Here is a 56,441-nt window from a genome sequence, read left to right on the forward strand (position 1 = left end):
GGTGCCGAGGGAGTTCGACAGCACCAGCACCGGCTTGCCTTCGGCGCCTTCGAGTAGGTAATTCAATTCGCCATCGGCGAGTGCGACACGGGCCACGGCAGTCTCCTGGTTAGGCAATGAAACGGTTATGTTCGGCGACCGCGCGGGCGACCCAAGCTTGGGCCTGGCCCAGGTAATGGGCCGGGTCGAGCAGGCGGTCGAGTTCGGCGGGGGAAAGTTCGGCGGCCACCTGGGGCTCATCGCCCAGCACTTGGCGCAGGTGGCGCTGTTCGGCCACCGCGCGCTTGCAGCATTGCTCCACCAGGTGGTGCGCGGTGTCGCGGCCCAGGCGCTGGGCGAGCACGATGCTCACCGCTTCGGCCAGCACCAGGCCTTGGGTCAGTTGCAGGTTGCGGCCCATGCGCGCGGCGTCTACCTCAAGCCCGGCGGCGATGGTACGCGCCTGTTGCAGGGCGCCGGCCACCAGGCAGGCGATCTCTGGCAGTGTGTCCCACTCGGCATGCCACAGCCCCAGGCTGCGCTCGTGCTCCTGGGGCATGGCGCTGAACATCGTCGCCACCAACCCGGGCACCCGGGTGGCGGCGCCGATCAGCACCGCCGCGCCCACCGGGTTGCGCTTGTGCGGCATGGTCGAGGAGCCGCCCTTGCCCGGCGCCGAGGGCTCGAACACCTCACCGGCTTCGGTTTGCATCAACAGGCTGACGTCGCGGCCCAGCTTGCCCAGGGTGCCGGCCACCAGGCCGAGCCAGGCGGCGAACTCCACCAGGCGGTCACGCTGGGTGTGCCAGGGCTGCTCGGGCAGGTTGAGGTTTAGCGCCTCGGCCAACGCCTCGGCGATCGGCAGGGCTTTGTCGCCCAGCGCCGCCAGGCTGCCGGAAGCCCCGCCGAACTGCAGCACCAGCAGGCGCGGGGTGAGTTCGGCGAGGCGCTGGCGATGGCGGGTGAGCGCGCCGAGGGTGCTGGCGAGCTTCATGCCGAGGGTCACCGGGGTGGCATGCTGCAGCCAGGTGCGCCCCGGCATCGGCGTGGCGGCGTAGCGCTCGGCTTGCTGCGCCAGGGCGCCGGCCAGTTGCGCCAGCTCGGCGTCGAGCAGCGCGGCGGCGCGGCGCAGTTGCAGCACCAGGCCGGTGTCCATCACGTCCTGGCTGGTGGCGCCGAGGTGCACGTAGCGCTCGGCCTCGGGGTGATGCTCGGCGATGCGCTTGCCGAGCATTTTCACCAACGGGATCGCCGAGTTACCGGCGCTGCCGATGGCCACCGCCAGTGCATCGAAATCGTAGAGGCTGGCCTGGCAGGCCGCCTCGATCGCCGCCACCGCACTGGCCGGCACCAACCCTACCCGCGCCTCGGCCCGCGCCAGCGCGGCCTCGAAGTCGAGCATGCCTTGCACGCGCCCGGCATCGGAGAACACTTCGCGCAGCGCGGTGGAGGTGAAGTAAGCGTCGAACAGGCCGTTGTGGGGGCGGTCACTCATGGCAATACCTTGGCAGGCACGCCCAGGGGGCGTGCGGAGGGGTCAATGGTCTTCGTGAAGGTAACTGGGTTTTTTCGGCAGCCGCAGGCTGAACAGGAAGGCGATCACCATCATCACCGTCACGTACCAGTAAAAGGCGTTTTCGCTGCCGGCCGACTTCAGGCTCAGCGCGACGAACTCCGCCGAACCGCCGAAAATGGCGTTGGCCACCGCGTAGGCCAGGCCCACGCCCAGGGCACGCACTTCCGGCGGGAACATCTCGGCTTTCACCAGGCCGCTGATCGAGGTGTAGAAACTGACGATGGCCAGGGCCAGGGTGATCAGCACAAAGGCCACGAACGGGCTGGTGACGGTTTTCAGGGTGAGCAGGATCGGCATCGTGAACAGCGCGCCGAGGCCAGCGAACAGCAGCATGTTGGCGCGCCGGCCGATACGGTCGGCGAGCATGCCGAACAGCGGCTGCATGCACATATAAAGGAACAGGGCGCCGGTCATGATGAAGCTGGCGGTTTCGGCGCTCATTTTTGCCGTGTTCACCAAGTACTTCTGCATGTAGGTGGTGAAGGTGTAGAAAATCAGCGAACCGCCGGCGGTGTAGCCCAACACGGTGATGAACGCCGCGGTGTGGTGCTTGAACAACCCGGCCAGGCTACCGGCGTTCTTGTCGGCGCGGGTTTCAGCGGTGCTGGTTTCTTCCAGCGAACGACGCAGCAGCAGCGAGATCACCGCGGCCAGCGCGCCAATCACGAACGGAATCCGCCAGCCCCACTCGGTGAGCGCGGCCTTGTCGAGAAACGCCTGGAGGATCACCACCACCAGCACGGCCAGCAGTTGGCCGCCGATCAGGGTGACGTACTGGAACGACGCAAGAAAGCCGCGCTGGCCGCGCAGCGCGACCTCGCTCATGTAGGTCGCGGTGGTGCCGTATTCGCCACCCACCGACAACCCCTGCACCAGCCGCGCCAGCAGCAACAGCACCGGCGCAGCGGCGCCGATGGTGGCATAGGTGGGCAGGAAGGCGATCACCAGCGAACCCGCGCACATCATCAGCACGGAAATCATCATCGAAGTGCGCCGGCCAAGGCGGTCGGCGATACGGCCAAACAGCCAGCCGCCGATCGGGCGCATCAGAAAGCCCGCGGCGAACACCCCGGCGGTGTTCACCAATTGAACGGTGGGGTCATCCTTGGGAAAGAAGCTCGGTGCGAAGTACAGGGCGAAAAAGGCGTAGACGTAGAAGTCGAACCATTCCACCAAATTACCCGAGGAGGCACCCACGATGGCGAAGATCCGTTTGCGCCGCTCTTCACTCGTGTAATGAGTCGTTGTCATGTTGTTTCTCATTAGGTTGTGACATTGGGAAACATACCGTAACACTCTCCCAAGGCCACGGGCACCACTGAGCAGTGCCTCAGGCAGGTTGGCCGTTCGCCCGGCACAGCCGGGCGAACGGCGCCAAACCCTACTTAGCCCACGCGCTCAACGGCCAAGGCCAAGCCCTGCCCCACGCCCACGCACATGGTCGCCAAGCCCAGGCGGCCACCGGTTTTCTCCAACTGGTGCACCGCGGTCAGCACCAGCCGCGCGCCGCTCATGCCCAGCGGGTGGCCCAGGGCGATGGCGCCGCCGTTGGGGTTCACCTGCGCGGCGTCGTCGGCCACGCCCAGGTCACGCAGCACGGCCAGGCCTTGGGCGGCGAAGGCTTCGTTGAGCTCGATCACGTCGAAATCCGCCACCGCCAGGCCAAGGCGTTCGGTGAGCTTGCGCACCGCCGGCGTTGGGCCGATGCCCATCACCCGTGGCGCGACGCCGGCGCTGGCCATGCCGAGCACCTTGGCGCGCGGGGTCAGGCCGTGTTTTTTCACCGCTTCGGCGCTGGCCAGGATCAGCGCCGCGGCGCCGTCGTTCACACCCGAGGCGTTGCCGGCAGTCACGGTTTTATCCGCGCCGTTGACCGGCTTGAGCTTGGTCAGGGCTTCGAGGGTGGTTTCGGCGCGCGGGTGCTCGTCGTGCTCAACCACGGTTTCGCCTTTTTTATGGGCGATGCGCACCGGCACGATTTCTTCGGCGAAGTAACCCGCTGCCTGGGCGGCCGCGGTGCGCTGCTGGCTGCGCAGGGCAAAGGCGTCCTGGTCGGCGCGGCTGACGTGGTAGTCGTCGGCCACGTTGTCGGCGGTTTGCGGCATGGCGTCGACGCCGTACTGGGCCTTCATCAGCGGGTTGACGAAACGCCAGCCGATGGTGGTGTCTTCGATTTTCATGTCACGGGAGAACGCCGCGCCGGCCTTGCCCATCACGAACGGGGCGCGCGACATCGACTCCACGCCACCCGCGATGGCCAGCTCCATTTCACCGCTGGCAATGGCGCGGAACGCCGTGCCGACGGCGTCCATGCCGGAGGCACAGAGGCGGTTGAGGGTCACCCCGGGCACGCTTTCCGGCAAGCCCGCCAGCAGCAGCGCCATGCGCGCCACGTTGCGGTTGTCTTCACCGGCCTGGTTGGCGCAGCCGAGGAACACTTCGTCGATCTGGGCCCAGTCGACCTGCGGGTTACGCTCGATCAACGCCTTGATCGGCACCGCGGCCAGGTCGTCGGCCCGTACCGCCGCCAAGCCGCCGCCGAAACGGCCGATCGGCGTGCGAATGGCGTCGCAGATGAATACCTCGCGCATCAAATTTCTCCTGGTGCTTGGCCGTGGGCCTTGGCGGTACGTGCTGGAGGCCGCGCAGGGCGGCCAGTGCGTGTGCGCCGGGTGGAATTAAAAAAGGCGCTGAGGGACACGCCAGAAATCGCAATGGTCGAAGGTTAATCCGGGCAGCAGCGCCGAAACAATCCGATAATCGACTACGCGTGCGGTTATCGAACCCTTTCAGCGCCGCGCTTCAAGTGGCGTCGGCGTGGCTGACCCAGCCTTTGACCAACACCCCGGCGGTGGCCAGCACGGCCGGCACCAGCAGTGCGGTGAGCACCTGTTCGAAGCTCCACCCCAGCCCCAATAGCGTAGCCCCACTCCAGGCGCCGACGATGGCGCCGAAGCGGCCGATGCCGAGCATCCACGACACGCCAGTGGCGCGGCCCTGGGTGGGGTAATAGCGCGCGCCCAGCGACGGCATGGCCGATTGCGCGCCGTTCACGCACATGCCCGCCACCAGCACCAGGGTGGCCAGCAGGGTAATGTTGCCGAGGCTTTGGCCAACGCAATAGGCGAACACACCCGCCAGCAGGTAGAAGGTGGCGATCACCTTGTGCGGGTTGAAGCGGTCCATTGCCCAGCCCACCGCCACCGAGCTGAGCACCCCGCCAAACTGGAACAGCGCGCCGATGAACGCCGCTTGCTCCAGGCTCGCGCCGCTCTCGCGCATCAGCGTCGGCAGCCAACTGGTGAGCAGGTAGACGATCACCAGGCCCATGAAGTACGTGGTCCACAACAGCAAGGTGCCGGCGCCGTAGCCCGGGCTGAAGATCACCGCCAGCACGTTGCGCGCCTTCACCGACTTCTGCTCCGGCACGCTGAAGCTGCCGGCCTGGGCCACCAGCGCCGGCGCGATCGGCGCCAGCACCTTGCGCACCGGCTCTACCCCACGCCCGCGCACCACCAGGAACCGCGCCGACTCCGGCAGCCACACCAGCAGCACCAGCGCCAGCAGCAACGGCAGCACCCCGCCCAGCAGCAACAGGCTGTGCCAGCCAAAGGCCGGGATCAGCTTGGCGGAGATAAAACCGCCCCCCGCCATGCCCAGGTTGAAGCCGCAGAACATGCTGGTCACCAGCAGCGATTTCAGCCGCTCGGGGGTGTACTCAGACAGCAACGTGGTGGCGTTGGGCATGCCGGCACCGAGCCCCAGGCCCGTGAGGAAACGCAGCACCAGCAGTTGCTCAACGTTGTTGCTGAATGCCGAGGCCAGGCTGAACCCACCAAACAGCAACACCGCCAGCACCAGCACCAGCTTGCGCCCGAAGCGGTCGGCCAGCGGCCCGGACCCAAGGGCGCCGAACACCATGCCGATCAGCGCGGCGCTCATCACCGGGCCCAGGCTGGCGCGGTCGATGCCCCAATCCTGGGACAGCGCCGGGGCAATGAAGCCCATCGCGGCGGTGTCGAGGCCATCGAGGAAAACGATCAGAAAACAGAGGATCACCACCCGCCATTGGTAGCGGCTGAGCGGTTGGGTGTTGATGAAGGCCTGCACATCCAGGCACTGGCCCACTTCGGTTTGGGGTTGGTTCATTGTTGTTATTCCTTTAGGGCTGCGCGCGCGAACGGTGCCGCCATACCTGGGGCACTGCTGTAAGGGCTGGGGCAACGCTAGCGTGGCCCGGTACCGGGCGTGGCTCAGGTGGCGCGTAACAAGAGGGTAGTCAGGCGCATGCGGGCAGTCTCGCTATTATTATTCGGGCCGGCACGCTCGCCGGGCCCTGCTGCCGACATTAGGTTTCGCCCAAGGGGCCGTCAATCGGCCCGGGGCGGGATGCGTGCGGTTATCGCACAGCATCAAGTGAACAGTTGTGCGCTCAGGTCGCGGCTGGCGGCCAGCATGATCGGCAAAAAGCGCTGTTCCAGCTCGGCGCGGGTCACCCGGCCGGCATGGGTGCTCACGTTCAACGCCGCCAGCACCTGGCCGGAGGCGTCGTACACCGGCACGGCGATCGACCGCAGGCCTTGCTCCAGCTCTTGGTCAACGATGCACCAGCCCTGCTCGCGCACCAGTTGCAGGCATTCGAGCAACGCTTGGGTGGAGGTGATGGTGCGGCTGGTCTTGGGCTTGAGGTCGACGCTGTCGAGGTACTCGCGCAGGGAAGCGTCGTCCAGCGACGACAACAAAATCCGCCCCATCGAGGTGCAATAGGCCGGCAGCCGACCACCCACGTTGAGGTCGACCGAAATCAAGCGCTGGGTCACCGCCGAGCGGGCGATGTAGAGGATGTCTTCGCCCTCGAGGGTGGCCATGTTGCAGGCCTCGTGCAGTTGCTCGCTCATCTGGTCGAGGTACGGCTGCGCCGACACCGCCAGGGGCGTGGAAGACAAATACGCATGGCCGAGGGTGAGCACCTTGGGCAACAGCGAATAGGTGCGCCCATCGGTGGTGGCGTAGCCCAGTTTGATCAGCGTATGCAGGCAACGGCGCACCGCGGCGCGGGGGATTTCCGTGCGGTGGCTGATCTGCGCGATGGTCAGGTGGCGCTTGCGCTCCTGGAATGCCTGCACCACCGCCAGGCCGCGGGCGAGCGAGGTCATGAAGTCCGGGTCGCCGGCGAAAGCCTGGATCCGCTTGGCCGGCGAGGCCACGATGGGCGGTGCCAGGGAGGCAAAGGAATTGCGCAGTTGGTCGTTCATGGCTACTCCGGTTTCGATGCGCCCCGCTTGTGGGCCGCGGGGCTCTGCGGGCGATTATCGGACCAACGACCGATAATCGCAATTGACCCTCGTCGCCTGCCGCTATACCTTTGTGCCTTGCCGGGCCTGCGCGCAGGCCGCGGGATTTCCAGGGAAATACTGGTCAGGTACCCACCACGGAAGTTCCAGGCAAGGCCTTGCCCTTATGGCGAGGCCTTTTTGTTACTGCCCGTTATTTCCCCCTCCCCCGCACTGTGCGAACTTACTCGCTAAAGTTTTGCAACCTCTGTCTGAAACCCTCGCCCGCGTTGACGAGTCATAACGCCAGAGGCTAACGTTGCTCGCGCCCGCCCCTCAGGCCCGGCGGCAACGGGTTGCCCCATAACCCCCTGCTTCTTTCTCTTCAACTTTTCATTGAGATACATCGTGACCAAAGATGAACTGCGCGCGGAACTCGAGCGCCAGGAAAAACGTTTCAAGGATGTTTACGGTGGCGAAGTCACCACCTATGCCGCGCAGCCCGAACCCGAGCGCAAGCCGTGGCGTAAACGCGCCTCGGTGCAAGACAAAGCCTTCGCCCAGGAACTGCAAAAAATCGAAAAAGAGCTGCACACCGAAGACTGAGCCCCGCCCTCCCCGGCGCCGCCCGCTCGCTTCGTACCGGCCATGGAACCGGCCACTTCACGCCCGCACCGTACCTTTTGCCGGAAGGCGCTTCGACCCTGACACTTTTCTGTCATAATCGCGCCCCCCAAAGAACGGTCACGTAACCTTCATGATTGATCTATTCAGCGGATTGGACGCCTGGGTAATTGTCAGCCTGCTGCTGGCACTGGGCTTCGTCCTGGCCTTCGAGTTCATCAACGGCTTCCACGACACCGCCAACGCGGTGGCTACCGTCATTTATACCAAGGCCATGCCGCCGCACCTGGCGGTGGCGTCCTCGGGCCTGTTCAACTTCCTCGGGGTGCTGCTGGGCGGGGTGGGCGTGGCCTACGCCATCGTGCACTTGCTGCCGGTTGAGCTGTTGATCAACGTGAACACCGGCCATGGCCTGGCCATGGTGTTCTCGCTGCTGGCCGCGGCGATCGCCTGGAACCTCGGCACCTGGTATTTCGGTATCCCGGCGTCCAGCTCGCACACGCTGATCGGCTCGATCCTCGGCGTGGGCCTGGCCAACGCCTGGATCAACCACATCCCGCTGGCCGACGGCGTCAACTGGCAAAAGGCGATCGACATCGGCGCCTCGCTGGTGGTCTCGCCGATCGTGGGCTTCCTGCTGGCCGGCGCGCTGCTGATCGCCATGAAGAAGCTGCGGCCGAACTCGAAGATGCACAAAACCCCAGAGCAACGGCGCAAGCTCGACGATAAAAAGCACCCGCCGTTCTGGGGCCGCCTGGGCCTGGTGCTGTCGGCGATGGGCATGAGCTTCGTGCACGGCTCCAACGACGGGCAAAAAGGCATTGGCTTGATCATGCTGGTGCTGATCGGCATCGTGCCGGGGCAGTTCGTGCTCGACCTCTCGAGCACCACCTACCAGATCGAACGCACCCGCGACGCCACCCAGCACCTGAGCCAGTTCTACCAGCGCAACGCCGCCACCCTGGGCGACTACCTGGCGCTGGGCAAGGCGCAGCCGGGCGACCTGCCGGGGCAGTTCAAGTGCGACCCGGAGCAGACCGAGCCGACCATCGCCGCGCTGCTGGCGAACCTGAACAATGTCAGCGACTACCACAGCATGGCGCCGGAGCACCGCATCGAAACCCGCCGCTACCTGCTGTGCCTCGACGACACCGCGCGCAAGGTCGGCAAGCTGCCGGCACTCGACGGCCGGGAAAAAGCCGACCTCGACAAACTGCGCAAAGACCTCACCAGCACCACCGAGTACTCGCCGTTCTGGGTGATCCTCGCCGTGGCCCTGGCGCTGGGCATCGGCACCATGGTCGGCTGGCGCCGGGTGGTGAAAACCATCGGCGAGAAAATCGGCAAGCAAGGCATGACCTACTCCCAGGGCGTGGCCGCGCAGGTCACGGCGGTCTCGGCGATCGGCCTGGCCAACGTGTTCGCGTTGCCGGTGTCGACCACCCATGTGTTGTCGTCCGGGGTGGCGGGGACCATGGTCGCCAACCGCAGCGGCCTGCAGGGCAGCACGGTGAAGAACATCCTGCTGGCCTGGGTGCTCACCCTGCCGGTGGCCATGTTCCTCGCCGCGAGCCTGTTCTGGCTGGCGTCGCGGTTCGTTTCCTGACTATCATCGCCCGGTAAGCATCAGCGAGCCGGGCGCATGGCGCCCACGCATCGAACAACCCTCAGGCGCCGCGGTCCATTGTCGGGCCCGGTTTGCAAAGGCTGCCCGCACTGTGTATCGCGCTTTTTCCCGCCCTGAACGGCGCCCTACCGAGGCCCACGCTTGAACCGCCTGCTCTGGCTGGTACTGGCCATGGCCGCGGCGATCGCTATCCCGCTGGTACTCGGCGGCAACGAACTGTTCGCCCGTTTGCGCGGCTTCCCGCTGTCGTGGCTGCTGGGTATGTTCGGCATGATCATGCTGTGCTGGGTGATCAACTCCACTCGCACCCGCCTGCTGCTCGGCGACCAGGCCCATAAGGTGGGTGCGGTACGCTGCCTGGGGCTGGTGATGGCCACCGAGTTCGCCTATTGCGCCACCCCCGGCGGTAGCGGCGCGCCGCTGACCTTCATGGCCCTGCTGCGCCGCCACGGCGTGCACCCGGCGCGCAGCGGCGCGGTGTTCGCCATGGACCAGCTCAACGATCTGATGTTCTTCCTGTTCGCGCTGATGGGCGTGCTGGGCTATGCCCTGCTCCACCATTTGAACGAGCACATGCGCGGCCTGCTGGTCAGCAGCGCGGTGTTGATCGTAGCGGCGTTGGTGGGTTGCTACTGCCTGGCGCGCTACCACCGGCGCCTGCTCAGCCTGAGCGGCAGGTTGCTGGCACGCCTGCGGGTGCGCCACGCCACGCGCTGGCGCTGGGCGCGGCGCACGTTGCACTTCAGCGCGCAACTGGCCGAAACCCTGCGCCAGCCCAAGCAGCGGCTGCTGCTGGTGTTCGCCCTCACCTGTTTGCACTGGAGCCTGCGCTACACGGTGTTGTACATCACCCTGCTGGGCCTGGGCGTGGAGCTGGAATGGGCCTGGGCGTTCCTGGTGCAGATGCTCGCCCTGTGCGCCGGGCAGTTCAGCCTGCTACCGGGCGGCGCCGGCGCCACCGAACTCACCTCCGCCGCCCTGCTGGCACCGATGGTGGGCAGCGGCACTGCGGCGGCGGCGATCGTGATCTGGCGGATCGTCACCTTCTACTTCTACCTGGTCGCCGGCGGCCCGCTGTTCCTGATGCTGGTGGGCAAGCCGCTGCTGGCGAGGTTGCTCAGGCTGAAGAAGGGTTAGCCGAACACCACGGTCTTGTTGCCGTGCACCAGTACGCGGTCTTCGAGGTGGAAGCGCAGGCCACGGGCCAGGACCATTTTCTCGACGTCACGGCCGAGGCGGACCATGTCTTCGGTGGTGTGGCTGTGGCTCACGCGGACCACGTCCTGCTCGATGATCGGGCCTGCGTCGAGCTCTTCGGTCACGTAGTGGCAGGTGGCGCCGATCAGCTTCACACCGCGCAGCGCAGCCTGGTGGTAAGGCTTGGCGCCGACGAACGACGGCAGGAAGCTGTGGTGGATATTGATCACTTTTTGCGCATAGGCCTGGCACAGCTGCGGCGGCAGGATTTGCATGTAGCGCGCCAGCACGACTACGTCTGCTTCGTGTTGGTCGACCAGGCGCGACACTTCGGCGAAGGCCGGTTGTTTGTCTTTCGGGTCGACCGGCACGTGGTGGTACGGAATACCGTGCCACTCGACCATGCTGCGGAGGTCGTCGTGGTTGGAGATCACGCAGGCGATGTCGCAGTCCAGCTCATCGCTGTGCCAGCGGTGCAGCAGGTCGGCCAGGCAGTGGGATTCGCGGCTGGCCATCAGCACCACGCGTTTTTTCACCTGGCTGTCGGTGATGTGCCACTGCATCGAAAAGGCTTCGGCGATGGGCGCAAAAGCCTGGCGAAAACCTTCGAGGTCGAACGGCAGGCTGTCGGCACGGATTTCATGGCGCATGAAGAACCAACCGCTCTGGTCGTCGGAGTGGTGGCTTGCTTCGTGAATCCAGCCGTTGTGCGACGCCAGGAACTGGCTGACCTGGGCGACGATACCAACGCGATCGGGGCAGGCGATCACCAGCCGGAAAGTGCGCATGGGAAAACTCCGTTACTTCAAGAAAAGGGCGCCATTCTAGCGGCTGGCACGGCCGAAGTGCAGGGGCCGGCCGATGAAAAACACCGCGGGCGGCGATCATCGCCGTGGCCGGGTAATGAAGGGGCGCGGCGTACAGTTATGCAGCGTTTTGAAACATATATCCTGAGTTGCCGGTTATTTTCATCGGTTTTATTTAACGCTATTGTTTACTCATTGGCCGGGCATGCCTATTATTGCGGCACGCCCTCCCAAGCTCATTGAATAAAGGCCTATCATGTCGCTGATCAACGAATACCGCAGTACTGAAGAAACCATTCGCGAATTGCAAGCACGCCTGGAAGCACTCAAAGGCGACAAAAACCTGCAAACCGAGCTCGAGTTCGAACGCAAACTGCGCGAACTGATGGGTGAATATCAAAAATCCCTGCGTGACATCATTGCCCTGCTCGACCCAGAGTCGCGCGCCAGCAAAGTCACCCGCAGCGCCACCAAAGTCAGCACCCCGAAGCGCGCGCGCAAGGTCAAGCAATACAAAAACCCGCACAATGGCGAAGTGGTCGAAACCAAAGGTGGCAACCACAAAACCCTGAAAGAATGGAAAGCCAAGTGGGGCGCCAATGAAGTCGAAAGCTGGGCCACCCTGCTCGACTGATTTGTTTCACGCTTGAAATAAACGCCGGCGATTGCCGGCGTTTTTCATGGCCGCGATTAAACCGGCAAGTGCAGCCGGCTGGCCAGTTGCGCGGCGTACTGCCGCCACTGCTCCAACACCGCCTGGCCCTCGGGGCTGGCCTGCGCGCTGAACTCGCTCAACGCTTGATTGAAGCCCTGCAGGGTATTGGGCGCGCCGTATTCCGGGGCGGTCAGGCGGGCTTGGCAGAACGCCAGCCAACGTTGGGTTTCTTCGCCGCTCAGGCTGCCTGGGTAATTACGCGCGCGGTAGCGAAATAACAACTCGGGTAAACGCGCGTCATCGAATATCCAGTTGCCCTGGCGCAGGCCTTCAGCATCGGCGTTGCGAACCGCCTCGCAGAGTTTCCGGTCGCGGTCACCGATAAAACCGCCGTATAACTGTTGTTCAGGGTCTTCCTGCTCTGGGAAACCTTCACCACTGCTGTACACCTCCGGCAGCGCGGCCGCCCAAACGGCCTGTTGTGCGCGCAACTGTTCGGCGCGTTGCGTGAGCAGGTTGATGTCGAGGCCCCAACGTTGAATATCCGCCTCGCGCAATACCGCCAAGGGCGCCAGTACCGGGCAACGGTTGATTTGCACCAACTTTAACGGCACCGGTAATTCACCCTCGGCCAACGCGTCGCGGCGGGTATATAAACGCTGCGCCAATACCTCGGCCGGGGCGGTCCATAACACGCTCGGGTCCAGATGCAAGTCGCAGACGATCAAGGCATTGCGATTGCGCGGGTGCCAGGCCAGCGGTAAGACCACGCCTAAATAACCACGGTCGGCGCCAAAGCGGCCAGACACATGCACCAGCGGTTTTAACAACTGGATCTGGTCCATCACCTTGTGTTTGCTGCGCAACTGAAATAACCAGTCAAATAAACGTGGCTGGCGCTGCTTGATCAACCGGGCCAGGGCCAGGGTGGCGTACACATCGGATAGCGCATCGTGGGCCTGGCCGTGATCCAGGCCATTGGCGGCGGTCAGTGCTTCAAGCTTGAGGCTGACGCGGCCGTCGGCCTGCGGCCACTCGATGCCTTCGGGGCGCAGCGCATAGGCGGTGCGCACCACGTCGATCAGGTCCCAGCGGCTGTTGCCGCCCTGCCACTCGCGGGCGTAGGGGTCGTAAAAGTTGCGATACAGGCTGTAGCGGGTGACTTCGTCGTCGAAGCGCAGGGTGTTATAGCCCAGCCCGCAGGTGCCGGGGCGGGCCAGTTCGGTGTGCACGCGGGCCATGAACTCGGCCTCGCCCAGGCCCTGGGCCGCCAGTACCTGAGGGGTGATGCCGGTGATCAGGCAGGCCGCGGGGTGCGGCAGCACGTCATCGCTGAGCCGGCAATGCAGGTTGAGCGGCTCGCCGATGGGGTTGAAGTCGGTATCGGTGCGCAGGCCGGCGAACTGCAACGGGCGGTCGCAGCGCGGGTTGATGCCAGTGGTTTCGAAGTCGTACCAGAAGAGGCTGGTGCTCACAGGGGTAGCCTTTTGCGGGTGCATAAGCCTGCCATTGTGCCCGATTGCAACCGGGCAATGCCGATGGGTTGCCGGGAAGCGCGTCGCTGGATAGCATCGCAGGCTATCAAAAGGAACCTGCCATGCCCGCGACCGGATCGCACACGCCCCCCGTCGATACCCTGCTGCTGGTCGAAACCCCCGAGGGCATTGACCTGCCCTTGCGCCCCGCCGGCCTGGCACCGCGGGCCCTGGCGTTCTGCGTCGACCTCGCCCTGCGCGGCGCGCTGCTCGGTGGCGCGGCGTTGTTGCTGGCGCCCCAGGGCGAAGTGGGCATGGGCACCCTGATGCTGCTGGCGTTCCTCGCCAACTGGTGGTTCATGGTGCTGTTCGAGGTACTGCGCCAGGGCCGTACGCCCGGCAAGCAATGGCTGGGGCTGCGCGTGGTGCACGACGACGGCACCCCGGTGGGCTGGTCGGCCTCGTTGCTGCGCAACCTGTTGCGCAGCGTCGACATGCTGCCGCTGGGCTATGTGCTGGGCATCACCAGCAGCCTGCTGCACCCAGCCTTCAAGCGCCTCGGCGACCTCGCCGCCGGCACCTTGGTGATCTACCAGGACGCGCCACCGCCCGCCCCCAAATTACCCGAGGTACCGGCCCAGCCCGCGCCGTTCACCTTGCGCCCCGCCGAGCAACGCGCACTGCTGGCCCTGGCTGAACGCCAGGCCGAGCTGGCACCGGCGCGGGTCGAGGAACTCGCCGGCTTGCTGGCCGTGCCGCTGCAGGTCGAGCCGGCGCAGGCCATGGCGCGCATCAACGGCATTGCCCGCGCGCTGGTGGGCAGCCGGTGAAACAAAGCCAATTCGAAACCCGCCATCGCCCCAGCTGGGACGCCTTCGCCGCGCAACTGGCCGAGGCGCAACGGCGCCAGGGCCTCGGCGCTGGCAGCGAAAGCTTCGGCCCAGCCTACCGGCGGGTGTGCACCCACCTGGCCTTGGCGCGGGCGCGCAACTACTCCACGCCGCTGGTGGACCACCTGCAGCACCTGGCGCTGCGTGGCCACCAACAGTTGTACCGGCGCCAGCCGCGTGCCGCGGCGCGGGTGGCGCATTTTTTGTTGGCGGGCTTTCCGCGCCAGGTCCGCGCCAGCGGCCGCTTCGTGCTGCTGGCCGCCGCCGTGCTGTTCGGCACCCTCGCCTTGGTGGCCGGGCTGGTGTACCTCTACCCAGAGCTGGTCTACAACCTGCTGCCGGCGGCCAAGGTCAGCGCCGCCGAATACATGTACGACCCCAGCCAAAGCCACCTCGGCCGCGCCGCCAACCGCGAGGCCAGCACCGACTGGGCGATGTTCGGCTTCTACGTGATGAACAACATCGGTATCGCTTTCCAGACCTTCGCCAGCGGCCTGCTGCTGGGCTTGGGCAGCCTGTTCTACCTGTTCTACAACGGCCTGCAGATCGGCGCGGTGGCCGGGCACCTGTCGCAGAGCGCGGCCAGCGTGCCGTTCTGGTCGTTCGTGATCGGCCATGGCGCCTTCGAGCTCACCGCCATCGCCCTGGCCGGCGGCGCCGGGTTGCAACTGGGTTGGGCGCTGATCGCCCCCGGCCGCCTCAGCCGTGGCCAGGCGCTGCGCCAGGCCGCCCGGGCGGCGCTGAACCTGGTGTACGGGCTGGCGCTGTTTTTGTTGTTGGCGGCGTTTCTTGAAGCGTACTGGTCTTCGAAGGGCAGCATCACCCCGCTGGTGAAGTTCAGCGTCGGTGGGCTGCTGTGGGCCGGCGTGCTGGCCTACCTGCTGTTGGCCGGGAGGCGCGCCGGTGAAGCTTGACCAAGCCACGGTGGTGATCCGCCCACGCTCGCACTGGGAAGCCCTGGACCTCGGCGCGCTGTTGGCCGCGCGCCACCGGCGCTTGCTGGTGGCGGCCTGGCTGTGCGTCACGCTGCCGATCTTCACCGTGCTCAGCCTACTGTGCTGGCGCAGCCCTACCCTGGCCGCGCTGCTGTTCTGGTGGGGCAAGCCGCTGTACGAGCGGGTGCTGTTGTTCATTCTGGCGCAGGCGCTGTTCGCGGCACCGCCCAGCCTTGGCCAGGCCCTGCGCGCCTGGCCGGGGCTGCTGCGCCGGCAATGGCTGGCCAGCCTGACCTGGCGGCGCTTGAGCCCCAGCCGCAGCTTCGATTTGCCCATCCTGCAGCTTGAAGGCCTGAACGGCGCGGCGCGCCGCGCGCGGCTGGCGCTGCTACACCTGGACCACGGCCGCCCGGCCGCCTGGCTCACGCTGGTCGGCGCCCACGTTGAAACCTGCCTGCTGTTCGGCCTGATGGGGCTGGTGGTGGCGATGGCGCCAAACGTAGAGGACCAAGCCCTGCACTGGGCGCAGTGGCTGCTGGCCTCGCCCGACAGCGGCCTGCTCTGGCTCGGGCACCTGAGCAACGTGTTCTATGTGGCGGTACTGGCGTTCTGGGAGCCGATCTACGTGGCCTGTGGTTTCACCCTGTACCTGAACCGCCGTACCCACCTCGAAGCCTGGGACGTCGAGCTGATCCTGCGCGCGCTGCGCCAGCGCCTGGCGCCCGTGGCGGTGGTGGGCATGCTGCTGGCCTGCCTGCTGGTGCCCAGCCCGCCGGCCTATGCCGCCGAGGCACCTCGGCTGGCCCAGCAACGGCTGAACGCCGCCCAGGCCGAGCAGGCGATCGGCGAAATCGTCGGCCAGCCGCCGTTCAAGAACATCGAGCAGCGCAGCCATTGGCAGTGGCGCCAGGCTGATGCCCCCACCCCGGTGGCGCCGCCAACGTTTGGCCCGGCCTGGCAGGCGCTGGCCAAGCTGCTCGAGGTGCTCGGCTGGGTGATCCTCGCCGCGGCCATTGGCTGGCTGCTGTGGCACTACCGGCGCTCGCTGGCCAGGCTCCGGCCACATCTGCCCGGGCGCCCGCGCCGGGCCCAGGCCACGCCGCCGCAGCTGTTTGGCCTGGGCCTGGCCGCGCCGCTGCCCGCTGACATCGCCGCCGAAGCCCAGCGGCTCTGGGCCGATGACCCGCGCCAGGCGCTGAGCCTGCTGTACCGCGGGCTGCTCGGGCGCCTGCTGAGCGACTACAAGGTGCCGCTGCGCAGCGCCGACACCGAGGGCGAGGTACTGGCGCGGGTGCGGGCATTGCAGCTCAGCGGCCTGGAAGACTTCAGCCGCAAGCTCACCGGCCATTGGCAGGCCGCCGCCTATGGCCAGCGGCTGCCGTCGGCAAGTGCCGGTGAAGAGCTCTGCCAGGCCTGGCGGCGGTTGTTCCCGGCCGCAGGGGGGCAACCATGAAGGCGCGGCGGCTGGCCCTGGTGCTGCTGGCGTCGATCGCCCTGGCGGCGGCCGGGTATTACCTCTGGGCGCACCTGGAGCGGGTCGAAGAAACCGTCGACCACGGCCCTTCCGAGGCGGCGCGCAACAACCCCTACCTGGCCGCCGAACGCTTTTTACGCGGCCAGGGCCTGGCGGTCAGCCCTGCCGGCGGCGGCGACCCCTGGGCCGGCATGGCCCCGGCCTCCAGCAGCCTGGTGTTGCTGGCCGACCGCCGCGGCATGAGCGCGCCGCAGGTGCAGCGCCTGCTGCAATGGGTGCGCCGCGGCGGCCACCTGGTGGTGGTGGCCCAAGGCATCTATAACGCCCAACGCGGCCGCAGTGGCGATGCCCTGCTCGACACCCTGCGCATCCGCCGCACCCTGAGCAAAGACCTGCCCGAAGCGGCCCAGGCCAGCCAGGACAAAACACCCGACCTGACCCAACTGTACCTCGAGAACGAACCCGCCCCGGCGCTGCTTGGCTTCGACCCGGCGTTCCACCTCGAAGACCCGACCGACAAAGCCATGGCCTGGGCCAACAGCCGCATCGCCACCCACCTGATGCAACTGGACTGGGGCGACGGCGTGATCACCGTGCTCAGCGACGCCGCGCTGTGGCGCAACGGCGCCATCGGCAAGCACGACAACGCCTGGCTGCTCTGGTACCTCAACCAGGACCGCAAGGTCACCCTGGTGCAGCAGGCCCAGCCGCAAGGCTGGTTCAGCCTGCTCTGGCAATACTTCGCCCAGGCGTTGGTGGCCCTACTGGCACTGGCCTTGGCGGCCTGCTGGTACCACGGCGTGCGCACCGGCCCGGCGTTGCCGGCGCCGCCCCCCGGGCGCCGGCGCCTGGCCGAACACCTGCGCGCCAGCGCGGCTTTCACCCTGCGCCACGGCGGCCAGCAGCAGTTGCTCAAACACTTGCGGCGTGACCTCGGCCGCCGCGCCGCGCGGCACCACCCTGGCTTCGCCCAACTGCCGGTCGCCGACCAGTGGCACGTGCTGGCGCGGCTGGCCGGGGTGCCCACCGCGAGCATCGCCCAGGCGATGGCGCCGAGCGCCGGCAAACGCCTTTCCAGTGGCGCCTTCAACCAGCAGGTTGCCCAACTGCAACGCATCAGGAACGCCCTATGAGTGATGAACGTTCGTTGACCCTGGCCCAGGCCAGTGAATTGGCCCAGGCCCTGGCGCAAGAACTGCGCAAGGCGGTGATCGGCCAACAGGAAGTGATCGACGAGGTGCTGTGCGCCCTGATCGGCGCCGGCCACGTGCTGGTCGAGGGCGTGCCGGGGCTGGGAAAAACCCTGCTGGTGCGGGCCCTGTCGCGCTGCTTTGGCGGCGAATTCGCGCGCATTCAGTTCACCCCCGACCTGATGCCCAGCGACGTCACCGGCCACGCCGTGTTCGACCTCAAGAGCGAGCAGTTCAAGCTGCGCCGCGGGCCGGTGTTCACCCACCTGCTGCTGGCCGATGAGATCAACCGCGCGCCGGCCAAGACCCAGGCGGCCTTGCTTGAAGCCATGCAAGAGCGCCAGGTCACCCTGGAGGGCCGGGCCCTGCCGCTGCCACAACCGTTTCTGGTGATGGCCACGCAAAACCCGATCGAGCAAGAAGGCACCTATCCACTGCCGGAAGCCGAACTCGACCGTTTCATGCTCAAGGTGCGCATCGGCTACCCGGCACTGGACGAAGAGCTGGCCATGGTGCGCAAGGTCAGCGCGTCGAGCCGCGCCGACATGCTCGACGTGCAGCCGCTGGCGCAGTTGCTCGACGCCGCCCAGGTGGTGGCGCTGCAGAAGGTTGCCAGTGAAATGCCCCTGGCCGACACAGTGCTCGACTACGCCGTGCGCCTGGCCCGCGCCACCCGCGAATGGCCGGGGCTAGCGGTGGGCGCCGGGCCCCGGGCGTCGATCGCGCTGGTGCGCTGCGCCCGTGCCCGGGCGTTGCTGCGCGGCGGCGAATTCGCCACCCCCGATGACGTTAAAGCCAGCGCCCCGGCGGTGTTGCGCCACCGTGTGCGGCTGGCCGCCGAGCTGGAAATCGACGGGCTCGACGCCGACCAGGTGCTGCAGCAGTTGCTCGACCAAGTGCCGGCGCCGCGCAACTGATGCTGCGGCCAACCCGCCTGGCCCTGGCCTGGGGTGCTGGCCTGGCGCTGCTGTGCCTGGCCCATGGCCTGCTGCGCGCCTTCGGCGTGCTCGGCGAGGGGTTGAACGCGGCCCTGTGGGGGCTGCTGCTGGCCTTGCCGGTGTTGATGCTATTCGATGCCGGGCTGCTCTGGCGGCGCCGCTCGCCCCAGGCCAGCCGGCAGATGCCGGCAAACCTGGCGATCGGCCGGGCGAGTGAAATCCAACTGGCCATCACCCATGCCGGCGGCGCGCCGCTGCGCCTGAGCGTGATCGACCACCCGCCCGAGGGCCTGGCCTTCGATGGCGTGGCGCAGGCGCTGCGGCTGCAAGCGCAGCACACGGCGCGGCTGAGCTACCGGCTCAAGCCCCTGCGCCGGGGCCACTTCGAATTCGACCGCTGCGAGGTACACCTGCACAGCCCACTCGGGCTATGGACCCAACGGCGTTACCTGGCGCTGCCCGGGCAGGCCCGGGTGTTCCCTGATTTCGCCCGCCTGCACGGCGCCCAGTTGCGCCTGGTCGACGCCTGGCTCGGGCAGATGGGCGTGCGCCAGCAGCCGCGCCGCGGCCAGGGCCAGGCGTTTCATCAGTTGCGCGAGTACCGTGAAGGCGATGCCCTGCGCCAGGTCGACTGGAAGGCCACCGCGCGCCTGCGCGCACCGATCGTGCGTGAGTACCAGGACGAGCGCGACCAGCACATTGTGCTGTGGCTCGACAGCAGCCGGCGCATGCGTAGCCAGGATGGCGAACTGGCGCACTTCGACCATGCCCTCAATGCGGCCCTGTTGCTGGCCTATGTGGCGCTGCGCCAGGGCGACGCGGTCGGCCTGCGCACCCTCGCCGGCGAGCCGTGCCAGGTACCGCCGGGCAAGGGCCCGCAACACCTGGCCAACCTGCTGGGCGGCACCTATAACCTGGCGACCAGCATCGGCCACGCCGACTTCAACAGCAGCGCCACTGAGCTGCTCAACAGCCAGAAGCGCCGGGCGTTGGTCATCCTGCTGACCAACCTGCGCGATGAAGACGACGAAGAACTGCTGGCCGCGCTGCAGCGGGTCAAGCGCCACCACCGGGTGCTGGTGGCCAGCCTGCGCGAAGAAGTGCTCGATGAACTGCGCCAGCAACCGGTCAGCGGCCACAGCGAGGCACTCGACTACTGCGGCGCGGTGCACTACCTCGAAAGCCGCAGCCTGCTCCATGAGCGCCTGGCCGCCCATGGCGTACCGGTGCTCGACGTCACCCCGAACGAACTCGGCGGCGCCCTGCTCGGAAAATACCTGGAATGGAAAAAAGCCGGGGTGCTGTAGCTGTTAAGCCGATGCGCTCATCGGTAGAAAGCTGAAGTACTGGCGCAGCACCTGCACCAGTTGCTCGTACTCGGCGGGGGCCTGCAACAGCATGAAGCCGGAGTCGTAATGCCCTGGGGTGGCGTCTTCCTGGCACCACAGGCAACTGGCGGTGAGGTTGATCAACTGCACGCTGCCGTCGGCCTCGGGCACCTTCAACTGCAGCTCGAAATCAGGCCCCACCAGCAACGGCAGCTGGCTGATCAGCATCAACCCCGCCTCCGACACATTGCCCAGGTAACCAATGGGCTGGTCGGTGTAGCGGTTATAGACTTTCAGGTAATACGGCAACTGGTGCCGCTCGATCCGCCGTTCGATGAACTTAGCCATGATTATCGTTCCCTGACCTCACTGGAGGTCGGACACGCACCAACCGCTCAAAGTGCAAATTGATTGTTAACCCAGCTTAAACCACCGCTAGCAAACTGCCATAACCGCTTGCGAGGCTGTCAACATTTTCATAAAGCCGCCGGTCGGGTAACCGCTTCACCTTCGGGGTGGTAATGCCCGGTTTGTTCTAAGGTCTGCAACCGGGCACGGGCACGAAAGGCGTACTCGCTGCCAGGGTACTGGAACAAGATCCACTGGTAGGTCTGCACCGCGTCAACGAACAGGTTCTGCCGCTCCAGGCACTGGCCCCGCAGCAGCGCCGATTCCGGGCGCAGGTAGGGCCGGGATTGGGTCTGGCGGTCTACCTGCGACAACTCCAGCGTTACTTTCTGGCAGTCACCGTCATCATAGGCACGATACGCGCTGTTAAGGTGCTGGTCGGCCGACCAGCGGGTGCAGCCGGCGACGGTCGCCAGCAGGGTCAAGGCTATGAGGGTACGCATGGCAATCTCCTGGAATACCGACCATATCGGCCCGCTTGGGAATTTCTTCAGTCACAACTGCCTGGCAAAATCGCCGCCCGGTAGTGCAGCGGAACAATGACTACAGCCTGCCAGAGGAGTAGCCTTTCGCTGCGCGTCAATAAAGGAGTCAGTGCATGACCGTTCGCCGTACCAAAATCGTCGCCACCCTGGGCCCGGCCAGCAATTCGCCGGAAGTGCTGGAACAACTCATTCTGGCTGGCCTGGACGTTGCCCGCCTGAACTTTTCCCACGGCACCCCGGAAGAACACAAGGCTCGCGCCCGCCTGATCCGCGACATCGCCGCCAAGCATGGCCGCTATGTCGCGTTACTCGGTGACCTGCAAGGTCCGAAAATCCGTATTGCCAAGTTCGCCAACAAGCGAATCGAACTGAAAGTCGGCGACCAGTTCACCTTCTCCACCAGCCACCCGCTCACCGAAGGCACCCAGGAAGTGGTCGGCATCGACTACCCCGACCTGGTCAAGGACTGCGGCGTGGGCGACGAACTGCTGCTCGACGACGGCCGCGTGGTGATGCGCGTTGAAACCGCCACCGCCGATGCCCTGCACTGCGTGGTGATCGTCGGCGGCCCGCTGTCTGACCACAAAGGCATCAACCGCAAGGGTGGCGGCCTGACCGCGCCGGCGCTGACCGAAAAAGACAAAGCCGACATCAAGCTCGCCGCCGAGATGGAAGTCGACTACGTCGCCGTGTCGTTCCCCCGCGATGCCGCCGACATGCACTACGCCCGCAAGCTGCTGACCGAAGCCGGCGGCACCGCCTGGCTGGTGTCGAAGATCGAGCGCGCCGAAGCGGTGGCCGACGACGAAACCCTCGATGGGCTGATCCAGGCCAGCGACGCGGTGATGGTCGCCCGTGGTGACCTGGGCGTGGAAATCGGCGACGCCGAACTGGTCGCCATCCAGAAGAAGATCATCCAGCACTCGCGCCGCAACAACAAAGCGGTGATCGTGGCGACCCAGATGATGGAGTCGATGATCCAGAACCCGATGCCGACCCGCGCGGAAGTTTCCGACGTGGCCAACGCCGTGCTCGACTACACCGACGCGGTGATGCTCTCGGCCGAAAGCGCCGCCGGCTCTTACCCGATCGAAGCGGTCAAGGCCATGGCCCGCGTGTGCGTGGGCGCTGAAAAGCACCCCACCAGCAAAAAGTCGAGCCACCGCCTGTACACCCAGTTCGAGCGCTGCGACCAGAGCATCGCGCTGGCGGCCATGTACACCGCCAACCACTTCCCGGGCGTGAAGGCGATCATCGCCCTGACCGAGAGCGGCTACACCCCGCTGATCATGTCGCGCATTCGTTCTTCGGTGCCGATCTTCGCGTTCTCTCCGCACCGTGAAACCCAGGCGCGGGTGGCGATGTTCCGCGGCGTGTACACCATCCCCTTCGACCCGTCGGCGCTGCCGCTGGGCGAGGTCAGCCAAGCCGCGGTCGACGAACTGCTCAAGCGCGGCCTGGTGGAGCAAGGCGATTGGGTCATCCTCACCAAGGGTGACAGCTACCACACCGTGGGTGGCACCAACGGCATGAAGCTGCTGCACGTAGGCGACCCGTTGGTCTGACCCCGCGCGGGGCTTGGATCCTGAAAGGCCGGCGCATGCGCCGGCCTTTCAGTTTGTACTACCAGCCTGTTACTGTTGGGCACCTTTTCCAACTGCCTCTAATACGTGACAGGAAGCCCGCCTATGACCGCAACCGTACTGGCCGAGTTGCTGCTGCAACACGAGAGCACCTTGCTCGAACGCTGGATCGCCGCCCAGCGCATGGCCGGCATCCGCGCCGACCTGATCGACGACCAGACCATGGTCGAAAATTCCCGCGAACTGCTGCGCGCCCTCACCCGCGCCATCGGCGAAGGCACCGATGACGTTGAGCAAAGCGCCTGGCGCCCGGTCAAGCAACTGCTCGAGCGCCTGTCCCAGTCCCAGAGCCGCCAGGGCTTCAGCCCAACCGAAACCGCCACCTTCGTGTTCTCGCTCAAAGAGCCACTGTTCGAACGGCTGCAGGGCGTTGAAAACGGCCTGACCCTGGTGCTGGCCAGCAGCCGGCTGATCGACAAGCTCGGCCTGTACAGCATGCAGTGCTACGTGACCGGCCGTGAGTCGGTGATCCGCGAACAGCAAGAAAGCATGCTCGAACTGTCTACCCCGGTGGTGCAGTTGTGGAAGGGCGTACTGGCCATCCCGCTGATCGGCTCACTCGACAGCAACCGCACGCAAATGGTCATGGAAGCCCTGCTGCAGATGATCGTCGAGACCGAATCGGACATCGCCATCATCGACATCACCGGCGTGCCGACCGTCGACACCATGGTCGCCCAGCACCTGCTCAAGACCATCACCGCGGCCAAGCTGATGGGCGCCAAGTGCATCATCAGCGGCATCCGCCCGCAGATTGCCGCGACCATCGTGCACCTGGGCGTGGAGCTCGGCGATGTGGTCACCAAGGCTTCGTTGGCCGATGCCTTCCAACTGGCACTGCGCGAGCTGAACGTGCGCCTGGTCTCGAACCGCTGAGGCCCGGCCATGACCGACAAGATTCCAATTCTGAAAATGGGCAACTACCTGCTGCTGAGCATCCAGGTAGACATGCACGACCAACTGGCCCTCGACCTGCAGGAAGACCTCACCGAGCAGATCGTGCGGCATAACGCCAAAGGGGTGCTGATCGACATCTCCGCGCTGGAAATCGTCGATTCCTTCATTGGCCGCATGCTGTCGCACATCGCCAACGTCTCGCGCATCCTCGATGCCCGGGTGATCGTGGTGGGCATGCAGCCGGCGGTGGCGATCACCCTGGTCGAGCTCGGCCTGTCGCTGGAAGGCATTGCCACCGCGCTGAACGTCGAGAAGGGCATGCGCTGGCTGGAGCGCAACGTAGACGCTGGCATGCTGGCGGAGGCTGATGATGACGAAGACAGAGACGCTGCCACTGAAGCTGGAGACTGACATCGTCACCATTCGCCAGAAGGTCCGCAAGGCCGCCGAAGAGGCCCGCCTGGGGCTGGTGTCGCAAACCAAGATCGTCACCGCTGCCAGCGAAATCGCCCGTAACGGGCTGATCTACGGCGGCGGCGGCCAGTGCATGGTCGAGCGTACCCAGCGTGAGGGCCGCGCCGCGGTGCGCCTGGTGATCAGCGACGACGGCCCGGGCATCGCCAACCTCGAGCAGGCCATGGCCGATGGCTACACCTCTGGCAACGGCCTGGGCCTGGGGCTGTCTGGCGCGCGCCGGCTGGTGGACCATTTCGAAATCGACAGCCGCCCCGGCGCCGGTACCACCGTGGAACTGTGGAAATGGAAATGAACAGCGCCAGCCTGTGCCTGCTGGTGCACGACCCGGCCCACGTCGATGCCGCCCGCCGGGCGATCATCCGTGAAGCCGTGCAGGCCGGCGCCGACGAGGCCCTGCAGGGGCGGCTGGTGGTGGTGGCGCAAGAGCTGGCCTTCAACCTGCTGCGCCATGGCGGCGGTGGCGAGCTGTATTACCAGCAGGGCGACGGCGACCTCGCCTTGCTGGCCGTCGACCGCGGCCCCGGCATGGCTGACGTGAACCGCTGCCTGAGCGACCACTACTCCACCACCGGTACCCTGGGGGTGGGGCTGGGGGCGATCCGGCGGATGTCTGACCGTTTCGACCTGTTCTCCCGCCCCGGCCAGGGCACCGTGGTGTTCGCCGGCTTCAACCTGCCCGGCGCGGCGCCGCGCAGCCTGCAATACGGCGCGGTGTGCAGCGTTTACCCCGGCGAGAGCGTGGCCGGCGATGGCTGGGCGATCAAGGGCGAGCGGATACTGCTGTGCGACGGCCTGGGCCATGGCCCGAATGCCTACCAGGCCAGCCAGCGCGCGCGCGAGGTGTTCCTCGCCCACGATGCGCGGGTGCCGCTGGACACCCTGATGGAGCAGTTGCACCGGGCGCTGTCGGCCACTCGCGGTGGCGCATTGGCGATCGCCGAGCTGAAACCGGCGGCCGGCCAGGTGCTGTATTGCGGGGTGGGTAATATCGCCGGCCTGCTGCACGGCGAAAAAACCCGCAGCATGGTGTCTTGCAACGGCACCGTTGGCTATCGGGTAGGTCGAATCAATACCTACAGCTACCCTTGGGACCGCCAAACCTTGCTGATCATGACCTCCGACGGCATCAACACACGCCTGGACCTGGCGCCCTATCCCGGCCTGAGCAGCCGCCACCCGGCAGTCATCGCCGGCATCGTGCACCGCGATTTTCGCCGGCTGAACGACGACGCCACCGTATTGGTGGCCCGAATTGAGTGACGCGCGCCGCCTGACCACCATCGCCATCCTCCAGGAAACCGACGTGGTGACCTGCCGCCAAAGCGCCAAGCAGATCGCCGCCTGGCTGGGGTTGTCGACCCTCGAACAGATCCGCCTGGCCACCTCGGTCTCGGAACTGGCGCGCAACATCTACCAGTACGCCGGTTCCGGGGCGTTTCATTTCGACCTGATCGGCAACAGCCAGGGCCGCCTGCAGGCGCTGGCGTTCGAAGCCTTCGACCACGGCGGTGGCATCGAGCAGATCGACGCCATCCTCGACGGCAGCTATGTGTCGCCCACCGGCATGGGCGTGGGCTTGCGCGGCGCGCAGCGGCTGATGGACGAATTCGACCTGCACACCTCGCCCCATGGCACGCGGATCCGCGCCAGCAAGCAGGTCAACCCGCCCGTGCCGTTCCCCACTGAGCGGCGCATCGAAGAGATCCGCCGCCAGCTCAAGGGCCTCGGCGTGGCCGACCCGTACATCGAGCTGAACACCCGCGGCGCCGAGCTGCTGCTGACCAGCAGCGAGCTGCAGGCCAAGCAGGTGGAACTGGAGGCGATCAACCAGGAGCTGGAAAACACCAACAAGGGGGTGGTGGCGCTGTACTCGGAGCTGGAAAAAGCCTCCCACGAGCTGCAGCAGGCCAGCGAAGCGAAAAGCCGCTTCTTCTCGAACATGACCCACGAGTTCCGCACGCCGATCAACATCATCGAGAACATCTCGAAGCTGTTGCTCAACGGCACGGACGGGCGCCTGAACGAAGAACAGCACAAGCAGGTGAGCTTCATCACCTCCGCGGCCGGCGAACTGGCCGACATGGTCAACGAGCTGCTCGACCTCTCCCAGGCCGAATCCGGCCGGCTGGAGGTCACCAGCGAAACCTTCAGCCTGGGCAGCGTGCTGGAGCAACTGCGCGAGTTCATGCACGCGCTGGGCATGCGCTACCCAAGCGTGGCCTGGCAGGTGCATGGTCTAGAGCAGGAGGTGCCGCTGGCGACCGACCGCGGCCGGCTGTTCCAGGTGTTGCGCAACCTGGTGAGCAACGCCTTCAAGTACACCCCGGAGGGGCGCATCGATGTGCGGGTGTTCTTGCCCGACGAGCAACACATCGAGTTCGTGGTCGAAGACACCGGCGTGGGGATTGCCGCTGACCAGCTGGAGCGGGTGTTCGAGGAGTTCGCCCGGGTGCGCACACCCGGCCTGACCCAAGTGCTGGGCAATGGCCTCGGCCTGCCGCTGGCGCGGCGCCTGGCGCGGCTGCTCAAGGGCGAGCTGAGCGTCAGCAGCGAAGCTGGCCAGGGCAGCCGCTTCACCGCGAGCATCGCCCGCGAGCTGGAGCCAGCCAACGCGCCGCTGGGCGAGTTCAACCTGCAGGGGGTGAGCGTGCTGATCATCGACGACAACGAAGGCGACCGCTACCTGCTGCGGCGCCTGCTCGAGCCGTACCAGCCGTTGATCATCGAGGCGGCCAACGCCAGCACCAGCATCGACAAACTGCACAGCGTGCGCCCGGATGTGATCTTCCTCGACCTTGACCTGCCCGACATCTACGGCGGCGACCTGCTCGAGAGCATGGACTGGGCGATGCACGCGCGGGTGCTGATCAACACCGCCAAGGCCCTGAGCGGCAGCGAGCAGGCCGCCTTGGCCGAGCGCTGCGCCGGGGTGCTGGTGAAGTCTCAGGATAACTACGCCGACGCCGTGCTGCGCCACGTGCAGCGCCTGGCAGGGAGTTTCAGACATGCGAACTAGGCGAATCCTGATCATCGACGACATGGATGCCAACCGCTACGTGCTGCGCAAGATCCTCTCGGCCCAGAGCGGCTACGAGGTGATTGAAGCGGCCAACGGTGCCGAGGGCTTGGCGCGCTTGGACCAAACCGTCGACCTGGCGATCCTCGACATCAACCTGCCCGACATGAACGGCTTCGACCTGATCCGCGCCGCCGAGGAGAAACTCGGCAGCGAGCACATGCCGGCGATCATCAACATTTCGGCCACGTTCATCACCGGCTCCGACAAAGCCATGGGCCTGAACAACGGCGCCCGCGCCTACCTCACCCACCCGATCGACGCCGACGAGATGCTCGCCACCATCGCCAGCCTGGTGAAGTCCGAGAACCGCCTGGAACGGGTAGAACGCCGGCGCCAGGTGGCGGTGGCGCGCAGTGAAAGCCTGCGCGCGGAGAAAATCACCCTGGAGCGCTTCATGCGCTCGTTCAGCCACGACCTGCGCTCGCCGCTGGCGGCGGCGACCATGGTCGCCGGGCTGATGAAACGCAACCCGGCGCGGCGCACCGAAGAGTTGATCAAAGTGCTGGAGGACAACCTCAAGCGCATCGACCAGATGATCACCAACGTGCTGGACATCTCCCACGTGGCCATCGGTGGCGGCATCCAACTGTGCGCCGAGGCCCTGGCGTTGAATGCCGTGCTCGAGGAAGCCACGGAGAACCTGCGCCTGCAACTGGGCCGGCCGCTGCACCTGGCGCTGAGCGAACCGGTGCAGGTGCACTGGGACCGCAACGCCTTTTTGCGCATCTACGACAACCTGGTGGTGAACGCCGCCAAGCACGGCGCGCAGGGCGCGGCGATCAGCATCGAGCAGACCCTGGCCGGCAATGAGGTGGTGCTGTGCGTGGTCAACGAGGGGACCTTCCCCGACGACGTACTGGCCAACCTGGCCACCCCGTACTTCATCTCGACCCGCAGCGACACCAAGGGCTGGGGGTTGGGCTTGCCGATCGTGAAGGCCCTGTGTGAAAGCTTTGGCGGCAGCGTGAGCTTCCAGAACCTCGCGCCGTTGGCGCGGGTCGAGGTGCGCTTGCCGTTGCGGGTGGGGGATTGAGGGGCCCTTCGCCCGGCACAGCCGGGATGCCGGACCACGGCCTCCCACCAGATTTGTGTAACTGCTTGATTTACGGGGCAACACAGAACCCGTGGGAGGCCGGCTGTGCCGGGCGAAGGGCCCTGAAGCTCAAACCCCGTCGCGGGCGATGTCCATCGCGAAATAGGTCAGGATCAAATCCGCCCCAGCGCGCTTGATCGCGCCCAGGCTCTCGCGCACCACTCGCGCTTCGTCCACCGCACCGGCCAGAGCGCCGAACTTGATCATCGCGTACTCACCGCTCACCTGGTACGCCGCCAGCGGCAGGCGCGAGGCTTCGCGGATGTCGCGAATCACGTCGAGGTAGGCCCCGGCCGGCTTGACCATCAGCGCGTCGGCGCCTTCGGCTTCGTCCAGCAACGACTCACGCACCGCTTCGCGGCGGTTCATCGGGTTCATCTGGTAGGCCTTGCGGTCACCCTTCAGCGCGGTGCCACCGGCTTCGCGGAACGGCCCGTACAGCGCCGAGGCGAACTTGGTCGAATAGGCCATGATCGAGGTGTTGTTGAAGCCCGCGCCATCCAGCGCGCCGCGAATGGCCTGCACCTGGCCGTCCATCGCCGCCGACGGCGAGATGAAGTCGGCACCGGCCTGGGCCGCCACCACGGCCTGCTTGCCGAGGTTGATCAGGGTGGCGTCGTTGTCTACGTGGTCGCCATGCAGCACGCCGCAGTGGCCGTGGGAGGTGTACTCGCAAAAGCAGGTGTCGGACATCACGATCATCTCCGGCACGGTTTGCTTGGTGGTGCGCACCAGGCGCGCGACCAGGCCGTTCTCGTTCCAGGTGTCGCTGCCGGTGGCGTCGAGGTGGTGCGACACGCCGAACAGCATCACCGAACGGATGCCGGCGCGGGCGTAGCGCTCGATTTCACCCGCCAGCCGCGACTCGGGGATGCGGTTGACCCCGGGCATGCTGGTGATCGGCACGAAATCGTCGATGCCCTCTTCAACGAAGATCGGCAGCACCAGGTCTTCGAGGCGGAACTCGGTTTCCTGGAACACCGAACGCAGGGCTTCGGACTGCCGCAAACGGCGCGGGCGGCTGGCGGGGAACTGGCTGTGACTCATCGGGTACCTTTTAAACCTTAACTGACGCGCTCATAGCCGCCGAGTACGCCCTTCTTGGACAGCACCCATTGCCAGAGCTGAATATCGCGGGCACGGAAGGCGCCTGCGCAAGACAACAAATAGTAACGCCACATGCGCCAGAAGCGCTTGCCCATCTTGTCGGAGAATTGCGGCCAGGCCTGCTCGAAGTTCTCGCACCAGGCCATCAGCGTCTTGTCGTAGTCGGGGCCGAAGTTGTGCATGTCTTCGGCCACGAACAACCCATCCATGGCATCGCCCATCTGGCCGATCGACGGCAGGTCACCGTTGGGGAAGATGTACTTGTCGATCCACGGGTCTGGGGTGCTGTGGCGCTGGTTCTTGCCGATGGTGTGGAGCAGGAACAGGCCGTCGTCTTTCAGGCAGCGGTGGGCGGTTTCCATGTACACGCGGTGGTTCTTGCGGCCCACGTGCTCGAACATGCCCACGCTGACCACATGGTCGAACTGCTCGTGAACGTCGCGGTAGTCCTGCAGGCGAAACTCCAGCGGCAAGTTGGGGTAGCGCCGCTTGGCCCAGTCGCACTGCTCGCGGGAAATGGTCACGCCCACGCACTCGACGCCGTAGTGCTCGGCCGCGTAAGACATGAAACTGCCCCAGCCACAGCCGATGTCGAGCACCCGCTGGCCGGGCTGCAACTTCAACTTGCGGCAGATCAAATCGAGCTTGGCGGCCTGCGCCTGCTCGAGGGTCTGGGCATCTTTCCAGTAGCCGCAGGTGTAGGTCATGCGCGAATCGAGCATCTTCTCGTAGAAGTCGTTGCCCAGGTCGTAGTGCTGCTCGCCGACTTTCCACGCGCGTGATTTGCTCTGCAGGTTGACGAACTTCGCCTTCACCGCATGGAACAGCAGCGCCGCCGGGTTGACCATGTCGGCGATCCCCGCGCGCAGCAGCCGGGCAAAGAACTCATCCAACTGGTTCGCCTCCCAGTCACCGTTCATGTAGGCCTCGCCCAGCCCCAGGTTGCCCTCGGCCAGCGCCTTCTCTGGCACATGCACATCGTTCAGGCGCATGTCCCAGGGGTGCTCGCCGTCCATGCCGATGCCGGCCTTGGCCAGCAGGTCACGGGCGAACTTGTAGGAGGTGGTGGTACGGGAGGTAGACGCGGGCGACGCGGAAGAACCAGAAAGCTTGCTTTGCATGGCGATCCCCTGTGCTGTTCGTGCTTGAGCGGTGCGGCGAATGTCCATCTGTTCGATCAATCGGCTGCCGAAATCGCTGCCACCCCTGGCAACTCCGCTTAATGCAGTTTAGCCCAGCCGCGTCAATCGCTTGCCGGGCGGGCGGAAGTCGTCATGAATATGTCGCTATCGGCTAATGAACTGAGCTTAATACCGATGAACGGCAGTGAAAAACAGCGAAACGATAAAAGTGCTTTACTCGCTCAGCAACAATCACACACAAAAAAGCCGGGGGTTACCCGGCTTTTTGCTTATTCGCTGGTACGTGCCTTGCGCGGTGGCTTGTCTGCCGGCGCCGGGTTATCTGCCCGGAACATCTGGCGGATGCCGCGCACGGCCTGGCGGATCCGGTCGTTGTTCTCAATCAGCGCGAAGCGCACGTGGTCATCGCCGTAGTCACCAAAGCCGATGCCGGGCGATACACACACCTTGGCCTCGGCCAGCAGCTTCTTGGCGAACTCCAGCGAGCCCAGGTGCGCGTAAGCTTCGGGAATCTTCGCCCAAACGTACATCGAGGCCTTGGGGTTCTCGACCATCCAGCCCAGCTCGTGCAGGCCCTTGACCAGGGTATTGCGGCGCTGGCGGTACTGCTCGGCGATGTCTCGCACACACTGCTGGTCGCCTTCCAGGGCGGCGATGGCGGCCACCTGCAGCGGGGTGAAGGTGCCGTAGTCGTGGTAGCTCTTGATCCGCGCCAGGGCACTGACCAGCTCAGGGTTGCCGACCATGAAACCGATACGCCAGCCGGCCATGTTGTAGCTTTTGGACAGCGTGAAGAACTCCACGGCGATGTCTTTGGCGCCGGGCACCTGCATGATCGACGGGGCCTTCCAGCCGTCGTAGACGATGTCGGCGTAGGCCAGGTCGTGCACCACCAGCACGTCGTAGCGCTTGGCCAGGGCCACCACGCGCTCGAAGAAATCCAGCTCCACGCACTGCGCGGTGGGGTTCGACGGGAAGCCCAGGATCATCATCTTGGGCTTGGGGATCGCCTCGCGAATCGCCCGTTCCAGCTCGTTGAAGAAGTCGACCCCCGGCACCAGCGGCACCGAACGCACCTGGGCGCCGGCAATCACGGCACCGTAGATGTGGATCGGGTAGCTGGGGTTGGGCACCAACACGGTGTCACCCTGGTCGAGGGTGGCCAGCATCAGGTGGGCCAGGCCTTCTTTCGAGCCGATGGTGACGATCGCTTCGCTTTCAGGGTCGATGGCCACGTCGTAGCGGTCGGCGTACCAGCGCGAAATGGCCCGGCGCAGCCGTGGAATACCGCGGGAGGTGGAGTAACCGTGGGTGTCTTCGCGCTGGGCGACGCTGACCAGCTTCTCGACGATGTGCGGCGGTGTGGCCCCGTCGGGGTTGCCCATGGACAAGTCGATGATGTCTTCACCGCGGCGGCGCGCGGCCATCTTCAATTCGGCGGTGATGTTGAAAACGTAGGGGGGAAGGCGATCGATGCGCGCAAAGCGGCGCGGCGGACGGATGTCGGCCATGGTGTCCTCGAATGTACGTAAGCGCCCGGAACCGTCCGAGCGACGCAGGCCCTGCTTGGGCCTGGGCGCACGATACTCAGGCGGGGGCGCGGCTGTCCAGAGGGGTGGATGAAAAAGCCCTGCCCAAAACGAAAAAACCCGGCACAAGGCCGGGTTTAGTCGTACAGCGTTGCCTGCTTACGGCGCCGCGTAGGTCAGCAGCAGCTCGGTCGGGGCCTTGAAATCCAGAGACATCGCCACGCTCAGCGCGGTGATGGTGAAGATCGAGAACACGAACAGCTTGCGTGCCCATACGCGGTCGTCGGTGGCCTTGTAGCCGGTCCAGGCCATGTACAACCAGTACATGCCCATGGCCGCAGCGACCGCCAGGTAGCTCATGCCGGCGTAACCGCCGACGGTGAGCATCAGGGTGGCCAGCAGGAAGGCGAAGGTGTACAGCAGGATGTGCTTCTTGGCGACGAGAATACCGCGTTTGACCGGCAACACCGGAATGGACGCGGCGAGGTAGTCGTTGAAGCGGAAGATCGCGATCGCATAGGAGTGCGGCATCTGCCACAGGCTGAACATCACCAGCAGGGTCAGCGCCGCCAGGTCGAAGCTGTTGCTCACGGCAACGTAGCCGATCACCGGCGGCATGGCCCCCGACAAGCTGCCCACGAGGGTACCGTGGACCGACTTGCGCTTGAGGTAGAGGCTGTAGAACCCCACGTAGATGACGAAGCCAATCAGGGCGAACAGCGCTGCCAGCGGGGTGGCCCGCAGGTACAGCAGCGCCAGCCCGACCACGCCCAGCACCGTGCCGTAGACCAGTGCCAGCCTGACCGGAATCAGGCCCTGGACCATGGCGCGGTTCTTGGTGCGCTCCATCTTCACGTCGATGTCGCGGTCGATGCAGTTGTTGAACACGCAACCCGATGCAACGACCAACGACGTACCGATCATCGCGGCCAGGAAAAGGGCGAAATCGACATGCCCTTGCGAGGCCAGGAAGAAGCCGCCTGCCACGGAAAGCACGTTACCGAAAATGATCCCCGGTTTGGTGATTTGGATAAAGTGCTTAACGGACATGCGTACTTCCCTCACTTCGCCATCATGAAGTGATGGATGCTGAACATGATCCACAGCGACAGGCCAACCAGGAACGCGATGATCACCGCCGAGAAGACGAAGGCGATCACGTTCCAGCGTTGCTCCGACGAGCGATCCAGGTGCAGGAAGTAGACCAGGTGAACGATCACCTGAACCACCGCGAACACCAGGATGATCGCCAGGATGGCGTCTTTGGACATCGACCCGGCCATGACCAGCCCGAACGGGATCACCGTCAGGATGACCGACAGCACGAAACCGATCATGTACGACTTGAAGCTGCCGTGGCTGGCGCCGCCAGCGGAATGATTGGAGTTAGCCATTACAGGGCCCCCATCAGGTAGACAACGGTGAACACGCAGATCCAGACAACGTCCAGGAAGTGCCAGAACAGGCTGAGGCAGCTCATGCGGGTCTGGTTCGTGGCGGTGAGGCCCTTCTTCGAGATCTGCGCAATCAGTACCGCCATCCACAACAGGCCGCTGCTCACGTGCAGGCCGTGGGTGCCGACCAGGGTGAAGAAGCCCGACAGGAAGCCGCTCTTGTCAGGGCCGTAGCCCTCTTCGATCAGCTTGTGGAATTCGTTGATTTCCATGCCGATGAAGCCGGCGCCGAACAGGAAGGTCACGAACAGCCACAGCAGCACGCCGCTTTTGTTGCCCTTGTGCATGGCCAGCATCGAGAACCCGAAGGTGATCGAGCTGAACAGCAGCAGGAAGGTTTCGACCAGAACGTAGTCCAGTTCGAAAATCTCGTGGCCCGACGGGCCGCCTGCAACGTTCCCGCTGAGCACCGCGTAGGCGGCGAACAGGCACGAGAACAGAATGCAGTCTGTCATCAGGTAGATCCAGAAGCCGAAGACGGTCATGCCCCCGGCGTCGTGGTGGTGGTCATCGTGCCCATGGTCGTGGCCGTGCGCAGCATCACCGTGAGTTACTGTATTGGACATGTGTTATGCCTTCTCCATCGAGGAGTTCACGCGCGCACCCGCCGAACCGGCGTGGGCGTTTGCCAAGGTTTTCAGCCGTTCTGCTTCGATACGGGCCACTTCGTCGACCTGCACGTAGTAGTCGATGTCGTCGTCGTAGCTGCGGATGATCAGGGTCACGATCATGCCGACGAAGCCCAGGCCGACAGCCCACCAGATGTGCCAGATGAACGCGAAGCCGAAGATCAGGCTGAACAGCGCGATCAGGAAGCCCATGCCGGTGTTGCGTGGCATGTGGATCGGCTGGAAGTGCGCGGCTTTTTCGGTGGCCTGCGAACGTTCCTTCATGCCCCAGTAAGCGTCCAGATCAGAAACAGCTGGCACTTCGGCGAAGTTGTAGAACGGAGGTGGCGAAGAAGTCGACCATTCCAGGGTACGGCCATCCCACGGGTCGCCAGTCAGGTCTTTGTTCTTCTCGCGGTCGCGAATCGAAACGAAGATCTGGATCAACTGGCAGGCGATACCGGCGGCGATCAGCAGGGCGCCGACCATTGCCAGGTGCAGCCATGGGGTCCAGTCCGGGTTGTCGGTGTGGTTCAGGCGGCGAGTCATGCCCATGAAGCCCAGCACGTACAGCGGCATGAAGGCGAAGTAGAAACCGACCAGCCAGAACCAGAAGGAGGCCTTGCCCCAACGCTCGTTCAGGGTGAAACCGAAGGCTTTCGGGAACCAGAAGGCGAAGCCCGCCAGGTAACCGAACACGGCGCCGCCGATGATCACGTTGTGGAAGTGGGCGATCAGGAACAGGCTGTTGTGCAGTACGAAGTCAGCACCCGGTACCGCCAGCAGCACGCCGGTCATACCACCGATACTGAAGGTCACGATAAAGCCTACCGTCCACAGCATCGGCGTTTTGAACTCGATGCGGCCGCGGTACATGGTGAACAGCCAGGTGAAGATCTTCACCCCTGTCGGAATCGCGATGACCATCGTCATGATGCCGAAGAAGGCGTTGACGTTGGCACCCGAACCCATGGTGAAGAAGTGGTGCAGCCAGACGATGAACGACAGCACGGTGATCGCGACCGTCGCCCAGACCAGCGAAACGTAACCGAACAGGCGCTTCTTGGCGAACGTCGAGGTGACTTCCGAGAACACACCGAACGCTGGCAGGATGAGGATGTACACCTCGGGGTGACCCCACGCCCAGAACAGGTTGACGTACATCATCGGGTTGCCACCAAGCTCGTTGGTGAAGAAGTGCATGCCCAGATAACGGTCAAGCGAGAGCAGGAACAGGGTAGCGGTCAGGATCGGGAACGACGCGGCGATCAGGATCGCGGTGCACAGGCAGTTCCAGGTGAAGACAGGCATCTTCATCAGGGTCATGCCAGGGGCGCGCATCTTCAGGATGGTGACGATGAAGTTCACGCCGGTCAGCAGGGTACCGAGGCCGGAGATCTGCAGCGACCAGATGTAGTAGTCAACGCCGACCCCAGGGCTGTATTGCAGCCCCGCCAACGGTGGGTACGCAACCCAGCCGGTCTTGGCGAACTCGCCCACACCCAGGGAGATGTTGACCAGCAGCACGCCGACCACGAAGAACCAGAAGCTCACCGAGTTCAGGAACGGGAAGGCCACGTCACGGGCGCCGATCTGAAGCGGCACGACGATGTTCATCAGGCCGATCATGAATGGCATCGCCATGAAGATGATCATGATCACACCGTGGGCGGTGAAGATCTGGTCATAGTGCTCAGGCGGCAGGTAGCCGGTGGAGCCGCCGGTGGCGACCGCCAGCTGCGAACGCATCATGATGGCGTCGGCGAAGCCGCGCAGCAGCATGATCATGGCGACGGCGATGTACATCACGCCGATCTTCTTGTGGTCGACCGAGGTCAGCCACTCGGTCCACAGGTAACCCCACTTCTTGAAGTAGGTGACCGCGCTCACAACACCCAGGCCAAGAACCGCGACGATGGCGAGGGTCACCATCACTATCGGCTCATGGAAGGGTATCGCTTCCAGACTTAGTTTACCGAACATCTCTTACTCCTCTGCCCCAGCAGCTGCGTGCGTGCTCATGTCCATCCCGCCCATGTCGGCCGTTTCGCCTTTGTGCTCGCCATGGCCCTTGCCTGGGTTCATACCTTCGTACTTGTCGACGATGGTCTGGAACAGGTTAGGAGCGAACGAGGCGTACTGCTCGACCGGGTTGTTCTCGCTCGGCTTGAGCAGCGCATCGTACGTAGCCGCATCGAGCGTTTTAGACGAACCTTTCACTTCATTGACCCAGCTGTCGAAATCAGCCTGGGAGGTGGCCGTGGCCTTGAATTTCATGCCGGTGAAGCCTGCGCCGCTGTAGTTCGCGGAGATACCGTCGAACGTGCCGTTTTCATTGGCGATCAGGTGCAGTTGCGTGGTCATGCCGGCCATGGCGTAGATCTGGCCGCCCAGCGCGGGAATAAAGAAGGAGTTCATCACCGAGTCGGAGGTGATGCGGAAGTTGACCGGGGTGTTAGCCGGGAACACGATCTTGTTGACCGTGGCGATGCCTTGTTCCGGGTAGATGAACAGCCATTTCCAGTCGAGCGAAACGACTTCGATGGTCACCGGCTTCGCTTCGTGGTCCAGCGGGCGGTACGGATCGAGGTGGTGGGTGGACACGTAGGTGACCCAGCCCAGCGCGGCAACGATCAGCAGCGGCACGCCCCAGACGACCAGTTCGATCTTGGTGGAGTGGGCCCACTCAGGCGCGTAGGTCGCGCTTTTGTTGGAGGCACGGTACTTCCAGGCAAAGGCGAAAGCCATGACGATGACCGGAACGACGACCAGCAGCATCAGCACGAAGGCGGTGATGATCAGGTTGCGTTCGTCGATACCGACCTGCCCTTTCGGGTCGAGCAGGGTCCAGTCGCACCCGCTGAGAAACAGCATGCCGATGAACGGCAATATGCCAAATAGTCTGGGGTAACGCTTTTTACTCATCTCACGACCTCTAAGCAGCTTGCTTCAATGCAATGTGTGTTGTGATCGCCAACACTTCGTCCTGCCAAGCGTCAGCATTTCTCGAGACTATTGCGGGCGTGCCAAAAGATCAGCTACTGCGTAGGCAGACCTGTTATGCACGGTACTCTCTTGCTGTGACTCGTCGATTATAGGCAAGTCGCCCGATCGCGCCCCATTCCCTTGGAGCGGACAATCATGAAGGGTATCTACCCGACCTCCCGCGGGGGCTGGCGAAACGCTTCAACCAAGCGCTATGCCCTTGATTTCAGCGGGTCGCGGAGGGAGCCCGAGCAGAAATTGCCGCGATTGTAGTGAGCTAACCCCACATTGAATATGGCTTATGTAGCAACAGTTACTTTCGAATTATGCAACAATCCGGGGCGTTTTCAAGCCCTTGCGACACGATGTCGCACCCTGCGCGCAGGGGCTGAAAGCCACGGTTTCCGGGGGTTTCAGAGTATTGCCGGGTTGCCCTGGGAAAAAATGCCCCTGCGCCAAGGCGGGGCATTTTTTGTACCCGGCACGATTCATGATAGGGCGCGACGGCGGTTGTGGATCACGCCCAACGGTACCAGCACCAAGGTGAGCACAAAGGCCACCAGGGCCCACTGCGGCAGCGACAGGCCCAGCAGGGGTGGGTAAGGGGTCACGCAGAAACCGCGCACTTCGAACACATCCGGCAACCAGCGCGCCGGTGGCAGGCTGTCGACGATCGGCATCAGCAAATCGGCGCCGCAACTTTCGGTGGGGTGCGCCAGCACCCAGGCGTGGTTACCCGCGGCCACGATGCCGCCCACCGCGCTGAGCACCACCAGGGCCTCGAAGAAGGTCATGCTGCGTTTGCCCGGCATGGCCGCGGCCAGGAAGGCGAACAGTGCGATGAACAACAGCGCATAGCGTTGCAGGATGCACAATGGGCAGGGCATTTCGCCCAGGGCCACCTGCAGGTACAGCGCGCCGCCGATCAAGGCCAGGCAGATCACGCCCAGCAGCACCAGAAAACGCCGTTCACGCGCCAGGCGCTGTTTCAGCTCAGTCATGGGGTATCCCGGTCATCCAATACGCTCAATGGGGGCGGCTACGGTATCACCGTAACCGCCGCCAGTTAAGGCATGGCCCATTAATGCGGCATTAAGCGCCGCCGCGCAGCGCCTGGGCCGGGCCGAAGAACTCGTAGTGGATGTCGCCGTCTGCCACGCCCAGCCGCCCCAGCGTATTGAGCATGGCGGCCATGAACCCGCTGGGGCCGAGCAGGTACACCTGTGCCGCGGCCGGCAACCATTCGGCCAGCTGGGTGTGGCCCACGTGGCCGTTGGCATGGCTGTACCAGTGCCGCAGCGTGATATTCGGGTAGCGCGCCGCCAATGCTTGCAGCTCACCGGCAAAGCCCTGCACCGCGGGCTCCCGCGCACAGTGCACGAACATCACCTCACGCCCTTCGCGGGCGGCCACCTCGAGCATCGGCAAGGTCGGCGTGATGCCCACCCCGGCACTGAGCAACAGCAACGGCCCGCTACCTGGCCGCAGCACGAAGTCGCCCGCCGGGGCGAGCAGCTCGAGGGTACCGCCTACCTGCAACTGGTCGTGCAGGTAGGTAGACACCCTGCCCTGCGCCACCCGCTTCACGCTGATGCGGTAGCCCACGCCGTCGCACAGGGCCGACAGCGAGTAGTTACGGCGGTGCTCCACCCCCTCTATATATAGCCTTACGCCCAGGTACTGGCCGGGCAGCGCCTGCAGCACCGCGCCGCCGTCGCAGGGTTCGAAGTAAAACGAGGTGATCTCACGGCTCTCAGCCTCCCGCCGCGCCAACCGGAACGGCCGCGCGCCCAGCCAGCCACCGGGGCGGCTGGCGTTGTTCTGGTACTGTTCGCCCTCGGCGCCAATCAACAACTGCGCCAACTGGCCGTAAGCGGCGCCCCAGGCTTCGAGCACGGCGGGGGTGGCCACCTCGGCGCCGAGCACTTCACTGATCGCCGCCAACAGGCATTGCCCGACCAACGGGTAGTGCTCCGGTTGCACCTGCAAGGCCACGTGCTTATTGACGATGCGCCCGACCAGCGGGCCGAGTGCCTCCAACTGGTCGATGTGGCGGGCGTACATCAGGATGCCATTGGCCAGCGCCCGCGGTTGCTCGCCGCTGGCCTGGTGGGCGGCATTGAACAATGGGCGCACTTCGGGGTGGTCGGCCAACAGCTTTTGATAGAAGTGCGTGGTCAGCGCCTCGCCTCCGGTTTCGAGCAGGGGTACCGTGGCTTTGATAATGGCGCGATGGGCAGAGGTCAGCATGGCGGGCTCCAAGGCTTAGGGAATGCTTGGCTTAACCACTTCAAAGACCGTGCCTACTGAATAATCCAATAAAAACAATAGTTTAAAAATTAAGTAGTCATAAAGACTCAACAGCATTATGGTCATATAGACCCAACGAGGAGTCATTATGACCTCATCCCACCTGCTGACCGCCCTGCTCCCACTGGTAGACGACCTAGCCCGCGAGCTCGACCCCGCCGAACGTTACCGCCGAGTGTTGCAGGCCTTGCGCGCGGTGGCCCCGGCCGATGCCGCGGCGCTGCTGAAGCTGGACGGCGAGTACCTGCTGCCGCTGGCGGTCGACGGGCTGAGCGCCGACACCCTTGGCCGGCGCTTCGAGGTGGCGCAACACCCGCGCTTCGCGCGCATCCTCAGCCAGCGCGAACCCACCCGTTTTGCCAGCGACAGCCCCTTGCCAGACCCTTACGACGGGCTGGTCGATGCCGTGCACGGCCACTTGCCGGTGCACGATTGCCTGGGCTGCCCGCTGTACATCGACGAGCGCCCCTGGGGCGTGCTGACGCTGGACGCGCTGGACCCAGCCCGCTTCGACGGCCTTGACCCGCACGTGCTCAGTGCCTTCGCCAGCCTGGCCGCCGCCAGCGTGCGCGCCGCCCAGCGTATCGAGCGGCTGGCGCTGCGCGCCGAGCACTACCGAGCGGCCCATGAAGAGCGCCCGATGATCGGCCAAAGCCCGGCCCTGCGGCGTTTGCAGGAGGAAGTCGGCATGGTCGCCAACAGCGACCTGAGCGTGCTGATCACCGGCGAGACCGGTACCGGCAAAGAGCTGGTAGCCCAGGCCCTGCACCGCCAATCGGCGCGCGCCGGGCAGCCGCTGGTCAGCCTGAACTGCGCGGCGCTGCCCGACACCCTGGTGGAAAGCGAGCTTTTCGGCCATGTGCGCGGCGCTTACACCGGCGCCAGCAATGACCGGCGCGGCAAATTCGAGCTGGCCGATGGCGGCACGTTGTTTCTCGACGAAGTGGGCGAGTTGCCCTTGGCCACCCAGGCCAAGCTGCTGCGGGTGCTGCAAAGCGGCCAACTGCAACGGCTGGGCTCGGACCGCGAACACCGAGTAGACGTGCGGCTGATCACCGCGACCAACCGCGACCTGGCGGAAGAAGTGCGTGCCGGGCGCATGCGCGCTGACTTCTACCACCGCCTCAGCGTGTTCCCGCTGCAGGTGCCGGCGCTGCGCGAGCGCGGCGCCGACGTGCTGCTGCTGGCCGGTTACTTCCTCGAACAGAACCGTGCCCGCCTGGGCCTGCGCGGGTTGCGCCTGGCCACCGATGCGCAACAGGCGCTGCTGGGCCATGACTGGCCGGGCAACGTACGGGAACTGGAACATTTGCTCAGCCGCGCGGTGCTGCGCGCGCGGGCGCGGCACGGGCGGGCGCCGGGGGTGGTAAGCCTGGCTGCCGCCGACCTGCAACTGGCCGCGGCACCCGCGGCGACCGCCGTGGCCCCAAACGCGCAGGCCGCCCCCGGGTTGGGCCTGCGCGCAGCGGTAGACGACTTCCAGCGGCAGTTGATCGGGCACAGCCTGGCCGAGCATGGCCAGCACTGGCCCAGCGTGGCCCGCGCGCTCGAACTGGACCGCGCCAACCTCAACCGGCTGGCGCGGCGCCTTGGCCTAAAATGAGGGCGTGCGCTTGGCTGGCCCTAAAGCTCCCCCCATTGCCGCCGATAGCAACCTATTGATTACGGTGATTCCAATGCCCACAGCCCATTCCCACGCCGATGCCCTGTCACTGCTGCTGTTTACCCTGCGCAGCGGCAAGCTGATGGCGATCAACCTGCTGAAGGTCAGTGAAATCATTCCCTGCCCGCCGCTGACCCGCTTGCCGGAGGCCCACCCGCACGTCAAAGGGGTGGCCACCCTGCGCGGCGTGCCGTTGTCGGTGATCGACCTGTCGCGCGCCATCGGCGAGAAACCCCTGGCCAACCCGGACCAAGGCTGCCTGATCGTCACGGACGTAAGCCGCTCGCGCCAAGCCCTGCACGTGCAGGCGGTGAGCAAGATTATCCATTGCCTGACCACCGACATCCGCCCGCGCCCCTACGCCAGCGGTGACCGGGCGTTCATCACCGGGGTGACCCAGGTCGATGGGCAATTGGTGCAAGTGCTCGACATCGAGCGGGTGATCCACGCCATCGCGCCCTCGGAGATCAAGTCCGAAGCCGACGCGCTGGCCATGGAAGAGGCCGAACTGTTGGCCCAGGCGCGGATCCTGGTGGTCGATGACAGCCACGTGGCCCTGCAGCAGTCCACCCTCACCCTGCGCAACCTCGGCCTGGACTGCCGCACCGCGCGCAGCGCCCGCGAAGCGCTGGACATCTTGCTGGAACTGCAGGGCACGCCGGAGCAGATCAACATCCTCGTGTCTGACATCGAGATGTCCGAGATGGACGGCTTCGCCCTCACCCGCACCCTGCGCGATACGCCCGACTTCGCCGGCCTGTACATCCTGCTGCACACCTCGCTGGACAGCACCATGAACGCCGAGCGCGCGCGCGCCGCGGGCGCCAATGCGGTGCTGACGAAGTTCTCCTCGCCAGACCTGACCGACAGCCTGGTCCGTGCCGCGCGCGCCGTGCGGGCCGGCTGATCACAGGTAGATCAGGAAGGCCAGCGCGCTCAGCAAGCGCTGGGCCAGCCATTCGTTGCCGTGCAGGTTCAAGCCCACTCCAGAGCCCACCGCGAGCAAGGTAAGCAGGCGCAACAGCGGCCCGAACGGCCGGCCAAACACCCACAGCACCCCCACCGGCACCAACCACAGCGCGAGTTGGGTGCGGTAGGCCGGCTGCAGTGGCAGGCGTAGCAACGCGGCATAGGCCCCCAGCACCCAGAGGGGCATGAGCGGGGTGAAACTGAACAGAAAACGCAACGGGCTGAGCATCATGGGCACTCGTTTTTGTTAGGAAGTGCGCAGTTTCGTTTCCCGGTTTTTCTGCTTCTATTGGACGTTTCTGACAGTGCTGTAGGAAAAAGAGAAAAAATCGAGGCAATCGTTTCAGCAAGCTGGCACATAGCTAGCTGTCAGGGCTGTCAGTTTGCCGTCATGCTGGCGTCCTGCTCTACTCGTTATAAAAGCCCTCCACCTCTATAGATTGATTGCCGATGCGCCCACCCAAACGCCTGCTGGCCGCCTGCGCCGTACTTCTGGCCGCCTCGGCCGCCGCCTGGTGGTACAGCACCGCCAAACCCGCGCCGGCCCCGCGCAAGGCCGCCGCCATCCCGGTAAAAACCCTGCAGGTACGCCAGGCCGACGTGCCGCGCCTGGTGGCCGGTATCGGCACCGTGCAAGCGTTGCAAAGCGTGACCATTCGCCCCCAGGTGGACGGCATACTGGCCAAGGTGTGGGTGCGCGAAGGGCAGTTCGTGGAGAAGGGCCAGCGCCTGGCCAGCCTCGACGACCGCGCGCTGCGCGCCAGCCTGGACCAGGCCCTGGCGCAACGGGCACAGACCCAAGCGCAGTTGAAGGTGGCGCAGGTCGACCTCAAGCGTTACCAGGCCCTGAGCCAGGATGACGGCATCTCCCGCCAGCAACTCGACGGCCAGCAGGCCCTGTATGACCAGCTCAAGGCCACCTTGCTCGGCAACGACGCCGCCATCGCCGCGGCGCGGGTGCAGTTGTCTTACACCCAGATCGCCTCGCCCCTGGCCGGGCGAGTGGGTATTCGCAACGTCGACGAGGGCAACTTCCTGCGCGTCAGTGACACCGCCGGGCTGTTCAGCGTGACCCAGCTCGACCCGATCAGCGTGACCTTCTCCCTGCCCCAGGCGCAGTTACCCACCCTGCAGCAGTTGCTCAAGGCCAGCCCGCCGGCCCCGGTCAGTGCCTTCAGCGGCGGCCAGCTCGACGGCGGCACGCCGCTCGCCAGCGGCCACCTGAGCCTGATCGATAACCAGGTCAGTAGCAGCACCGGCACCGTGCGGATCAAAGCCGAGTTCGCCAACCCGGACCAAGCCCTGTGGCCTGGCCAACTGGTGAATGTGCGCCTGCAAACCCAACTGCAGCGCGGCGCCCTGCTGGTGCCCAGCGGCGTGGTGCAGCGCGGCATCGACGGCACCTACCTGTACCGCCTCAACGGCGACAGGGTCGAGAGCGTGCCGGTCAAGGTGCTCGACCAGAGCAGCGACACCAGCGTGATCAGCGGGGTGGACGCCGGCGATACCGTGATCAGCGATGGCCAGTCGCGGCTCAAGCCCGGTAGCCAGGTGGAAGTGACCGCCTCTCAGCCCGAGGCCACCCGTACCGACCTGCAGGTGCAGCCGTGAGCCGCTCGCCGTCGGGCTGGTGCATCCGCCACCCCATCGCCACCCTGCTGCTGACTTTCGGCCTGGTGCTGCTGGGCGCGATCGCCTTCCCGCGCTTGCCGCTGGCGCCGTTGCCGGAGGCGGAATTCCCGACCATCCAGGTGACCGCCCAACTGCCCGGCGCCAGCCCGCAGACCATGGCCTCTTCGGTGGCCACGCCGCTGGAGGTGCAGTTCAGCGCCATCCCCGGCATGAGCCAGATGACCTCCACCAGCGCCCTGGGCTCGACCACCCTGACGCTGATGTTCACCCTCAACAAAAACATCGACGCCGCCGCCCAGGAGGTACAAGCGGCGATCAACACCGCCGCTGGGCGCCTGCCGCAAGACCTGCCCAACCTGCCCACCTGGCGCAAGGTCAACCCGGCCGACAGCCCGGTGCTGATCCTCGGCGTCAGCTCGGCGCAGATGACCGGCCCGGAGCTGAGCGACTATGTCGAAACCCTGCTGGCGCGGCAGATCAGCCAGATCGACGGCGTCGGCCAGGTCAACATCACTGGCCAGCAGCGCCCGGCGATTCGCGTGCAGGCCCAGGCCGACAAGCTCGCCGCCACCGGCATCACCCTGGCCGACCTGCGCCAGGCGATCCAGGCCACCAGCCTGAACCTGGCCAAGGGCGCGCTCTACGGCGACAGCCGGATCTCGACGATCTCGGCCAACGATCAGTTGTTCGACCCCGGCAGCTATGCCGACCTGATCGTTGCCTACCGCGACGGCGCCCCGGTGCGCATGCGCGACGTCGCCCAGGTGGCCGCCGGCGCGGAAAACGACTACGTGCAGGCGTGGTCCGAAGACCAGCCTGGGGTCAACCTGGTGATTTCGCGCCAGCCGGGGGCGAACATCGTCGACACCGTAGAGCGCATCCAGCAGGCGCTGCCGGGCTTGCAGGCGATGCTGCCGGCGTCGGTAAGCATCACCACGCTTAACGACCGCACCCAGACGATTCGCGCCTCGCTGCATGAGGTGGAGTTGACCCTCGGCATCGCGATCATCCTGGTGGTGGCGGTGATGGCGTTGTTCCTGCGCCAGCTGTCGGCCACGTTGATCGTCTGCGCGGTGCTGGGCGTGTCGCTGGTGGCCAGCTTCGCGCTGATGTACGTGCTCGGCTTCAGCCTGAACAACCTGACCCTGGTGGCGATCGTGATCGCCGTGGGCTTTGTGGTCGACGACGCCATCGTGGTGGTGGAGAACATCCACCGCCACCTGGAGGCCGGCGAGCCGCGCCAGCAGGCGGCGCTCAAGGGCAGCGCGGAAATCGGCTTTACCGTGGTGTCGATCAGCTTTTCATTGATTGCCGCGTTCATCCCGCTGCTGTTCATGGGCGGCGTGGTCGGGCGGCTGTTCAAGGAGTTCGCCCTCACCGCCACCAGCACCATCTTGATTTCCGTGCTGGTGTCGCTGACCCTCGCGCCCACCCTGGCGGCGCTGTTCATGAACGCGCCCAAGCCCCATGCCCCGGGCAAGCAAGGCTTCAGCGAGCGGCTGCTGGCCGGCTACGACCGGCTGCTGGTCAAGGCACTGGACCACCCGCGTACCCTGCTGGGCATCTTCGGCCTGTCGCTGGCGCTGGCGGTGTGCGGCTATGTGTTCATCCCCAAGGGGTTCTTTCCGGTGCAAGACACCGGCTTCGTGCTCGGCACCAGCGAGGCGGCGGCGGATGTGTCCTACCCCGAGATGCTCGCCAAACACCAGGCGCTGGCAAAAATCGTCGCCGCGGACCCAGCGGTGCGCACCTGGTCGCACTCGGTAGGGGTCACCGGCAGCAACCAGACCATCGCCAACGGGCGCTTCTGGATTTCCCTCAAGCCCCGGGAAGACCGCGACGTGTCGGCCAGCGAGTTCATCGACCGGATCCGCCCGAAGCTGGCCAGCGTGCCGGGCATCGTGCTGTATCTGCGCGCCGGGCAAGACATCAACCTGAGCTCCGGCCCCAGCCGCAGCCAGTACCAGTACGTGCTGAAAAGCAACGACGGCCCGGCGCTGAACGTCTGGGCGCAGCGCCTGACCGAAAAACTCCGCGCCGACCCGGCCTTCAGGGATATGTCCAACGACCTGCAACTGGGCGGCAACATCACCCCGATCCAGATCGACCGCCAGGCCGCCGCGCGCTTCGGCCTGACCACCAGCGACGTGGACCAGGCGCTGTACGATGCCTTCGGCCAGCGCCAGGTTAGCGAGTACCAGACCGACACCAACCAGTACAAGGTAGTGCTCGAACTGGACGCCGCCCAACGGGGCAAGGCCGAAAGCCTGAACTACTTCTACCTGCGCTCACCACTGAGCGGCGAGATGGTGCCGCTGGCGGCGCTGGCGCGGGTGGGCGAGCAACAGACCGGGCCGCTGTCGATTTCCCACGACGGTATGTTCCCGGCGGCCAACCTGAGCTTCAACCTGGCCCCAGGCGTGGCCCTGGGCGATGCGGTGGCGATCATCGAGCGCACCCAGAACGCCCTGGGCATGCCGGCCAGCATCACCGGCACCTTCCAGGGCGCGGCGCAGGCGTTTCGCAGCTCGCTGGCCAGCCAGCCGTGGCTGATCCTCGCCGCGCTGGTGGCGGTGTACATCATCCTCGGGGTGCTCTATGAAAGCCTGCTGCACCCGCTGACGATCATCTCCACCCTGCCCTCGGCCGGCCTTGGCGCGCTGGCGCTGCTGTGGGCGTGTGGGCAGAGTTTTTCGATCATGGCGCTGATCGGCCTGGTGCTGTTGATCGGCATCGTCAAGAAGAACGGCATCCTGTTGATCGACTTCGCCCTCAACGCCCAGCGCGAGCACGGCCTGAATGCCCGCGAGGCGATCCACCAGGCCTGCCTAGCGCGGCTGCGGCCGATCGTGATGACCACCCTCGCCGCGCTGCTGGGGGCGGTACCACTGATGCTCGGCTTCGGCGCCGGCGCTGAGTTGCGCCAGCCGCTGGGCATCGCGGTAGTGGGCGGCCTGATGGTCAGCCAGTTACTGACCCTTTTCACCACGCCAATCATATACTTGCAGCTTGAACGCGTGTTTCACCGGCCTGCCGCCGGCCACCTGGAGGGCCACCATGCGCATCCTGATCATCGAGGATGAAGAAAAAACCGCCGACTACCTGCACAAGGGCCTGACCGAACAGGGCTACACGGTAGACGTGGCGGCCGACGGCATCAACGGCCTGCACCTGGCGATGGAAAGCGACTACGCGGTGATCGTGCTCGACGTGATGCTGCCCCAGCTCGATGGTTTCGGTGTGCTGCGCGCCTTGCGCGCGCGCAAGCAAACCCCGGTGATCATGCTCACCGCCCGCGAGCGCGTCGAAGACCGCGTGCGTGGCCTGCGCGAAGGCGCCGACGACTACCTCGGCAAGCCGTTTTCATTCCTCGAGCTGGTGGCGCGCATCCAGGCGCTGACCCGCCGCAGCGGCAGCCACGAGCCGGTGCAGATCAGCGTCGGCGACCTGTGGATCGACCTGATCAGCCGCAAGGCCAGCCGCGCCGGCCAACGCCTGGACCTCACCGCCAAGGAGTTCTCGCTGCTCACCGTGCTGGCCCGCCGCCAGGGCGAGATCCTCTCGAAAACCGCCATCGCCGAGATGGTCTGGGACGTGAACTTCGACAGCGACGCCAACGTGGTCGAGGTGGCGATCAAGCGCCTGCGGGCCAAGCTCGACAGCCCCTTCGAGGCCAAACTGCTGCACACCATCCGCGGCATGGGCTATGTGCTGGAGAGCCGCGTTGCGCATTGATTCGATCGCTCTGCGCCTGGCCGGGCTGTTCGCCCTGGTGGCGCTGGCGGTGTTCATGGTGATTGGCGCGGCGCTGTACAGCCAGGTGAATAAAAGCTTCGACGTGCTGCCCAACGCCGAGCTCGAGGCGCGCTACAGCGTGCTGGAGTCGAGCATCAACCGCTTCGGCAACCCCGAGCACTGGGCGCGCTTTTCCAGCAAGCTCAACCTGCTGCACGAAGAAGACCGGCGCCTGCGCTTCTGGGTGGTCAGCGATGACCCGGCCTATGAATACGGCCACCCCAACGCCGCGCTGCGGCGCTTCGCCGAAGGCCCGCTGGGCATTCGCGAACTGCTGACCTCCGAAGACGGCGCCCCGCTCAAGGTGCTGGTCAGCGCGCTCGGCCCACGCGAGCAACGCCCGGCGCTGCGTTTTTTGATCGGCATCGACGTTGCCAACCTGCGCCAGACCCAGCACGACTTGCTGATCGCGTTGTTCGCCTGCGCGGCGCTGGGGGTGCTGCTGGCCAGCGTGCTCGGCTTCTGGGTGGCGCGGCTGGGCCTGCGCCCGCTGGTGAGGGTGTCGCGCCAGGCCCAGCAACTGGCGCCGCCGCGCCTGGCCGGGCGTTTGCGGCCCAGCCACCTGCCCCCGGAGCTGGAGCAACTGGTCAACGCCTTCAATGCCGCCCTGGGCCGGGTGGAACAGGCCTACGGGCAGCTAGAGTCGTTCAACGCCGACGTCGCCCACGAACTGCGCTCACCGCTGACCAACCTGATCGGCCAGACCCAGGTCGCGCTCACCCGCGGCCGCAGCGCCGAGCATTACTTCGAGGTGTTGCAGTCCAACCTCGAGGAGCTGGAACGGCTGCGCAGCATCGTCAACGACATGCTGTTTCTGGCCAGTGCCGACCAAGGCAGCAAGGCCGCCAACCTCAGCGCGCTGTCGCTGGCCGAAGAGGTGGCGGCCACGGTCGACTACCTCGATTTCATCCTTGAAGACGCCGGCGTAAGCGTGCAGGTACAGGGGGATGCCCAGGCCCTGGTAGAGCGCAACTACCTGCGCCGGGCGCTGACCAACCTGATCCATAACGCCGCCCAGCACTGCGAAGCGGGCCAGGTGATCAGCGTGGTGATCAGTGTGGACGCCGAGCAAGCGCGGATTGCCGTGAGCAACCCGGGGCCGGAGATCGCCGAAGCGCACCTGCCGCGGCTGTTCGAGCGCTTTTACCGGGTCGACCCGTCGCGCCATGGTGGCGCCGGCAACCACGGGCTGGGGCTGGCGATCGTCAAGGCGGTGGCGACCATGCACGGCGGCAGCGTGTTCGCCGGCAGCAGCGCGGGGGCCAACACCTTCGGCCTGCGCTTGCCCCGGGGCGGTGAAACGCTGTGAATTTTTGCGCCGTGGCCGAGCAGGCCAGGATCGGCGCCGGCTGCGTCACTGTTCTGTAACCTTCTAAAAACAAAGGGAAATACCCAGAAGTTGGCAGCCATCGCCCGGGCATTGGCCGGCAACGGCGTGGAAACCGCCGCTTGTGAGCCGGCGCGGGCGTCCCTATCATACCGGCGCCCACTTTTTGCCCCCGCGCCGCGCCCAGACAATGCCCAGCTCCGTACTCCGTTCCCGTGCCCACCTCGAGCGCCTGCTGTACATCGGCAGCCTGGCCGGCATCGTCGCGATCGTGGGGTTGGTCGCCTACCTGCTGGCCCGCGAGCACAGCCTGGCGCGCAGCGCGGCGGTGCGCAGTTCGAGCAACATCGCGCAGATGATCGACGCCGACGTGCAGCGCAACGCCGGCCTTTACGATCACGCACTGCTGGGGCTGATCGGCGCCATCCAGCACCCGGCCTTCAACCAGGTGCCGCCGGGGCTGCGCCGCGCCCTGCTGTTCGGCCCGGCGGTCAGCTCTCCGCTGCGCGGCGACATGCTCTGGGTCAATGCCCAGGGCCTGATCATCGCCGACTCGCTGGCCGAGCCGCCGCGCCAGGGAGACTTCTCTGCCTGGCCGGGGTTTATCTACCTGCGTGAGCACGACGACCACAGCCTGCGCATCAGCCCGCCGTTTCGCGACACCATCGGCAGCCTCGGCTGGTGCATCAGCTTCAGCCGGCGCATCAACGGCGCCGACGGGCAGTTCGCCGGGGTGGCCAGCGGCGCCCTGCGCCTGGACTACTTCAACGAGCTGTTCCGCCGCCTGAACATCGGCCAGGACAGCAGCGTGAGCTTGATCAGCGACGAGGGCTACATCCTCGCCCGCGAGCCGCAGTTGCCCGGCACCAACGTGGTGGGGCAGAACTTCGGGCAAACCCCGGGGATGAAGGGCTTTTTGATGGCCGAGCACAATGGCACCTTCACCCAGGTGTCTGGCATCGACGGCAAAGAGCGGCTGTACACCTATTCGCGGGTGGGCGACCTGCCGTTGAAGGTGGTGGTGGGCGTGGCCACCGCACAGGTATTCGGCCCGTGGCGGCGCACCGCGGCGATGGTTTGCGTGGCCACCACGGTACTGTGCGTGGGCATCTTCTGGCTGGCACTGGTGCTGACCCGCGAGCTGAGCCGGCGCCAGCGCGCCGAGCGCGACCTTGCCGCGCTGGCGATGACCGATGGCCTCACCGGCCTGCCGAACCGCCGCCGGCTCGACCACGCCCTGCAACTGGAATGGCTGCGCGCCCAGCGCTATCGCCACAGCGTGGCGATGCTGATGATCGACGTCGACCACTTCAAGGCCTTCAACGAGCGGTATGGCCACCAGGGCGGCGATGTGGCGCTGCGCGAGGTGGCCCAGGCCATTGCCCACTGCATCCACCGCCCGGCGGACCTCGCCGCGCGCTACGGCGGCGAGGAGTTCGCGGTGATCCTGGCGCAAACCGACCTGAACGGCGCGCTGATGATCGCCGAGTGCATCCGCGCCGAAGTCGAGCGCCGGCCGCCAGCCGGGCCGGGGCTGCCGCGGGTGACCGTGAGCATCGGCGTCAGCGCCCTCGGCGCGCGCCCCGGCATGCCCATCGATGGCCTGCTCAGTTGCGCCGACCAAGCCCTGTACATGGCCAAGGCCCAGGGCCGTAACTGCGTGGCAGCGCTGGAGGCGGGGCTGGCGAGCTTGCCCGAGGCGGGCGTGAAGCAGGCAAAAAAAAGCGCCGGCTAGCCGGCGCAATGAGGGTTCCAGCGTTTAGCTGGCACGAGCAATGTTACGCAGTGCCTTGATCTGGTCGTGGTTGCGCTGTACCCCGTGGTACTGGCGTTCGACGATCGAGTACACATTGGCGGGCAGCGGTTCGGCCAAGGCTTCCTTGTAGGCCTTCAGGGCGACGTCTTCACCGCGTTCGGCTTCATTGAGGATGGCCTCTTCGCTTTTGCCGGTGACCATCGCTTTGAGGTCGACCCAGCGGCGGTGCAGGTCGCCCGAGAAGCTGGTGGAGTCTTCCGGGTTGCCGCCCAGGGCCATCACGGCCTCTTGCAGCTCGCCGGCGGCGGTGGAGCATTCCACCGAGCGTTTTTCGAACAGGGATTTGAGCTCGGCGTTTTTAATATCGCCAGCACAGGTTTTGAACCCTTCCTGGCCGTCTTTGCAGGTTTCGATCAGGTGGTTCAGCACCGAGACAACGTCTTTACCGGACTTGGTCATTTTGGGTTCCTCCGTCAGATGATGGAAGAACTGTTGCAGCGGCCGTGCCAGAATTAACCAAAACAAAAAAACAAATTAAATCATACAGTTATAAATATTCATAAACTTTTCATGCGGTCTTTCTGCATGAACCCCCTTGACCTGCATTGCAAAATGCAAGTTCATTGCAAGTTCACAGCCACTTTTAATACACCAAACAATGAACCCTGAATTTCTTGAACTACTGGTCACTCGCACCATGCCTTTTGGCAAATACCAGGGGCGCCTGCTGGCCGATTTGCCCGGCGCCTACCTGGCGTGGTTTGCCCGCCAGGGCTTCCCCAAGGGGGAGCTGGGGCAACTCCTGGCGTTGATGCACGAGATTGACCACAACGGGCTGGGGGCATTGTTGGAGCCCTTGCGTAAACGCTGAGGGCCCCCTTGCCTAGCCCAGCAGGGCAATGGCCTCGCGGCTGCTCTGCTCGACCAGGTCCCACTGCCCGGCGGCGATCCAGGCTTTGTCGAGCATCCAGGTACCACCCACGCACATCACATTGGGCTGGGCCATGTAAGTGTTGAGGTTGCTGGTGTTGACCCCGCCGGTGGGGCAAAAACGTACGTCGCCGAACGGGCCGCCAAAGGCTTTGATCGCCGCCACGCCGCCGCTCACTTCCGCCGGGAACAACTTGAAGCGGCGGTAGCCGAGGGCGTAGCCCATCATGATTTCCGACGCGCTGGAGATCCCCGGCAGCAGCGGCACCGGGCAATCGACGCCGGCTTCGAGCATGTCCTGGGTGCAGCCTGGGGTGACCACGAACTGCGCGCCGGCCTCGACCACCGCGCCGAGCATGGCGCGGTCGAGCACGGTACCGGCACCCACCAGCAGCTCTGGGCGGTGATCGCGCAACAGCTTGATGGCCTTCAGGCCGTACTGCGAGCGCAGGGTCACTTCCAGGGCGGTCAGCCCGCCGGCGGCCAGTGCGTCGGCCAGCGGCAGGATTTCGCTTTCGGCGTTGATCACGATCACCGGCAAAATGCGCGCCCGCGCGGCCAGTTCGTCGATTTGCTTGACCTTGTCGAGCATGCGTTGTTGTTGTTCAGGCGTCATGGCGGTGGGTCCTTGGGCTGATCCTTGAGCGATGGCTGTACATCATGGGCACCAGTAAATATCCAGCGGTGCCTTGAGGAACGCGCGCACCGGCATCTCGGCGATCTCGCCGCCGGCCAGGGCCGCGCGCAACGTGTCGAGCTTGCCCGCCCCCTGGATCGACAGCACCGGGAAGCGCGCCGTGGCCAGCAGCGCGCGGGTCATGCTCAGGCGCTGCAGCGGCACGGCCGGGGCGGTCATCGGCACGCAGCGGCGCGGGTTGTGTTCATCCAGCGCCTCGGCAAGGCCGGGGCTTTGCGGGAACAGCGAGGCGGTGTGGCCGTCATCGCCCATGCCGAGGATCAGCACGTCGATGCCCGCCAGCGCGGCCAGGGCGCGGTCGGCGGCCTCGGCGGCTTCGGCCTGGGTGTGGGTGGCGTGGTACAGGCTGATGAACCGCGCCTTGCTCACCGGGCCCTGCAGCAGGTAGCGCTTGACCAGGCCTTCGTTGCTATCGGCGTGGCCAACCGGCACCCAGCGCTCATCGGCCAGGGTGATGGTCACCTGGCTCCAGTCGAAGCCGGCCTGGCGCGCCAGCGCCTGGAAGAACATCACCGGGCTGCGCCCACCCGACACCACCAGGCTGGCCTGGCCGTTGGCCTCGAGCGCCTGGCGCAGGCGCGCCACGGTGACCTCGGCCAGCGCGTCGGCGAGCAACGGCGGGCTGGGAAATTCGTGAGGGGCCACCCCTTGGGGCAGTTGCAGTTCAGATATCGCCATACCAGGATCTCCCGTCGCGGGTAATCAGTGCAATCGAGCTCATCGGCCCCCAGGACCCCGCCGCATAAGGCTTGGGCGCGTCGCCGGCCTTTTTCCAGCCGGCGATCAACTGGTCGCACCACTTCCACGCGTATTCGATTTCGTCTTTACGGACGAAGAGGTTTTGGTTGCCCTGCATCACTTCCAACAGCAGCCGCTCGTACGCGTCAGGGATTCGCGCGCTGCGGTAGGCGTCGGAGAAATTCAACTGCAGCGGGCCGCTGCGCAGTTGCATCCCCTTGTCGAGGCCTTGCTCCTTGGTCATGACCCGCAACGAAATGCTTTCGTCCGGCTGCAGGCGGATGATCAGCTTGTTGCTGATCTGCATGCGCTGCTCCGGGGCGAAGATGTAGTGCGGGGGTTCCTTGAAGTGAATCACGATCTGCGACAGCTTTTGCGGCATGCGCTTGCCGGTACGCAGGTAGAACGGCACGCCGGCCCAGCGCCAGTTGCGGATGTCCGCGCGCAGGGCGACGAAGGTTTCGGTGTCGCTGTGCGGGTTGGAGTTTTCTTCTTCCAGGTAACCCGGCACCGCGCGGCCTTCGCTGTAGCCCGCAATGTACTGGCCACGCACTACATGGGTGTGCAAGGCCTCGCCGGTGATCGGCTGCAGCGCCTTGAGCACCTTGACCTTTTCATCACGGATGGCGTCGGCGGAGAGGTCCGCGGGCGGGTCCATGGCGATCAGGCAAAGCAGTTGCACCAGGTGGTTCTGCACCATGTCACGCAGCTGCCCGGCCTTGTCGAAATAGCCCCAGCGGCCTTCGATGCCGACCTTCTCGGCCACACTGATCTCGACGTGGGAGATGTAGTTCTGGTTCCACTGGGTTTCGAACAGGCTGTTGGCGAAACGCAGGGCGATCAGGTTCTGGACCGTTTCCTTGCCCAGGTAGTGGTCGATGCGGTACACGCGGGTTTCCGGGAATACCTTGGCGACGGCGTCGTTGACCGTGCGCGACGAGGCCAGGTCATGGCCGATCGGCTTCTCCAGCACCACCCGGGTGCGCTCGGCCAGGCCGGCCTTGGCGAGGTTTTCGCAAATGCCGCCGTACAGCGCCGCGGGAGTGGCGAAGTAGGCGATCACCGTGGCGGCGTCGCCCACCCGCTCGGCCAGCAGGCTGTAGTCATCGGCGTTGAGGAAATCAACGTGCAGGTACTCCAGCCGCGCCTTGAAGCGCGCCAGGGCGGCGGCTTCGAGCTGCGCCTCGGGCACGAACTCCTTCAGGTGCTCTTCGATCTGCCCGAGGTGGAACGCCGCATCGCCCGGCTCGCGCGACAGCGCCAGCAGCCGCGTGTGCTCATGCAGCAGTTCGGCGCGCTCGAGCTGGTACAGCGCGGGGAACAGCTTGCGCAGTGCCAGGTCGCCCATGGCGCCGAACAGGGCAAAGGTGCAGGGTTCGGAAATCGAAAGCATGATATTGGTTTCTTTATCAAGTTGAACAAGTATTACCGGTTTGGGGGGCGCCCTTCAAGGCAGAATGTAGTAATAAAACAACATCGCCCGATTACCCGCACTTACCGGTGGTGATCGCGCTGGCCCGTAAGTACGATAGACCACCGCTGATGACAGCAGTATTCCCAGCCCCAAGGAGCCCAGAATGGAGCGTGTGCGTAACCTCCTCGAACAGATCCAGGAGCGCCTCGAGGGCCTGAACAAGGCCGAGCGCAAGGTCGCCGAGGTGATCCTGCACAACCCGCAGCAGGCTACCCGCTTCAGTATCGCCGCGCTGGCGCAGGCGGCCAAGGTCAGCGAGCCCACGGTCAACCGGTTCTGCCGCTCATTTGAAGTCAGCGGCTACCCGGAACTCAAGCTGCAACTGGCACAAAGCCTGGCCAGCGGCGCCGCCTACGTCAGCCGCGCGGTGTCGGCCGACGACGAGCCCGCCGCCTATACCCAGAAAATCTTCGCCAGCGCCATCGCCTCGCTCGACAGCGCCTGGCAGCAGATCGACCCCAAGCAGGTGAGCCGCGCCGTCGACATGATGATCCAGGCCCGGCAAATCCACTTCTTCGGCCTGGGCGCATCGGCACCGGTGGCGCAAGACGCGCTGCACAAGTTTTTCCGCTTCAACCTGGCGGTCAGCGCCCATGCCGACGTGCTGATGCAACGCATGTTGGCGTCGGTGGCGCACACCGGCGAGCTGTTCGTGATCATCTCTTACACCGGGCGCACCCGGGAGTTGGTCGACGTGGCGCGCACCGCGCGGGAAAACGGCGCCTCGGTGCTGGGCCTGACCGCGGCCGGCTCGCCGCTCGATCAAGCCTGCAGCATGAGCTTGAACATCCCGCTGCCCGAAGACACCGACATCTACATGCCGATGACCTCGCGGATCATCCAGCTCACCGTGCTCGATGTGCTGGCCACCGGCATGACCCTGCGCCGCGGCACTGACTTCCAGCCGCATTTGCGCAGGATCAAAGAGAGTTTGAATGCGAGTAGGTACCCGCTCGAAGAGGGCTGAACCGGGGTTCAGCCCTCTTCGAGCAGGGGCAAGGGGTAAGCTGCAAGGGGCAAGTGGGGTGGCGTAGGCATTGCTCGCCACTTGCAGGTTTTAGCTTTCGCGGTGGCTTTTGCTGTGGCTTGCCGCTTGCCGCTTGCCGCTTGCAACTGCTGCTGTTGCTGTTGCTGTTGCTTACCACTTGCCGCTTGACACTTGCCCCTGATCGCGCCAGCGATCAGAACTTCGACTGCACCTTCAAGCCCGCCACCAGTGCGTTCTCGACCTCATCCACACCGCCTGGGTGCTTGATGTACTGCAGGTTGGGGCGCACGGTCAGCCAGTTGGTCACATGGAAGCCGTAGTAGATCTCGGCATCGTACTCGGTGTCCTGTACCGGCACGAAAGCGGGGTTGTCATAGTCGTTGATGCCGCTCAGCGTGTTGATCAGCTCCGCCCGTTTGCGCGCGTCGTCGTTCACATGGATGCGGGCGATGCCCACGCCGATGTCATCCTTCGGCCGGCCATCGAACAGGCCTTTGTACACCAGCCCTACCTGTTGGTAGTTGTCGATGAAGTTGGTGGCCTTGTCATGCACCGTGGCGTTGGCGAACACGCTCAGGCCGCGGCTGGCGTCACCGTTGTGCGAGGTGAGTTGCTGCTGCGCCACCACCCACCAGCCATGCTTGCTGCCGTGGCTTTTGAACGGTTGGCCGGTGACCGCTTGCTGGTCGCCGTTGATGTCGTCGCGCACGTCATCGGCCTTGGCGGTGCTGTAGTAGTAACCCAGGCGGTATTCGCCCGCCAACCCGTTCACGTTTGGCGACCAGACCACTTCGACCGGGAAGATGGTGCCCTTGGTACCGCTGCCGTTGAGCTTGAAGCCGTTGCCGGTTTCGAGGTTGGAGGGGTTCTGGTTGAACGCGCCGACCTGGGCGTAGAACTCGCTGTTGAAGTTCCACTTCACCCGCGCGGCCCACTGGCTGACCGGCCAGTTGTACCAGATACCGCCCACCCAGTTACCCACCTGCGAGCCGCAGAAGGCGAGGTTCTGGAAGTCGCAAGGGAAGCTGTTGAAGTCTTCGCCTGGCCCAAAACGGCCGAACTTGATGTCGAGCTTGTCGTCGATGAAGCGCTGGCGGTACCACATTTGCGTCAACCGCCAGGTTTGCCCGCGGCCCCAGACTTCCTGCGGCGAGCTGAACATCCCGGCGCGCGGGTCGCTGATGCGGTCATTGCCGATGTTGCGGCCGCTACGCTCGGTGACCGTGAAGCGAAAATCCGCGCCGTGCCAGCCGAGGATCTTGTCGAGGTCCATTTTCACGCCCAGGGC

Annotated in this window: 52 protein-coding genes (2 of these 52 running past the window's edge); 26 read left to right on the top strand and 26 right to left on the bottom strand. The window is 65.3% G+C overall.

Features of this window, described 5'->3' with window-relative positions:
- The 6 genes from pcaD to pcaR all read right to left on the bottom strand — a co-directional run.
- On the bottom strand, positions 1-96 hold the 5' portion of the coding sequence (gene pcaD, locus ACFZCE_RS07055; protein WP_390937342.1) for a 3-oxoadipate enol-lactonase. It extends 696 nt beyond the left edge of the window; the window shows 96 of its 792 coding nt (coding positions 1-96); the start codon lies at positions 94-96; the stop codon falls past the left edge of the window.
- Positions 97-109: 13 nt separating this feature from the next.
- Entirely contained in the window at positions 110-1,474 is a 1,365-nt protein-coding gene (locus ACFZCE_RS07060; protein WP_390937344.1) for a 3-carboxy-cis,cis-muconate cycloisomerase, read from the bottom strand.
- A 42-nt stretch (positions 1,475-1,516) separates the two neighbouring features.
- Entirely contained in the window at positions 1,517-2,806 is a 1,290-nt protein-coding gene (locus ACFZCE_RS07065) for an MFS family transporter (protein WP_390937346.1), read from the bottom strand.
- A 134-nt stretch (positions 2,807-2,940) separates the two neighbouring features.
- Positions 2,941-4,149 (bottom strand): 3-oxoadipyl-CoA thiolase, encoded by a 1,209-nt coding sequence (gene pcaF, locus ACFZCE_RS07070; RefSeq protein WP_390937348.1) that lies wholly within the window; start codon positions 4,147-4,149, stop codon positions 2,941-2,943.
- Between the two features lie 208 nt (positions 4,150-4,357).
- Complete coding sequence (locus ACFZCE_RS07075) at positions 4,358-5,704, bottom strand: aromatic acid/H+ symport family MFS transporter (protein WP_390937349.1); 1,347 nt, start codon at positions 5,702-5,704, stop codon at positions 4,358-4,360.
- Positions 5,705-5,967: 263 nt separating this feature from the next.
- Positions 5,968-6,810 carry a pca regulon transcriptional regulator PcaR gene (gene pcaR / locus ACFZCE_RS07080; RefSeq protein ID WP_390937351.1) on the bottom strand — a complete coding sequence of 281 codons (843 nt, stop codon included), beginning with the start codon at positions 6,808-6,810 and terminating at the stop codon, positions 5,968-5,970.
- Between the two features lie 426 nt (positions 6,811-7,236).
- Between pcaR and ACFZCE_RS07085 the strand changes: the two genes are divergently transcribed.
- The 3 genes from ACFZCE_RS07085 to ACFZCE_RS07095 all read left to right on the top strand — a co-directional run bounded on the left by ACFZCE_RS07085 (position 7,237) and on the right by ACFZCE_RS07095 (position 10,216).
- A complete protein-coding gene (locus ACFZCE_RS07085) occupies positions 7,237-7,434 on the top strand; it encodes a hypothetical protein (protein WP_390937353.1) in 198 nt (65 codons plus the stop codon).
- A gap of 151 nt (positions 7,435-7,585) precedes the next feature.
- Positions 7,586-9,058, top strand: coding sequence for an inorganic phosphate transporter (locus ACFZCE_RS07090; RefSeq protein ID WP_390937355.1), 1,473 nt, complete (start codon positions 7,586-7,588; stop codon positions 9,056-9,058).
- 162 nt (positions 9,059-9,220) lie between these two features.
- Positions 9,221-10,216, top strand: a complete 996-nt coding sequence (locus tag ACFZCE_RS07095; protein WP_390937357.1) for a flippase-like domain-containing protein — start codon at positions 9,221-9,223, stop codon at positions 10,214-10,216.
- Here ACFZCE_RS07095 and purU read toward each other — a convergent pair.
- Entirely contained in the window at positions 10,213-11,064 is an 852-nt protein-coding gene (purU, locus tag ACFZCE_RS07100; RefSeq protein ID WP_390937359.1) for a formyltetrahydrofolate deformylase, read from the bottom strand. The genes ACFZCE_RS07095 and purU overlap by 4 nt on opposite strands.
- A gap of 274 nt (positions 11,065-11,338) precedes the next feature.
- On the opposite strand from purU, the gene mvaT reads away from it, so the two are divergent.
- Positions 11,339-11,716: a histone-like nucleoid-structuring protein MvaT gene (gene mvaT / locus ACFZCE_RS07105; RefSeq protein WP_390937361.1), complete on the top strand. Its 378-nt coding sequence runs from the start codon at positions 11,339-11,341 to the stop codon at positions 11,714-11,716.
- A 56-nt stretch (positions 11,717-11,772) separates the two neighbouring features.
- Here the strand turns inward: mvaT and sbcB are convergent, their stop codons facing one another.
- Positions 11,773-13,212, bottom strand: coding sequence for an exodeoxyribonuclease I (sbcB, locus tag ACFZCE_RS07110; protein WP_390937363.1), 1,440 nt, complete (start codon positions 13,210-13,212; stop codon positions 11,773-11,775).
- 122 nt (positions 13,213-13,334) lie between these two features.
- Between sbcB and ACFZCE_RS07115 the strand changes: the two genes are divergently transcribed.
- The 6 genes from ACFZCE_RS07115 to ACFZCE_RS07140 are packed head-to-tail and all read left to right on the top strand — an operon-like array spanning position 13,335 to position 19,946.
- Positions 13,335-14,042, top strand: a complete 708-nt coding sequence (locus ACFZCE_RS07115; protein ID WP_390937365.1) for an RDD family protein — start codon at positions 13,335-13,337, stop codon at positions 14,040-14,042.
- Positions 14,039-15,016, top strand: a complete 978-nt coding sequence (locus tag ACFZCE_RS07120; RefSeq protein WP_390937366.1) for a stage II sporulation protein M — start codon at positions 14,039-14,041, stop codon at positions 15,014-15,016. The genes ACFZCE_RS07115 and ACFZCE_RS07120 overlap by 4 nt, the downstream gene beginning before the upstream one ends.
- Complete coding sequence (locus ACFZCE_RS07125; protein WP_390937368.1) at positions 15,006-16,490, top strand: DUF4129 domain-containing protein; 1,485 nt, start codon at positions 15,006-15,008, stop codon at positions 16,488-16,490. Before ACFZCE_RS07120 ends, ACFZCE_RS07125 begins: the two co-directional genes overlap by 11 nt.
- Entirely contained in the window at positions 16,487-17,644 is a 1,158-nt protein-coding gene (locus ACFZCE_RS07130) for a DUF4350 domain-containing protein (protein WP_390937370.1), read from the top strand. The genes ACFZCE_RS07125 and ACFZCE_RS07130 overlap by 4 nt, the downstream gene beginning before the upstream one ends.
- On the top strand, positions 17,641-18,618 hold the full coding sequence (locus ACFZCE_RS07135; protein WP_390937372.1) for an AAA family ATPase: 978 nt from the start codon (positions 17,641-17,643) through the stop codon (positions 18,616-18,618). Before ACFZCE_RS07130 ends, ACFZCE_RS07135 begins: the two co-directional genes overlap by 4 nt.
- A gap of 2 nt (positions 18,619-18,620) precedes the next feature.
- Positions 18,621-19,946 (top strand): DUF58 domain-containing protein, encoded by a 1,326-nt coding sequence (locus tag ACFZCE_RS07140; protein WP_390937515.1) that lies wholly within the window; start codon positions 18,621-18,623, stop codon positions 19,944-19,946.
- A gap of 3 nt (positions 19,947-19,949) precedes the next feature.
- Here the strand turns inward: ACFZCE_RS07140 and ACFZCE_RS07145 are convergent, their stop codons facing one another.
- Complete coding sequence (locus tag ACFZCE_RS07145; RefSeq protein WP_390937374.1) at positions 19,950-20,315, bottom strand: PilZ domain-containing protein; 366 nt, start codon at positions 20,313-20,315, stop codon at positions 19,950-19,952.
- 128 nt (positions 20,316-20,443) lie between these two features.
- Positions 20,444-20,818, bottom strand: a complete 375-nt coding sequence (locus tag ACFZCE_RS07150; RefSeq protein WP_390937376.1) for a tol-pal system YbgF family protein — start codon at positions 20,816-20,818, stop codon at positions 20,444-20,446.
- Between the two features lie 155 nt (positions 20,819-20,973).
- On the opposite strand from ACFZCE_RS07150, the gene pyk reads away from it, so the two are divergent.
- From pyk to ACFZCE_RS07185, 7 genes are all read left to right on the top strand, one after another.
- Positions 20,974-22,425 carry a pyruvate kinase gene (gene pyk, locus ACFZCE_RS07155; protein WP_390937378.1) on the top strand — a complete coding sequence of 484 codons (1,452 nt, stop codon included), beginning with the start codon at positions 20,974-20,976 and terminating at the stop codon, positions 22,423-22,425.
- Positions 22,426-22,548: 123 nt separating this feature from the next.
- Positions 22,549-23,379, top strand: a complete 831-nt coding sequence (locus ACFZCE_RS07160) for an RsbRD N-terminal domain-containing protein (protein ID WP_390937380.1) — start codon at positions 22,549-22,551, stop codon at positions 23,377-23,379.
- 9 nt (positions 23,380-23,388) lie between these two features.
- Complete coding sequence (locus tag ACFZCE_RS07165; RefSeq protein ID WP_390937382.1) at positions 23,389-23,811, top strand: STAS domain-containing protein; 423 nt, start codon at positions 23,389-23,391, stop codon at positions 23,809-23,811.
- Positions 23,771-24,169, top strand: coding sequence for an ATP-binding protein (locus ACFZCE_RS07170; protein ID WP_390937384.1), 399 nt, complete (start codon positions 23,771-23,773; stop codon positions 24,167-24,169). The genes ACFZCE_RS07165 and ACFZCE_RS07170 overlap by 41 nt, the downstream gene beginning before the upstream one ends.
- Positions 24,166-25,137, top strand: coding sequence for an ATP-binding protein (locus tag ACFZCE_RS07175; RefSeq protein ID WP_390937386.1), 972 nt, complete (start codon positions 24,166-24,168; stop codon positions 25,135-25,137). The genes ACFZCE_RS07170 and ACFZCE_RS07175 overlap by 4 nt, the downstream gene beginning before the upstream one ends.
- Positions 25,130-26,893, top strand: coding sequence for an ATP-binding protein (locus ACFZCE_RS07180; protein ID WP_390937388.1), 1,764 nt, complete (start codon positions 25,130-25,132; stop codon positions 26,891-26,893). Before ACFZCE_RS07175 ends, ACFZCE_RS07180 begins: the two co-directional genes overlap by 8 nt.
- Positions 26,883-27,989, top strand: a complete 1,107-nt coding sequence (locus tag ACFZCE_RS07185) for a response regulator (RefSeq protein WP_390937390.1) — start codon at positions 26,883-26,885, stop codon at positions 27,987-27,989. The genes ACFZCE_RS07180 and ACFZCE_RS07185 overlap by 11 nt, the downstream gene beginning before the upstream one ends.
- A 129-nt stretch (positions 27,990-28,118) precedes the next feature.
- Here ACFZCE_RS07185 and hemB read toward each other — a convergent pair whose 3' ends face one another.
- From hemB to hmpA, 10 genes are all read right to left on the bottom strand, one after another.
- Positions 28,119-29,096 (bottom strand): porphobilinogen synthase, encoded by a 978-nt coding sequence (gene hemB / locus ACFZCE_RS07190; RefSeq protein WP_390937392.1) that lies wholly within the window; start codon positions 29,094-29,096, stop codon positions 28,119-28,121.
- 17 nt (positions 29,097-29,113) lie between these two features.
- Positions 29,114-30,277, bottom strand: a complete 1,164-nt coding sequence (gene cfa, locus ACFZCE_RS07195) for a cyclopropane fatty acyl phospholipid synthase (protein ID WP_390937394.1) — start codon at positions 30,275-30,277, stop codon at positions 29,114-29,116.
- Between the two features lie 290 nt (positions 30,278-30,567).
- On the bottom strand, positions 30,568-31,809 hold the full coding sequence (gene alaC / locus ACFZCE_RS07200) for an alanine transaminase (RefSeq protein WP_390937396.1): 1,242 nt from the start codon (positions 31,807-31,809) through the stop codon (positions 30,568-30,570).
- A gap of 177 nt (positions 31,810-31,986) precedes the next feature.
- Entirely contained in the window at positions 31,987-32,877 is an 891-nt protein-coding gene (gene cyoE, locus ACFZCE_RS07205) for a heme o synthase (protein ID WP_390937398.1), read from the bottom strand.
- 11 nt (positions 32,878-32,888) lie between these two features.
- Positions 32,889-33,221: a cytochrome o ubiquinol oxidase subunit IV gene (locus tag ACFZCE_RS07210; protein WP_390937399.1), complete on the bottom strand. Its 333-nt coding sequence runs from the start codon at positions 33,219-33,221 to the stop codon at positions 32,889-32,891.
- The gene (locus ACFZCE_RS07215; protein WP_390937401.1) at positions 33,221-33,847 is read right to left on the bottom strand and encodes a cytochrome o ubiquinol oxidase subunit III; all 627 of its coding nucleotides are present in this window, start codon (positions 33,845-33,847) and stop codon (positions 33,221-33,223) included. The genes ACFZCE_RS07210 and ACFZCE_RS07215 overlap by 1 nt, the downstream gene beginning before the upstream one ends.
- Before the next feature lie 3 nt (positions 33,848-33,850).
- On the bottom strand, positions 33,851-35,872 hold the full coding sequence (cyoB, locus tag ACFZCE_RS07220; RefSeq protein ID WP_390937403.1) for a cytochrome o ubiquinol oxidase subunit I: 2,022 nt from the start codon (positions 35,870-35,872) through the stop codon (positions 33,851-33,853).
- Positions 35,873-35,875: 3 nt separating this feature from the next.
- Positions 35,876-36,814, bottom strand: coding sequence for a ubiquinol oxidase subunit II (gene cyoA, locus ACFZCE_RS07225; protein WP_390937405.1), 939 nt, complete (start codon positions 36,812-36,814; stop codon positions 35,876-35,878).
- A gap of 548 nt (positions 36,815-37,362) precedes the next feature.
- Entirely contained in the window at positions 37,363-37,875 is a 513-nt protein-coding gene (locus ACFZCE_RS07230; protein WP_390937407.1) for a disulfide bond formation protein B, read from the bottom strand.
- 91 nt (positions 37,876-37,966) lie between these two features.
- The gene (hmpA, locus tag ACFZCE_RS07235; protein ID WP_390937409.1) at positions 37,967-39,124 is read right to left on the bottom strand and encodes an NO-inducible flavohemoprotein; all 1,158 of its coding nucleotides are present in this window, start codon (positions 39,122-39,124) and stop codon (positions 37,967-37,969) included.
- Between the two features lie 148 nt (positions 39,125-39,272).
- On the opposite strand from hmpA, the gene norR reads away from it, so the two are divergent.
- Together norR and ACFZCE_RS07245 are read left to right on the top strand one after the other, a co-directional pair.
- Positions 39,273-40,787: a nitric oxide reductase transcriptional regulator NorR gene (gene norR / locus ACFZCE_RS07240; protein WP_390937411.1), complete on the top strand. Its 1,515-nt coding sequence runs from the start codon at positions 39,273-39,275 to the stop codon at positions 40,785-40,787.
- Positions 40,788-40,860: 73 nt separating this feature from the next.
- Positions 40,861-41,754: a chemotaxis protein CheW gene (locus ACFZCE_RS07245; protein ID WP_390937413.1), complete on the top strand. Its 894-nt coding sequence runs from the start codon at positions 40,861-40,863 to the stop codon at positions 41,752-41,754.
- Here ACFZCE_RS07245 and ACFZCE_RS07250 read toward each other — a convergent pair whose 3' ends face one another.
- Complete coding sequence (locus ACFZCE_RS07250; RefSeq protein ID WP_390937415.1) at positions 41,755-42,045, bottom strand: hypothetical protein; 291 nt, start codon at positions 42,043-42,045, stop codon at positions 41,755-41,757.
- 221 nt (positions 42,046-42,266) lie between these two features.
- On the opposite strand from ACFZCE_RS07250, the gene ACFZCE_RS07255 reads away from it, so the two are divergent.
- The 5 genes from ACFZCE_RS07255 to ACFZCE_RS07275 all read left to right on the top strand — a co-directional run bounded on the left by ACFZCE_RS07255 (position 42,267) and on the right by ACFZCE_RS07275 (position 50,305).
- Positions 42,267-43,427, top strand: a complete 1,161-nt coding sequence (locus ACFZCE_RS07255; protein WP_390937417.1) for an efflux RND transporter periplasmic adaptor subunit — start codon at positions 42,267-42,269, stop codon at positions 43,425-43,427.
- Positions 43,424-46,531 (top strand): multidrug efflux RND transporter permease subunit, encoded by a 3,108-nt coding sequence (locus ACFZCE_RS07260; RefSeq protein WP_390937419.1) that lies wholly within the window; start codon positions 43,424-43,426, stop codon positions 46,529-46,531. Before ACFZCE_RS07255 ends, ACFZCE_RS07260 begins: the two co-directional genes overlap by 4 nt.
- Positions 46,506-47,183: a heavy metal response regulator transcription factor gene (locus ACFZCE_RS07265; protein WP_390937421.1), complete on the top strand. Its 678-nt coding sequence runs from the start codon at positions 46,506-46,508 to the stop codon at positions 47,181-47,183. Before ACFZCE_RS07260 ends, ACFZCE_RS07265 begins: the two co-directional genes overlap by 26 nt.
- Positions 47,173-48,552 (top strand): heavy metal sensor histidine kinase, encoded by a 1,380-nt coding sequence (locus ACFZCE_RS07270; RefSeq protein ID WP_390937423.1) that lies wholly within the window; start codon positions 47,173-47,175, stop codon positions 48,550-48,552. The genes ACFZCE_RS07265 and ACFZCE_RS07270 overlap by 11 nt, the downstream gene beginning before the upstream one ends.
- Positions 48,553-48,760: 208 nt before the next feature.
- Positions 48,761-50,305, top strand: a complete 1,545-nt coding sequence (locus tag ACFZCE_RS07275; protein ID WP_390937425.1) for a diguanylate cyclase — start codon at positions 48,761-48,763, stop codon at positions 50,303-50,305.
- A gap of 24 nt (positions 50,306-50,329) precedes the next feature.
- On the opposite strand, the gene ACFZCE_RS07280 is transcribed toward ACFZCE_RS07275, so the two are convergent.
- The gene (locus tag ACFZCE_RS07280) at positions 50,330-50,785 is read right to left on the bottom strand and encodes a PA2169 family four-helix-bundle protein (RefSeq protein ID WP_390937427.1); all 456 of its coding nucleotides are present in this window, start codon (positions 50,783-50,785) and stop codon (positions 50,330-50,332) included.
- 199 nt (positions 50,786-50,984) lie between these two features.
- Between ACFZCE_RS07280 and ACFZCE_RS07285 the strand changes: the two genes are divergently transcribed.
- Complete coding sequence (locus ACFZCE_RS07285; RefSeq protein ID WP_390937517.1) at positions 50,985-51,197, top strand: putative quorum-sensing-regulated virulence factor; 213 nt, start codon at positions 50,985-50,987, stop codon at positions 51,195-51,197.
- 12 nt (positions 51,198-51,209) lie between these two features.
- Here ACFZCE_RS07285 and ACFZCE_RS07290 read toward each other — a convergent pair whose 3' ends face one another.
- Genes ACFZCE_RS07290 through zwf form a run of 3 tightly spaced genes read right to left on the bottom strand, consistent with a single transcriptional unit; the run spans position 51,210 to position 54,084 of the window.
- A complete protein-coding gene (locus ACFZCE_RS07290; protein WP_390937429.1) occupies positions 51,210-51,872 on the bottom strand; it encodes a bifunctional 4-hydroxy-2-oxoglutarate aldolase/2-dehydro-3-deoxy-phosphogluconate aldolase in 663 nt (220 codons plus the stop codon).
- 42 nt (positions 51,873-51,914) lie between these two features.
- A complete protein-coding gene (pgl, locus tag ACFZCE_RS07295; protein WP_390937431.1) occupies positions 51,915-52,631 on the bottom strand; it encodes a 6-phosphogluconolactonase in 717 nt (238 codons plus the stop codon).
- Positions 52,618-54,084: a glucose-6-phosphate dehydrogenase gene (gene zwf / locus ACFZCE_RS07300; protein WP_390937433.1), complete on the bottom strand. Its 1,467-nt coding sequence runs from the start codon at positions 54,082-54,084 to the stop codon at positions 52,618-52,620. The genes pgl and zwf overlap by 14 nt, the downstream gene beginning before the upstream one ends.
- Before the next feature lie 193 nt (positions 54,085-54,277).
- On the opposite strand from zwf, the gene ACFZCE_RS07305 reads away from it, so the two are divergent.
- A complete protein-coding gene (locus tag ACFZCE_RS07305; protein WP_390937519.1) occupies positions 54,278-55,132 on the top strand; it encodes a transcriptional regulator HexR in 855 nt (284 codons plus the stop codon).
- A 214-nt stretch (positions 55,133-55,346) separates the two neighbouring features.
- Here ACFZCE_RS07305 and ACFZCE_RS07310 read toward each other — a convergent pair whose 3' ends face one another.
- Positions 55,347-56,441, bottom strand: the 3' portion of a protein-coding gene (locus tag ACFZCE_RS07310) for a carbohydrate porin (protein WP_390937434.1). It continues 237 nt past the right edge of the window; the window shows 1,095 of its 1,332 coding nt (coding positions 238-1,332); its start codon lies beyond the right edge, outside the window — the gene reads right to left on this strand; the stop codon is at positions 55,347-55,349.

The organism is Pseudomonas sp. NPDC007930 (genome assembly GCF_042958985.1).
Classification (GTDB): Bacteria; Pseudomonadota; Gammaproteobacteria; order Pseudomonadales; family Pseudomonadaceae; genus Aquipseudomonas.

Coding starts and splice junctions, on each gene's coding strand:
- ACFZCE_RS07275 (WP_390937425.1), top strand. CDS start 48,761: ATGCCCAGCTCCGTACTCCGTTCCCGTGCCCACCTCGAGCGCCTGCTG.
- ACFZCE_RS07130 (WP_390937370.1), top strand. CDS start 16,487: ATGAAGGCGCGGCGGCTGGCCCTGGTGCTGCTGGCGTCGATCGCCCTG.
- ACFZCE_RS07230 (WP_390937407.1), bottom strand. CDS start 37,875: ATGACTGAGCTGAAACAGCGCCTGGCGCGTGAACGGCGTTTTCTGGTG.
- ACFZCE_RS07090 (WP_390937355.1), top strand. CDS start 7,586: ATGATTGATCTATTCAGCGGATTGGACGCCTGGGTAATTGTCAGCCTG.
- mvaT (WP_390937361.1), top strand. CDS start 11,339: ATGTCGCTGATCAACGAATACCGCAGTACTGAAGAAACCATTCGCGAA.
- ACFZCE_RS07265 (WP_390937421.1), top strand. CDS start 46,506: ATGCGCATCCTGATCATCGAGGATGAAGAAAAAACCGCCGACTACCTG.
- cyoB (WP_390937403.1), bottom strand. CDS start 35,872: ATGTTCGGTAAACTAAGTCTGGAAGCGATACCCTTCCATGAGCCGATA.
- ACFZCE_RS07245 (WP_390937413.1), top strand. CDS start 40,861: ATGCCCACAGCCCATTCCCACGCCGATGCCCTGTCACTGCTGCTGTTT.
- ACFZCE_RS07115 (WP_390937365.1), top strand. CDS start 13,335: ATGCCCGCGACCGGATCGCACACGCCCCCCGTCGATACCCTGCTGCTG.
- cyoE (WP_390937398.1), bottom strand. CDS start 32,877: ATGTCCGTTAAGCACTTTATCCAAATCACCAAACCGGGGATCATTTTC.
- ACFZCE_RS07065 (WP_390937346.1), bottom strand. CDS start 2,806: ATGACAACGACTCATTACACGAGTGAAGAGCGGCGCAAACGGATCTTC.
- zwf (WP_390937433.1), bottom strand. CDS start 54,084: ATGCTTTCGATTTCCGAACCCTGCACCTTTGCCCTGTTCGGCGCCATG.
- ACFZCE_RS07215 (WP_390937401.1), bottom strand. CDS start 33,847: ATGTCCAATACAGTAACTCACGGTGATGCTGCGCACGGCCACGACCAT.
- cfa (WP_390937394.1), bottom strand. CDS start 30,277: ATGCAAAGCAAGCTTTCTGGTTCTTCCGCGTCGCCCGCGTCTACCTCC.
- ACFZCE_RS07280 (WP_390937427.1), bottom strand. CDS start 50,785: ATGACCAAGTCCGGTAAAGACGTTGTCTCGGTGCTGAACCACCTGATC.
- pyk (WP_390937378.1), top strand. CDS start 20,974: ATGACCGTTCGCCGTACCAAAATCGTCGCCACCCTGGGCCCGGCCAGC.
- pcaR (WP_390937351.1), bottom strand. CDS start 6,810: ATGAACGACCAACTGCGCAATTCCTTTGCCTCCCTGGCACCGCCCATC.
- pgl (WP_390937431.1), bottom strand. CDS start 52,631: ATGGCGATATCTGAACTGCAACTGCCCCAAGGGGTGGCCCCTCACGAA.
- hmpA (WP_390937409.1), bottom strand. CDS start 39,124: ATGCTGACCTCTGCCCATCGCGCCATTATCAAAGCCACGGTACCCCTG.
- ACFZCE_RS07150 (WP_390937376.1), bottom strand. CDS start 20,818: ATGCGTACCCTCATAGCCTTGACCCTGCTGGCGACCGTCGCCGGCTGC.
- alaC (WP_390937396.1), bottom strand. CDS start 31,809: ATGGCCGACATCCGTCCGCCGCGCCGCTTTGCGCGCATCGATCGCCTT.
- ACFZCE_RS07135 (WP_390937372.1), top strand. CDS start 17,641: ATGAGTGATGAACGTTCGTTGACCCTGGCCCAGGCCAGTGAATTGGCC.
- ACFZCE_RS07185 (WP_390937390.1), top strand. CDS start 26,883: ATGCGAACTAGGCGAATCCTGATCATCGACGACATGGATGCCAACCGC.
- ACFZCE_RS07145 (WP_390937374.1), bottom strand. CDS start 20,315: ATGGCTAAGTTCATCGAACGGCGGATCGAGCGGCACCAGTTGCCGTAT.
- ACFZCE_RS07290 (WP_390937429.1), bottom strand. CDS start 51,872: ATGACGCCTGAACAACAACAACGCATGCTCGACAAGGTCAAGCAAATC.
- ACFZCE_RS07255 (WP_390937417.1), top strand. CDS start 42,267: ATGCGCCCACCCAAACGCCTGCTGGCCGCCTGCGCCGTACTTCTGGCC.
- ACFZCE_RS07285 (WP_390937517.1), top strand. CDS start 50,985: ATGAACCCTGAATTTCTTGAACTACTGGTCACTCGCACCATGCCTTTT.
- ACFZCE_RS07175 (WP_390937386.1), top strand. CDS start 24,166: ATGAACAGCGCCAGCCTGTGCCTGCTGGTGCACGACCCGGCCCACGTC.
- ACFZCE_RS07165 (WP_390937382.1), top strand. CDS start 23,389: ATGACCGACAAGATTCCAATTCTGAAAATGGGCAACTACCTGCTGCTG.
- ACFZCE_RS07210 (WP_390937399.1), bottom strand. CDS start 33,221: ATGGCTAACTCCAATCATTCCGCTGGCGGCGCCAGCCACGGCAGCTTC.
- cyoA (WP_390937405.1), bottom strand. CDS start 36,814: ATGAGTAAAAAGCGTTACCCCAGACTATTTGGCATATTGCCGTTCATC.
- purU (WP_390937359.1), bottom strand. CDS start 11,064: ATGCGCACTTTCCGGCTGGTGATCGCCTGCCCCGATCGCGTTGGTATC.
- ACFZCE_RS07170 (WP_390937384.1), top strand. CDS start 23,771: ATGACGAAGACAGAGACGCTGCCACTGAAGCTGGAGACTGACATCGTC.
- ACFZCE_RS07250 (WP_390937415.1), bottom strand. CDS start 42,045: ATGCTCAGCCCGTTGCGTTTTCTGTTCAGTTTCACCCCGCTCATGCCC.
- norR (WP_390937411.1), top strand. CDS start 39,273: ATGACCTCATCCCACCTGCTGACCGCCCTGCTCCCACTGGTAGACGAC.
- ACFZCE_RS07060 (WP_390937344.1), bottom strand. CDS start 1,474: ATGAGTGACCGCCCCCACAACGGCCTGTTCGACGCTTACTTCACCTCC.
- ACFZCE_RS07160 (WP_390937380.1), top strand. CDS start 22,549: ATGACCGCAACCGTACTGGCCGAGTTGCTGCTGCAACACGAGAGCACC.
- ACFZCE_RS07075 (WP_390937349.1), bottom strand. CDS start 5,704: ATGAACCAACCCCAAACCGAAGTGGGCCAGTGCCTGGATGTGCAGGCC.
- hemB (WP_390937392.1), bottom strand. CDS start 29,096: ATGAGTCACAGCCAGTTCCCCGCCAGCCGCCCGCGCCGTTTGCGGCAG.